Consider the following 50183-nt stretch of genomic DNA (forward strand, 5'->3'; position numbering starts at 1 on the left):
TCAGAATCAGGATATCCAGGATGAAAGGATGTACAGGATAATGATTTAATATGATGCGTTACTATATTATATAGGTAGAATGTAGCGAACTGCTTGCAGCAGCGCTTCGCTATCGCTATGCTACACCCAAAGTTTTTACCAATGGTGCGTTACGAAGACAGCTAACACACCCTACTCAAAAAGCTGTTCCCTGTCACCTGTCCCCGTGGCGTAGCACCTGTCACCTAATTTATGTCAGAATCAGGATATCCAGGATGAAAGGATGTACAGGATGAAGATGGGGATTTTCTGATTATGATTAAAGATGGTGCGTTACTATATTATATGGCTATGATGTAGCGAACTGCTTGCAGCAGCGCTTCGCTATCGCTATGCTACACCCAAAGTTTTTACCAATGGTGCGTTACGAAGACAGCTAACACACCCTACTCAAAAAGCTGTTCCCTGTCACCTGTCACTTGTCCCCGTGGCGTAGCACCTGTCCCCGTGGCGTAGCACCTGTTCCCTGTCACCTATTACCTGATAACTGTGATATTCATTATTATTAAAATTCCAAATTGTCATTGACACAAAAAATATTTAAAATTGCTACACTATAAACGCACCTAAAAACTCATCTCTGATTAACCATAAAAATATATGAATCTTACCCAATCTCATGCCTATATATCCCCAGAAGAATATTTAGAATTAGAAAAAAATAGCCCCATTAAACATGAATATATTCAAGGGCAAATTTACGCAATGGCAGGTGCTAGTGATGCCCATGTGACAATCACTACTAATTTAGTTGCTCTTTTAAGAAATCATATTCGTGGTACAGGATGTCGTCTTTACGTGACTGATATGAAAGCTAGAATTGAAACTCTGGATATTTTTTATTATCCTGATATGATGGTAACTTGCGATCCAAGAGATACAAAGTTTGAATATTTTAAATGCTATCCAAGTTTAATTATTGAAGTTTTATCACCTGCAACTGAAGCTTTTGATAGAGGTGATAAATTCATTGACTATCAAGAATTAGAAACCTTAAAAGAATATGTTTTAGTTAGTCAAAATCGTCAAAGAGTTGATCGTTTTAGTCTCAATAATCAAGGAAGATGGGAACTTTATAGTTATAAAGGAAATCAACAATTAGAGTTAACAAGTGTAAATTTTAAATGTCTTTTAACTGATATTTATGAAGATGTTAATTTTCTACGCTGATAAGTTGGAATTTCTATTGATGTTTATTTTTAAATAGTTTAGACAGGATAGAAAGTTTAATCCAAACTATTTTCTGTTCTGATACGGCTTTGGGGTCAATATTTTGACGCTAATTGTTCCATGGTTTTGATCACTTCTACCAATTTCTGAATATGTGCTAACTCATGGGTGGCCATCATAGATATTCTAATCCGACTTGTACTCACTGTGGGAGGACGAATGGCCGGGGCAAAAATTCCTGATGCTTGCATTAGCTTTCCTGCTGTTAATGCTGCGGCTGCGTTGGGTAATTGAAAACATAATATCGCTGATTCCGTCGGTAATAATTTTAAGTTAGGTAAATTGTCTTCAATTAATTGTTTTAAATAGTTGACATTTTGCCACAATTGCGATCGCCTTTGCGGTTCTTGTTGGACTATTTTTATAGCCGCTAAAGCTGCTGCTGTGTCTGCGGGGGAAAGGGCTGTGGTATAAATCCAACTAGGGGCGCGATTGCGTAAAAAGTCAATTAGGGCGCTGCTACCGGCTACATAGCCGCCCAAACTCCCCAAAGCTTTACTTAATGTGCCAATTTGAATTAATTCTCTACCTGTACACCCGAAATGTTCCACACACCCAGCACCAGTTTTACCCATGACTCCCGTAGCATGAGCTTCGTCTAGCAGTAGCATACAACTAAATTCTGTCGCTAAATCTAGCAGTTGGGGTAATGGACATAAATCACCATCCATGCTAAAAACGCTATCAGTAACTATTAAACAGCGTCGGTAATTCTTGCGATATTGCTGTAAATTTTGACATAGTGCTGTCATGGCACTGTGCGGATATTCCATCACCGTTGCACCGCTGAGAATTGCCCCTTTTTTGAGGCTGGAATGGTTAAATTGATCAGCTAAAATTAAGTCTCTTTTACCGACTATAGCCGCAATTGTACCTAGATTTGCTAAATAACCGGAGCTAAATACTAATGCGTCTTGGGTTTGTTTGCTAGATGCTATTTCCCGTTCTAATTCTCTGTGTAATTCCCGATGTCCACTGAGTAATCTAGAACCTGTACTACCAGTGCCAAATTCTTGAATAGCATTAATAGCGGCTGTTTGTAAACGTTGATCACCTGCTAGTCCTAAGTAGTCATTACTAGCAAAATTAATCACCTCTCGCCCAGATAATAACACTGTTGCACCAGGCCGGCTGTGAATAGTTTCTACGGAACGATACCAGTCAGCCTGGTGAATAGTGGACAGAGATTCGTTTATCCAGGCATAAGGATGATTATCCATTGTTTAAACTGCTTAATTTATGAAGATTCTGAGGACTTAAGTAGGTTGGCGTTAAAAATTGTCGTTATGACAAGGGAACAGGGAACAGGGAACAGGGAACAGGGAACAGGGAACAGGGAACAGGGAAGAGGTTTTGGGCAACTTTACTTTTCGTTACTTATGTCGGTTTTTTTCCGTTCACTTACTTACGCACAAGTTAGGGAATAATAAACCACAAAGGAGCAAAGGACACGAAGACAAGAGAGTTTGAGAGGTATTTTGCGTAGGTGGTAATTTTGACATACTCACCGACCTGAAGGTGCGATGATTCTTGACACTTCACCAGAACACGCCACAAGTGGTCTTATCGTCCCTCCATGTCCGTTTAAAGTCTCCCAATGCCATAAGGCGACTATAACCAAATTTTAACATAAAGCCGTCCTAGAAGGACGGGGCTTGTATCCCAGATTTTTGGTCAAGATTTTATAAAACCATTGTCGTTGTTTTATTCACCTGAAAACCAATCTTTTCATAAAATTTATGTTGGTGAGTAGTCATTAAGTATACACGCTCTACTTTTTGCATTCGGGGATGATTTAAAACGGTTTCTATTAACTTGCTTCCTAGTCCATTACCTTGATAATCTGGATGAATGACAACATCCCAAATTGTAGCGCGATAGATGCCATCAGAGGTCGCTCTAGCAAAGCCAATTAATAATTCTTGATCCCACACAGAAATAACAGGTTCACTGTTAGCAATAGCTATAGCCAAATCTTTTATATTTCGTCCTTTTGCCCAAAAAGCAGCAATATCAAACAATTCTTGAAGTTGACCAATATCAATATCACCACGACTTTGACTAAATTGAATTTGAGAATATTTCATCTATAATTATCCAATTATCACAATATGTTCGCTTCTGTTATGACATATTTTCCTGAAAATTACTAAGGCTGTATATGTATATGCAACATTTGAATTAAAAGTTAAAAAACTCCTTTTCATTACTATTACCTATTACCTATTACCCATTACCTATTACCTATTACCTATTACCCATTACCTATTACCCACTCACTTACAAACCCACTTCCATAGAGGATGTGTAGATCCTTGTTGACGAATGTGATAAACTTGCCTTTGTAAATGTTCCCGCTCTTTTAATGGTAATCCCCAAAGGATATTACGAATTTGCCAGACTAACACAGAAGTTGTCATGGCAATACACAAGGTTAAACCAAGAGTAGACAGAGGGTGAAAAATCAGCGCGTATCGTAATCCTACCCAGGTAAAATATTGTTGCAACAAATAAATTTCCGCCCGTAAATCCCACAGACAAAAAGGCGCGATAGTTAGCCACAAAAAGCCAGCAAATAACCATCTACCATATACTGTTAGCAGATATAGTTTCTGTATTTGTTGAGTAAAATTAGGGTCTAAAGCTAATTGTTCGTCCTCAAGTGGTACTTCAGGTTTATCCATAGGAATGGTATAAGCGTCTACAAAATCTCCTTAATCTCGTTCCCAGTCTCCGACTAGGAACAAGTGATCAATAAATTTAACTTTCTGGGGAACTGATAGGGGTTTCAACTGGGTAATTTTCACTACGTTCTCGCCACCAGATCAGCAGTGTACTAGCAATGAAAATACTAGAATAAGCTCCCATTGTAAAGCCCACAATTAAGGCTAAAGAAAAATTATGCAGTGTTTCCCCACCAAAGAAGAAGATGGCAGTTAATGTTAGTAGAGTTGTTAAAGTCGTGTTAATTGACCTACTTAAAGTTTGGTTAACAGCATCATCAACAATATCAGCAATTGGTTGTTCAGGGTGAAGTTTAATCGTTTCCCGAATCCGATCATAAATGACAACAGTATCATTGACAGAAAAACCGGTGATAGTCAGCAAGGCCACGATAAACAGACTATCTACTTCAACGCCGAAAACCAAGCCTAAAATCGAGAAAACCCCAGTGGTAATCAAAATGTCGTGAAACAAGGCCACAATGGCAAATACAGCGTAATCCCATTGAAACCTGACAGCCATGTAGATAGTAATTCCTATAAAGGAAACTATTAAAGCCAAGACCCCGGAAGTAAATAACTCCTTTCCTAAAGTTGCACCAACGGAGTCATCTTGATTTTTTTGCGGGTCAAAAGCGCCGATTTTTTCACTGAGAGCATTTTGTAAATTGATACGCTGTTCGGCTGCGAGTGTTTTCGTGCGGATAGTGATACCATTTTCTTGGCCATTTTCCGAGATTAATTGGATACTACTATCACCAAGACCCTGAGATTTAGCCACCTCTCGCACAACGTTGATATCTATTGATTGGTCACAATTACCAATTTTGCCACAATCTCGCACCAATTGCAACCTTGTACCGCCAATAAAGTCCAAACTAGGACGCAAAGGCGCTTTAATATTGGGATTTAAGGAAGATATCACCATGGAAATTATCCCACTGAGGATAATAACGCAGGAAATAGTCCACCATGTACCCCGTGCTTTGTTAATATCTAATCTCATTGTGCCACTCCTGTCTTATTTATTACTGGCACATTAGGAGCATAAAGTTTGGTGTTCCGCAAAGAGGGAATGGAAATAACTAAAAACATCAATGTGCGACTACAAGTAATTGCGGTAAACATACTTACCGCTACACCTAAAGCTAATGTGAGCGCGAAGCCTTTTACTAGTCCTGAACCCAACCAAAATAAAGCAGCACAAGCAATCCAGGTAGTAACATTACTATCTAAGATACTAGAAAAAGCGCGGTAAAAACCGGATTCTACGGAACGATACAAAGATTTACCAGCTTGTAATTCTTCCCTAGTGCGTTCAAAAATCAAAACATTAGCATCAACAGCCATACCGATACTGAGAATAAAACCCGCAATTCCGGGTAAGGTGAGGGTGACACTCAGTAAACAGAAAGCAGCCCAAGTGAGCAGGGAGTAAATTAATAGTGATACATTTGCGATCATTCCTGGTAGTCTGTAGTACAACACCATAAATATTAATACTAAAGTTAGACCGCCAATACCAGCATAGATACTTCTTTGAATACTATCTTTTCCTAAGGTAGCGCCTACCGTTCTTCTTTCCGCAATTTCCACAGGAACGGGTAATGCACCCCCGCGCAACTGTACCCCTAAATCATTCGCTTCTTGGGCTTGAAAACGACCTGTAATTACCGCAGAACCGCCTGTAATCCCAGTAGCAGCAAATTCTACTCCCACCGTCGGTGAACTAATCAGTTCATTATCGAGGAAAATACCGATACCGCGACCAGTTCCCGCCAGGTCTTTTGTTAGTCCGGCAAAGAGTTCACCACCTTTTTGATCAAAACGAATGGCCACGTCCCAATTATTGCCCTGAGTGGGCTGTCCATAGGCATCCTTGAGATATTTACCAGTCAGAGGTGGGTTGGTACTTTCAAACAATTCTGCTACCGCTTGATTATTTTGATCAAACTCTTGTTTATTGGTATTAATTGCAGCTTGATCTTTGGTCTTTTTCAATTCTTCCCGCTTGGTTTTTAGGTCGTTTTTTGTTACCTGTAAAGCTATAAGTTGAGCTTCTGTATTTGGTTTTTGGATACGGAACTCTAATTGCGCTGTACCGCCTAATATTCGTTCTGCTTGTTCTGGGTCATTGACACCAGGTAATTGTACTAAAATTTTATCTGTACCCACGGTTTGAATTACAGGTTCAGAAACACCTAAACCATTAATTCGTCCTTCGACCACTCTTTTCACAGCTTCCAATTCCCTTTCGGTAATTTGGGGAATTTCCGCTGTTGGTTTCACCTGAATGGTAAGCTGGGAACCGCCCCGTAGATCTAGTCCCAGGGGTACAGGAATTGTGATAATTACTGTAATAGCGGCAATTACCAAGACTATAATTAATGCTAATAGCGATCGCTGTTTTTGCATACCATGACTCACAACTGACAAAGGTTATAATAACGCTCTTTTTGTCGGTTGTGAGTAGAAAATTTCCGAGGGAATAGGTAATACTTAGGCTCATCTCAGTAACCAGAGACATCCGTAGGGGCGAACGGCCGTTCGCCCGTACAACTGTCAACTGTCAACTGTCAACTGTCACCTAAACGCGCAAAGCGACCATTTTCTGGACTGCTTCGATGATTTGCTCTGGTTGAACAATTGTGAGGCGTTCCAGATTACCATTATAAGGGGTGGGGATATCCTGGGAAGAAAGACGCAATACAGGAGCGTCTAATTCATCAAATAAGCGGTCATTAATAGAAGCGGTTAATTCCGCACCAATACCCCCGGTTCTCATACACTCCTCCACGATGATAACGCGGTGAGTTTTGCGAATGGACGCGCCAATAGTGTTAAAATCGAGAGGTTTGAGGGAGATTAAATCAATAACTTCTGGATCATAACCTTGTTTTTCCAAAGATTTCACAGCTTGTAAAACATGATATCGCATCCGTGAATAAGTTAAAATTGTCACATCCTTACCTTTACGGACAACTTCAGCTTGATCTAAGGGGAGGACATATTCTGTTTCTGGTAAATCTTCTTTTAAATTATAAAGTAAAACGTGTTCAAAAAATAAGACTGGGTTGTCATCGCGGATAGCTGCTTTCAGTAAGCCTTTAGCATTGTAAGGGGTGGAACAAGCGACAATTTTTAAACCGGGAACAGCTTGGAAATAAGCTTCTAGACGTTGGGAATGTTCCGCACCTAATTGTCTACCCACACCTCCAGGACCACGAATGACCATAGGGATTTTAAAGTTACCACCGGAAGTATAGCGTAACATACCCGCATTATTAGAAATTTGGTTGAAGGCCAGGAGCAGAAAGCCCATATTCATTCCTTCAATAATAGGACGTAACCCGGTCATAGCAGCGCCTACAGCTATTCCAGTAAAGCTATTTTCCGCAATAGGGGTATCTAAAACTCGCAAATCACCATACTTTTGGTGTAGATCTTTAGTAACTTTATAAGAACCGCCGTAGTGTCCTACGTCTTCACCCAGAACGAATACCTTAGAGTCGCGGGACATTTCCTCGTCAATAGCTTCCCGCAGGGCGTTGAAAAATAGTGTTTCTGCCATTTAGACCTTTATTGCAATTTATCGTTATAGAATTTTATCGTGCCATTGTCCCGAATACCGTCAAGCCTAGCACTGTTGTTGATCACTAGGAATATTCTTGATCATCAATTGTCAGCACGTAGGGGTGAAAAACTCATGATATCTGACTTGAAGCATAATTGCACGCAAAAATAGCAAAAGTGCGGAATGTGGGTTTTAAGATTTGTTCTATCTTGCAACCAAAGGCCAAAAATCTCACGCCCAAACACAAAAACACTCTCCGCGTCTGTGCGCCTCTGCGTGAGTTAATATCTTAACTTACAACCACCTAGCCGCATCCTTAGCGTGGTAAGTCAAAATCAAATCAGCACCAGCCCGTTTAAACCCGGTTAAAGTTTCCATAACAACGCGCTGCTCATCAATCCAACCGTTTAAAGCCGCTGCTTTCACCATCGCATACTCACCAGACACATTGTAAGCCGCTACAGGTAAATTACTAGCTTCCTTAACGCGCCAGATAATATCCATATATGCCAATGCTGGTTTAACCATCAGCATATCCGCACCTTCAGCGATATCCAATTCAATCTCTTTCAGGGCTTCCCTAGCGTTACCGGGGTCCATTTGGTACGTGCGTCTATCTCCAAATTGTGGTGTTGAGTCCGCTGCATCTCTAAATGGTCCATAATAAGCTGAAGCATATTTAGCAGCATAGGACATAATGGGGATATGTTCAAAGCCCGCTGCATCCAAACCGGCGCGAATTGCTTGCACAAAACCATCCATCATTCCCGAAGGTGCGATAATATCTGCACCGGCTTGAGCTTGGGAAACTGCGGTTTTCTTTAATAATTCCAAAGTTGGATCATTTAATACTCTACCTGTTAAATCCCCAACTTGTAAATAACCACAATGGCCATGACTTGTATACTCACACAAACAAGTATCAGCCATGACAATTAAATCAGGAACGGCATTTTTAACTGCGGTTGCTGCTTTTTGGACAATACCACAATCGTGCCACGCGCCGGTAGCATCTATATCTTTATCTTCAGGAATTCCAAATAGGATAATTGCGGGAATGCCTAAATCATAAACTTCTTTAGCTTCCTCAACAATTTTATCTACGGAAAGTTGATAAACACCGGGCATAGATTTGACTTCTTTGGCTATACTTTCCCCTGGTACAGCAAACAATGGATAAATCAAATCGCTAGTAGTTAAAACGGTTTCACGTACCATACGGCGTAATTGGGTATGGCTACGCAGACGACGGGGGCGGTGGATAGGAAACATAAATTTTGTGCAGAGAAAACAATACGATGGACACAGAATAAAGCGTCACAGAAGCAGGTTTTTAGCTGGCTCTATTCAGACAAACTACAAGCAGTGCTTTAACTGTCTTTTGCCCTACTGTTGATGAAGCTGTGGGGCAATTTTATATTTTACAACTTGATGGACATTTGCTGATAACCTATTTGCAAAAAACAATCTTCAAAAAAATTCAGTCAATATTCTCCATGGTCTTAATATCGCGGTTAATTCCCTATTCCCAGAAGTGACAGCAGAAGGGAAATACTATTTTTTAAAAAACCCGGAAAATAAAGGGATAACGGTAGGGTTGTTCAGGATTACGGAAAACAGCAATTAGCGCCCAGATGGTTAATCCCCAGTGTAATATATACCCTAAACCTGCTAGTGGCAACAGGATGATTAGGGTTAAAACCAACCAACCGGTTAAAAAAAACAAAGCTGCGAGAATTGCTCCATAGAACCAAACGTTAAAATGGAAGTTGATAGATTCCTTCGCGTTCTCTTTGACGACAGGATCATCTGATACAAATAATATAGCTATGGGTAAACCAACGGAGACAATTGTAGTGCTAAAAAAAATTGCTCCGTGACACAAGGCTGATAATAGTTTACGTTTATCGCTGTCGTACATTCTTTCCTCCTATAACTATATTGCAGAGGGCGTAATTAGGTTAGGTTAAATATGATTGTATAATGATTGCATTATGATTGAGGTACATATAAGCTGGTAGGATGCAGACACAATCAGAGTTTTACTATGAACATTTGTACCTCTTAATCCTGTAATCTACTGTAAAATCATATCATTGCTGCTCAAATAAGCGATCGCTTGTCTAATCCAATCCTCTACATAGGCGTTTTTCGGTAAACCAACATCTTCACTAACAACGTGCAAAGCATTACTAACTTCATGAGCAGTATACCCCAAAGCAAACAGAGTCATTTGCACTTCTTCTAAAATTCCTGGTGCAGGTCCGCCCGTAGCGACGAAGAAGCCGGCTGATTTGCGCCATTCGATTAATTTACTCTTGAGTTCTAAACAGATGCGTTCAGCGGTCTTTTTGCCTATACCAGGAGCTTGAATTAAGATTTGGATATTAGCAGCGATAATAGCTTGAACTAACTCTGGTAATTCCATTGTATCCAAGAGTGCGATGGCCAAGGCCGCACCAATACCACTGACACTGAGTAAATGACGAAATAAATCCCGTTCTGAGGGAGAAGAAAAACCGTAGAGCATAGGTAATTCTTCCCGGATCTGGTAATGGGTAAAAATTTGTACCACATCTCCAGTAGATGTTAACTGGTTGGCCAGACGTTGAGGAATTTGCAAATCGTAACCCATGCCATTTACCTCTAGGGTCAAGATAACACGATTAGGGGTAATGGCTTGGACACCAGCGACGATACCTTTAAGATAGCTAATCATTCTAGGAAACCAAAATATTTTAAACCTTCCATAATCCCAGCAGCACAACGATTTTGTGCGAGGTAACGATAGTCAGCGGGATGCTGATGATACCATTGCAGTAACTCCTCACGAGCATTAGCGACAATGATTCCCCGTTCCCTACCAACAGCGAACAAAGCAATATCATTACCTGAATCACCACAAACAACAGTCTGCTCGGCTGCAAATTTCCACTTCTGACGGAGGAACTGCATTGCTTGACCTTTATCGCTGGTATGGGGTAAAATGTCAAGGTCAATTTCACTACTATAAATTAATTTTATATTTAGTTGGGATTTTTGCAATTCTGTCTCAAGTTGTGGTAAAATGCCCGATAATTCAGCTTTCAGGAAAAAACTGACTTTAAAAGGACGTTGTTCTGTATCTGGCTGTAACACTAATTCCGGGAATTGCTCAGTAATGGATAAAATCTTTTCCCGATGCCAACTTTGAGAGAGAATATCCGCCCATTCTGTGTCAGGATGGTTGCTACCATGCAAATATATTTCTGTACCAACCGAGAGAACTAAAGCATCTGGGGAGAAGAGATTTTTTTCCTGTTGGAGTTCTCGATAAAGCACAGGCGATCGCCCTGTAGAGTAGACTATCTTTGTACCATATTGTTGACGATGCTGTTGCAAGCGATCGCTCAATACCAACAATGCCTGATCATCGCCTACTAGGGTATGATCTAAATCACTTACGAATAAAAACTTATTCATGGCCAACTCCTTTTGTCAGTGAGGTTAATTCACAAAAAGTGTATGTTGTTTTGGCACTTACTGTACAATTCCTAATTCAAAAACAAGCCCTGGTAATGAGAAATTACGGCTATACTAGGAAATTCATGACACGACAAGTCCACGACCAACTGGCCAAAGAATATCTAGAAGAACTATTAAAACCTCTAGGTAAGGTAGAAACGAGTAAAGATGTAAAAAGCGAAGTTCAAGAAATAGATGTTTGGTTTGTTCCAACTACAACATCTACAAATTCCGAATTAGGATTATTAGGAAAAATGGCGGTTACAAGCTGTCTATTTGAACCTTACCGTAATGCACCTAATGAGATAGAAATTAGGAGTTGTTTGTTAAAATTGTATAGTGTTCAGGGTGAATTGTTAAGACAAACCAAAAGAGAAAAACGTTCTATTTCTGAACAAGAATTACCCCTTCTATGGATTTTAACACCAACTTGTTCTGAAAGAATCCTGGAAGGGTTTGGAGCAAAAATAAAGGAGGGATGGGAAAAAGGAGTTTATTTTCTGCCAAAATACCAGAAAGCGGCTATTGTGGCTATCAATCAGTTATCCATGACAGAGGATACACTATGGTTAAGGGTAATGGGAAAAGGTAGAACTCAAATGGAAGCTATCAGCGAAGTAGTTGAACTGTCAAAAGAGAATGATAAATGGGATAGATTAATGGAAATTTTCGCATCTTGGCGGAAAAATTTAGAATTGAATAGTGATGTTAATGATGAAGAAGCAAGGGAGTTAATTATGAGTTTATCACCAGCGTATCTTAAACAACGGGAAGAATGGAAACAAGAGGGAATAGAGGAAGGAAGACAACAAGGAAGACAGGAAGGAAGACAGCAAGGACGACAGGAAGGACAAAAAGACGGACAACGTTTGATGGTAGAGAGTTTGTTAGCGGTGCGTTTTGGTAATTTAGATGAGGAGTTATCTGCTATTGTCAGTCCGTTAATGGAACTTTCTTTAACAGAAAGAACCCAGTTATTACTTAATTTATCTAATCTTTCCCGTCAGGAATTATTAGCTAGGTTTAAAGTTGATTAGACATTTACAAAAAAGAGAGACATTTCCTCAAATGTCTCTTGCAATGACTTAATCAATATTTTGTTGTAACCAGGTTTCTAAATCAGCCATAGCAGAAAAATCAAAAATACTTTCTCCTAATGTTTCTAATTGTGAAATTGATAACTGGCGAATTTGTGATGCAATTGCTGGATCTAAATTACCAAACCGCTTTGATAATTGACGAATAATTAAATTAGCTTCACCTTGTTGTTCACCTTGTTGTAAACCTTGTTGTAAACCTTGTTTGAGGATTTCGTTATACCAGGGTGATTCTCTTAATACTGTCATATCCCACCTCATGATTTGTTGAACTATTGGTATTTCTAGGACAAAGGATGCAAAAAATGATAATAATGGTTCTAAATCCCTTAACTGTTCATTTTCTCGCAGTTTAATTACTGCTTCTCTGACAACTGCTTCTTCACCACCTCCTTTGAGAATTGGTATAAAAGGTAATAAACTTGATAAATTTTCTGCAAATACTAAACTAGCTTCAATTTCCCAGAGATTAATTACCCGATAGTCTTGATAACTTTTCATTCCCATAAATTCTTGTTGATAGAAGTTGGGAATATTGGGTGTTTTGACGTGGGGTAAAATATTGATCAGTACGGGATAAATGGGTAATTTATAACGTTCCCGTGCTAAAGCTATATAAGCCGTCATTCTCAGCGGAACTTTCTCGTTATAACGCAATTGTAGCTCATTGAGAATTAAAAATTCCCCCTCTGGGTTTTCGGCTTTAATCAGTACGTCATTATCGCGGCTGATCCATTGAAATTCTGAGGAAATAAACTCTTTCACCCGAATATCTTTTCTTTGTGTTACCCATTGTACCCAATTATCGGGTGCGAGACTGATTAAGCGTTTACTACCAATATCTACTTTTTTGGTCATAGATTGATGATTATGAATTTAACAATCAAGGGGAAATTATTATAGCAATTCCCATTCAAGTGAGATACAAGCAGTAATAATTAAACGCAGATGGACGCAGATAAACGCAGATTTTTTACAATGTTATCAAAGTTTGGAATTTAAAGAAATTACCTTAACCGTTTGCCATTTTTTGCACATCATTAATAATTTTCCTCACTGTTTCAGCATCGGGTGATTGAATACGCTGGAATATCTCTAAAGACTGATGTAAATATTTTAGTGCAGTCACAAAATCTCCTTTGTTATATGCTAACAACTGTCCCAACATTGCTAATGTCGCGGCTTGACCTTGGACATTACCAATGCTTTCTTTGATTTCTAAAGACTGCTGGTAGTGGGCGATCGCTTCTTCTATTTTCCCTGTGTTGGCGTAGATACTGGCTAAACCGTGCAAAGTCACGGCTTGACCTTGGACATTACCAATGCTTTCTTTGATTTCTAAAGACTGCTAGTGGGCGATCGCTTCTTCTATTTTTCCCGTGTCCGCGTAGATACTGGCTAAGTTATTAATAATTACCGCTTTTGTTGTTTTATCTGTTGCTGGACAGAGTTCTAATGCTTGTTGATAATCTTGCTGTGCTTGTTCAATGTTTCCAAGTTCTTGTTCAGATCGTGCTAGATTAGTAAGAATTTCATAGCTTTCAACAATATTTAAGGTAGATTTGCATAGATGTAAGGTTTCACGAAATCGGCTAGTATTAATCCACTTTTGTGTTAAAACTATTCCTACTCTTGCGGATTTGTTCAGCAATGGCCAGAGTTCCACCCACAAGACCAACTATAGTGGCTACAGTGGTAATAACTGGCTCTCTTTCGATTTCTTCTGAATTTACGGTATAGTTACCAGTTATGCCCTCAATTGCCAAAAGTTCTTTTGTGGCTGTAATTGCGTCTTCACCTTCAATAGCAAATTTAATTTCTGTCATAAATTTACCTAAAAATACCTAATTTTTATTGCTATTGCTCACTACTTTAAAATATTTCCCATACCAACAGCAGAAGCAGTTTAAGTATTTACAACTTTTGCATATTGTGACTAAGAGGATCAAAATCTCTAGGAAATTTGGTACTTTCATCATAATATGCACCATGTAAATTCGCGCCGTAGAACTTGGTGTAATGCAATGTAGCACCTCTAAGATTTGCCTCAGTCAGATTAACACCAGATAAATTCGCTCTAGTTAAATTGGCCTGGGCTAAATTCGCTCTACTCAAATTCGCGCCCCACAGTTTAGCTTTAGCTAAATTTGCTTCGCTTAAATCTGCTCCCCATAAATTAATTCCTGGTAAGTAAGCATTAATTAGTTTAGCTTTGACTAGTTTAGCTGAAACAAAATATCTTTCTCCCGCAGCATAACGCCGTTTTAGTTCCTCAGTGTCCATATCTTGTTAACCTAATTGAGTAACAAAACCTCTATTTCCACAATATACTCCCGTCAACCAATTTTGGATTTTGGATTTTAGATTTTAGATTTTAGATTTTCCTCTTCTTAAAAAGAGGCTTGCAAATGTGCAATTAAAGTCAAACTACTAGTAGTTATAAATAAGAAAAACGCCTGAGTTTTTTCTCACTCAAGCGTTTCCCCGTATAACTTTATACTACTTCACTAATTTTGTGACATTTTAGACCCGCAACTCAAATAACAGGAAGTATAAGCAGCGCGAGGGGACTTGTAACAAGTATCAAGTGAAGTGGTATCACTCCTTGCATTTGCTAATGATACCCCTTTTAACACCAAATAGCTAGTGTAGAGAGTGACACTTTCTTAACTGACACCCAATGTTCTATCAATAACTTTAACTTCGATTTAGGAGTCTTTAGCTACCAATAATTTTTGCGTTGTCAAAATTTCACATACTTCAGCGTCGGTTGTTTGCCGAAAATCCTCGTACCAAATACCAATTGCATACAAATTGTTTGGTGTTATTACTGATATAACCTGATCTACCTCTGCTTTTAATTCTTCACAAGTAGATACCGCCGCCACTGGAACAGCTACTACAAGCTTCTGGGGTTGTTGTTTTTTCAACGTAGCGATCGCTGCTCGGATAGTAGCACCCGTAGCAATACCATCATCCACCAGAATAATGATATGATTTTTTACCTCTGCTAGGGGACTATTACCGCGATAAGCGTGGCGGCGGCGGTCTAATTCCCGCATTTCTATTGCTACTACTTGATCAATAGTTGCTTGGGAAATATGCAATGAATCTACAACATTCTCATTCATAACACGGACTCCTCCGGTCGCAATAGCCCCCATGGCCAATTCCTTATGTCCAGGTACACCTAGTTTCCGCACCAAGCAGATATCTAAAGGTGCATTAAGTTCCTTTGCTACCTCATAAGCCACAGGTACACCGCCACGGGGAAGCCCTAATACTAAAATATCAGGACAATGGGCATATTCTGTTAACTGAGCAGCTAACAGTTTCCCTGCTTCTGTGCGATTACGGAATTTTTGCAGCATATTGTTATACCTCTTTATGAAAATAAGTCCCTAATTGAAGCCAGAAATTTGATCGTAAATCCTGTAATGGCACTACAAAAACAAAATTACCCCTCTAATTTGAGGGTAGCAATAAAATCAGAGAACTTGTTAAATCAAATTACCAACCAAAACTTTATTAGAGGTTTTTTTCTTAAATTTTATCTCAATTTTTTGAGCTAAACTAAAGAGAGTGGGATAATCTCTGGTAGTAAGTTACCTAAATTACACATCTACATAACTCCAGTAAAAATGTCTGAAGATCCCTATAAATCACCTGAAATCCAAGAAGTAATTGGATTAAAACCGCAACACTTTGCTGACTTAGTTAGAGCCTCACAATTAATTTTTGACCCGACTGCGGGAGTTACCGGCAGAAATGTCAAAATTGATTGGCAGGACTTTGGTATTCCTGGGAATATAGAAGATAATCTCAGAATTATCGGTGAAGAATTTCAATATGCTTCTCCCCATGTTCCCGCTGATATTATTTGGGGTAAATTAACTACAGAAACTCGAATTTGGTTTCTGAAAAATAAAGATCAATTGTGGCAATTTGAAGAAATTTTACCTGCACTTGACGAAGATTAACTATTGCCAAAAATATCCTTCTCAAGTAGGATATATATATTTTCTATCCTACTTGTTTATTAGAAGATAATGTTGATTAAAATTGCAAATACTCAGGTTTTACTAGTTCCTTTATCTTTGATGTTTCCATTAATAATATCGGGTTTACATAACTCTGATATTGCTTTAGCAGAAAGTCAGCAAGAAAGTAAACAAAAATATAGTCATGGAATCATTAATCAGCAACTAGCTGTTAATAAAACTGAATTTGGAGTTAAGATAATTAATTCATCAGGAAAGGTCAATTTTTTCCCAACAACTACCGTTCCGTTAAAAGAAGGTGATGCTTATGGTTGGAGAATTAAACTTGATAACTATCCAGATAAAGTCCAATGGAGAGAAGTTTTAACTTTACCAAAATCTCCCGAAACTTGGATTACAGAGAATCATCAAAATCTTTCCATATCAAAAGATGGAAAAACGGCAATTTCCACCCGAATACAAACACCTGTTAATGGTGTGATTGAAAATTTCTGGACTATTTCTCCTGGAGATCCTTTAGGTAAACATCAAATAGAAGTTTATATTGATCAGCGTTTGCTTGCTACTTTTGAATTTGAAATAGTCCCATTTTAAAATGACCATTTTGTGATAGATGTAAATATAGGATCTTTTTTATCAACTAATTATGTCAGTCACATCTTACATTTTTCTAGCTGGTGCTAGTCGCGGTGTTGGTCAAGAAATCGCTAAATATTTGACAGCACAGGAAATTCAAGTTAAAGCACTTGTGAGAACAGAAACCGCTGCTGTAGAACTAAAAGCAATGGGTATTCATCCAGTTTTAGGAGATGCTTTAAATGCGGCAGATGTTGAACAGGGAATGTTAGGAAATGAACCTATTCAAGCGGTTATCAGTACATTAGGAGGTTTACCGACAGATAATATCAAACCTGATTATATCGGTAATAAAAACCTGATTGATGCAGCAGTTAAAGCGGGAGTAAAAAAGTTTATTTTGGTAACTTCCATTGGTAGTGGTGATAGTGTTGTGGCTTTACCTCCCCAAGCATTAGCAGCACTCAAACCCGTTTTAATTGAAAAAGAAAAGGCTGAACAATACCTGATTTCCAGCGGACTGAACTATACAATTATTCGTCCTGGTGGTTTAAAATCAGAATCTGCTACCAACAACGGAATTTTAACTGAAAATCCTCAAATTGTGGGGACTATTCATCGTGCGGATGTTGCTGCATTGGTTTGTCGTTGTTTAAATTCTCCTAATTCTGATCAGAAGATATTATCGGCCATAGATCGAAATATGGTATATCCAGGATTACCGGAATTTGTGGAATTTAATTTAGATTAGGGATTGCCAAAGAATAAATAATCTAATTTATTAGGGTGTGTTAAATTCCAAGATAACGCACCCTACAGTTGAGGATATTTTTTTAATTTTCAGTCCCTTAGTTGTTGTTGATGTTGAGGACTAAAGTTCTCACTACTAACTAAATTTAAACAGAAAATACTACTCGAAAACCACAAATTCGTAAACCACCGTCTGCTTCATTCCAACTTCTACTAGCACTGCGACAAAGTTGCGCGTTAAAATTCCACGCACCACCCCTTAAAACTCGACGATGTTGATCACCACCATTTTCCCAGACACTACCATCTATAGGCGCTCCATGATAGTTATTATGCCAAGGATCGGCACACCATTCCCATACTAAACCGTGCATATCATATAAACCAAAAGCATTTGCAACTTCAAAATAACCAACATTTGTTGTTTGTTTACGAAATCTACTTTTTCGTTCTCCAGCATAAGTATCACTACCACTACAGTTAATTAAATCGGAGGTAATTGTTTCTCCAAAATGAAAAGATGTGGTAGTTCCCGCACGACAAGCATACTCCCATTCTGCTTCACTAGGTAGACGATATTCTCTACCAGTTTTAATTTTTAATCTAGCACAAAATTCCACAGCTTCATACCAAGAAACATTTTCTACTGGCAGATTTGTACCTTTAAATTTCGAGGGGTTGGGATGTAATTCTTGTTGAACTTTTGGTAAAGCTGCTACTATTCTCCACTGTGCTTGAGTAATAGGATATTTAGCCATAAAAAAAGATGGAACTATTACTTGATGTTGGGGACGTTCATCACTATCACCTTCACAAATAGGAGAACCCATGATAAAAGTCCCATTAGGGATTGACACCATTTCTAAGGTTGTATTTCTGCCTAATTCCTCATGAAAATATTTAGAATTACGTCGATCACGATTAACTTCTCTCCCAGTAGTGTCTACAGTAATGACATAAAAATCAAAGTTATACAAAGGGGGTAAGGGAACAATAATTTTTGTGGGAGGTGGTGGAGGTAATGGTGTTAATGGTGGTTTAGAAACAGGGGGGAATTTAATGACAACGGGGGATTTAGCAAAATTCAAATCATGTAAAACATCCATTGCTGACTGATATCTATCACTAGCAAAATGTTGGAGTAATTTATCTAAAATTTGCTTAAATTCATCACTAATAGTAATTCCTTTAAGTTGTAAACGTTCCTTCCATAACCATTTAGCATTCATAGCATCATAAAGATGATCTTTTAGTTGTCCATAATCATCTTGTAATGGTAAATCTTGAGTTAATAACCGCACACAAGTTACACCCAAAGCATATAAATCACTTGCTTGACAAGCAAACCCGGCCATTTGTTCCGTTGGTGCATAACCGAGGGTATAAATAGCTGTTGCTTGTCTAGCTAGACTAGTTTGAGTAACTTGTTTTGCACCACCAAAATCAATTAAGACCGGTTTTTTATCACTATCTCGACGAATAATGTTTTCTGGTTTAATATCGCGGTGAATCACATTGTGTTTGTGAACAAAATCTAACACTGGTAATAAATCAGTCAAAAGTTGACGAACTTCTATTTCACTATAAGCTTGATTTTGCAGTTCTTCTAGAAGAGTTTTACCAATTATAAATTCCTGGACTAAATATAAACTAGAACCTTGTTCAAAATAAGCCAAAAGTCGCGGAATTTGAGAGTGATTTTCTCCCAAATCATACAATCTAAAAGCTTCTTCTTTGAAAAATTTCGCAGCTTTAGCACGTTGTCCAGTTCCTTGCACTTGGGGAAAAAATTGCTTAATAACACAGGGTGCATTAAGTCTATCTACATCTTCAGCAGCGTAGGTTCTGCTAAAACCACCTTCACCTAATAATCTTAAAACCCGGTAACGGTTACGCAGCATTTCTCCAAAGTTACTTTCTTGACAACTTTGGCAAAATTTAGAGGTTTTGGGATTAAAGGGGTTAGAACAATTGGGATTTTGACAAATTTGCATAGAACTTGGGAAAATAGCATCCTGTAAAAGTAGTCCCCAATTTTATTAATTTGTCAAAACGATATTGATTGTTGTTAGAAAAAAATAGTCAAAATATAAATTAGTTTATGGGGGAAAGTGAAAAAATCTGAGTTGTGATTTACTTATAAATAACACTTTCGGCTAGAAAAATCTGTGCTGTTTGTTGCACAGATTCTAATTTTTTTCCCAGTCCATTTCCTGTAAGTTGGGTTAAGCAATAGCGCAATGGAACGCTCATGTTGGGTTTTATACTTCAAACCAACCTACAAATCAAAGCTTTTTCCAATTTGGACTAGGTATTGTAAGAACCAAAACTTTCTACAAATTTGGTATAGAGTGTCTATTTAATTAAGATCCCTGTGGGACTACCAGCAGGAGTATTTAAAGGTAGAAAAAATCAACATTTCAAAGATATTACTTAACCTATCGCTAAAGTCACCCTTGGCTATGGAACAACAATAAACACCAGTATTGGGAATTAAGTCATAGTTGAGTAAAGTGCTGTACTCATATATATTTCTTGTAAATTTCAGAAAATATATTGTATAATCTTCTCAGTCAAAAATATCTTTCTATAGTGTTAGTAAAAAAATATGTATCAACCAATTCTTAAATTTATTTTAACCCAAAATTATAAAAATCTCTCGTTATCTCAATCCGTAGAGTTAAAAAATCTTAATATTTTCATAGGAGCAAATGGTTCTGGAAAAAGTAATTTTATTAGTACATTAAAATTTTTAAAGGATTGTTTAACTAATGTTTCTGATGAAAGTCGTGGTATTACTAGTTTTGAAGAAGCAATTAGTAAAATTGGCAATGATAGAATATTAGATAATAGTGTTGCTAGTCCTGCGGTCATTAAATTTCAGTATGGCTTTTCAGAACAATTACAAGATACGAGTCAACTGAAAAATTCAGTTCTTGATCTTGATTTGTTTGTAGATAGGAAAAAACAGAAATTAACTATTCATCAAGAATCTTTATATAGTGGAGATAATTTAGTAAATCCAGATTTATCACCTTTTTATTATTATAAATTTAATGATCCAAAACTGCAAAGAATAGGTAAAGGTGTGATCTCAGTATATAATCAAGGTGAACAGAAATCAGGAACACATTTTGAAGTATTAGATAATATTCCTGCAAACATTCTAGGTTTAAATGTACTTCCAGAATTATTAGAAAATAGTCAAAATAAACTGATAACTACACCTGGGTATAAAATTAGGAGAGAGTTAATTGCATTTATTTCTCAATGGCAATTTTATAATGCGAATAATATGGATTTGCATCAAATTAGAAATTCAGAACCAAAAATAGGAGGAAATGATATTTATTTATCTACATCAGGAAATAATTTACCCTTAGTATTTGAGAATTTAACCCAGGAAAATATTGACTTTGAAGACAGCATTAATAATGCCATGAAGTCCATTTTACCTAAAACCCGTCGTCTGCGTTCTCTTCGTTCTGGGCGATTATCATTAACATTAGAATGGCATTTTGAAGATATTAAAGAACCATTTTATCTTACAGAAATGTCAGATGGAACGGTAAGAATGTTATGCTGGGCAACTATATTACATTCTCCTATTTTACCCTCTTTATTAGTTATTGATGAACCAGAATTAGGTTTGCACGTATCTTGGATGCCAATTTTAGCAGAATGGATTAAACAAGCTGCTAGAAAAACTCAAATTATTATCACTACTCATAGTCCTGATCTTTTAGATCATTTTACAGATTGCTTAGAAAATGTTTATTGTTTTTATTCTCAAGATAAGACGCATTTTTCCATGAAAACACTCTCTCATGAAATTTTAGATCAAAAACTAGAAGAAGGATGGCAATTAGGTGATTTATACCGTGTAGGAGATCCTACTGTGGGAGGATGGCCGTGGTAGTTTGGGTATTTGCAGGTGGTGGAGAAGCGGAGGTGAGAGGATTAATTCCTTTTTTAGAAAAGAATTTTCCCAGTTGTCAATTTGAACGGAAAACACCAGCAAGACTCAAACCAGGACCAAAACCTGGGAAGGTAACTGGTTATGGTAAAACAGGTAAGAGTTTAATTGAACAAATTACTCAAGAATTACCTATTGCTTTGCAATGTGATCCCAAAAAATGTGATTTAATTTTAGTTTTTGATGATTTAGATTGTCCAGATGTTAATTCTCAAAGAGAGAAGTTTATATCAGCAATATCTAAGATAACTGAATCTCATGATATTCCTCAATATATCGCTTTTGCTGCACCTGAATTAGAATCATGGATGATTGGGGATTGGGATAATACTATTGCTAAACATCCAGATTTTCGCGGTAGACATGAAAAAATGCGTTGGTGGTTAAGCACTCAGAAAAATATCTCGTTTGATGATCCTGAATCTTTTAGTAAATATGATCAAGATCGAGATTGTTGTCAAGATAAATTATCTCAGCTAATTGTTGATAGTAGCATTTTACTAGAACTAAACTTTGATATGCAATCAGTCCGATTTTCTAAAGGATTACATACACCTTTGTTATTACTAAAAATAGTCCCAGAAAATTTACAAAAAAAATGTCCTTTATTTCGTGAACTTTATAACTATTTACATGATTTTTGTAATACTAAGATGCAATAAAGGGTGGGGTTTCCCCGCCCCTACATTTAAACTTCACAAATTAACTCACCGGCTTTTTTAGTAAAACGACTGTTTTCTCGATAATCTACGCGACAGTCTATAACTGCTGGTACATCTTGAGCGAGCGCTTCTTTAAGCATGGGAACTAAATCTGTAGCAGATTCAACTCGATAACCTTTTAATCCCATACTTTCGGCAAATTTGACAAAATCAGGATTACCAAAATGTACGAAAGATGAGTTACCTTTACCAAATTGATTTTCTTGTTTCCACTCAATTAAACCATAGCCACCGTCATTAAAAATCAGAGTCACGAAGGGAGTTCCCACTCGCAAAGCTGTTTCTAATTCTTGACAATTCATCATAAAACCACCGTCACCGGTTGCAGCGACAACTTTACGATTTGGATAGACTAATTTTGCTGCCAATGCACCAGGAATAGCAATACCCATAGCCGCGAAACCATTAGAAATAATGCAAGTATTGGGACTATGACAATGATAATGTCTAGCAATCCACATTTTATGTGCGCCAACATCAGAAATCACAATATCATCGGGTCCCATAACTTGCCGCAAATCATAAATTAATTTTTGCGGTTTAATGGGAAATTGATCATCTTGGGCATATTCTTCATAATCAGCCCGAATATTAGGACGTAAGCTGATAGAATAGGGATTGGGTTTATTTTGTCTATCTGCTAATTTTAAGATCTCATTCAGGGAATCAGAAATATCTCCTACTACTTCCAATTGGGGAATATAACTACTGTCAATTTCTGAAGACGTTGCTGCAATATGGATAATAGGAATTGTCCCTTCAGGATTCCATTTTTTGGGAGAAAATTCAATTAAATCATAACCAATAGCTATGACTAAATCTGAATTATCAAAGCCGCAGGTGATAAAATCTCGTTGTTGTAATCCCACGGACCAAAGTGCTAAGGGATGGGTGTAGGGAATCACACCTTTACCCATAAAAGTATTCACAACAGGAATATTCATTTGGGTAGCAAATTGTGTTACTGCGTCGCTAGATTGGGCGCGAATTGCACCATTTCCTACTAAAATGATGGGATTAACTGCTTGGGAAATTACGGCAGATGCGGCGCGAATACTGGCAAAGGAAGCATAGGTTTTTTCACTATTATCCTTATTTAAAGGTTTGCCTTCTACGGGCATGGCGGCTATATTTTCCGGTAAATCAATGTGAACGGCACCGGGTTTTTCTGTTTGCGATCGCTTGAAGGCTTTTCTGACGACTTCTGGTGTAATACTTGGTCTAACAATCTGTTTATTCCACTTAGTAACGGGGGCAAACATAGCTACTAAATCCAAGTATTGATGAGATTCAATGTGCATTCTATCTGTTCCCACCTGGCCGGTAATTGCCACTAATGGCGCACCATCTAGATTAGCATCTGCCACTCCTGTCATTAAATTAGTTGCCCCAGGACCGAGAGTAGAAAGACAGACTCCGGCTTTTCCTGTTAACCTACCATAAACGTCGGCCATGAATGCTGCACCCTGTTCATGACGGGTAGTAATAAATTGAATTGATGATTTTTTTAAAGCTTCTAAAACGTGCAGATTTTCTTCTCCAGGAAGTCCAAAAACATATTGAACTCCTTCGTTTTCTAAACACTGTACTAACAATTCTGCGGTGTTCATAAGTTTGGTAATTGGTAATTGGTAATTGGTAATTGGTAATTGGTAATTGGTAATTGCTTAATTTTCTTCTTTTTTATCTGTTCCTCCTGAACTCCTGTACGGGCGAACCGCAGGAAAGCCCCTACTTCACCCAAACGGTCTTGATATTCACAAATTCATGAATACCTTGAATACTCAATTCTCTGCCATAACCAGAACGCTTGGTTCCCCCAAAAGGTAACCGAGGATCAGACTTAACCATGCTGTTAATAAATACTGCCCCGGCTTCAATTTCTTGAATTAGACGATTTTGTTCTTCTGTATTTGTTGTCCATGCACTTGCACCTAAACCAAAGGGAGTATCATTAGCTAATTTAATCGCAGTGTTGAGATCAGGAACTCGGAATAATAATGCCACAGGACCAAAAAATTCTGCTTGGGCAATTGGTGTATCTACGGGAACATCTATGATAATTGTTGGTGGGTAAAAGTTCCCCGACATTTCTGTTAAAGGATGTCCACCTGTGAGGATTTTACCGCCACTTTTGACGGCTTTTTTAACTTGTTGGTCTAATTCTTGGAGAATATTAGAAGTTGCTAAGGGTCCTAAATCTGTATCTAGGTCCATGGGATTGCCAATTTTCAGGGATTGGAATTTTTCTAACAGCAATTTTTGAAATTTATCAGCAACAGCCTCAGCAATAATAAAGCGTTTGGCCGCAATACAAGATTGTCCGTTATTCAACATTCTCGCTGTAACTGCGGTAGAAACTGCTGTTTCTAAATCAGCACTTTCTAAAACTATAAATGGGTCACTTCCCCCCAATTCTAAAACAGTTTTTTTGATTTGTTTCCCAGATGCAACAGCGAGGGATATCCCTGCTGGTTCACTACCTGTTAAAGTAGCGGCTTTAACTCGATCATCGGCCATTAAATCAGCAACTTGATCTGCACCGATTAATAATGTTTGAAATACACCACCAGGAAAACCAGCGCGATGAAAAATATCTTCAATTGCTAATGCACACTGTGGTACATTAGAAGCGTGTTTTAGTAGGGCTACATTGCCCGCCATCAGTGCTGGTGCTGCAAACCGGAAAACTTGCCAAAAAGGAAAATTCCAGGGCATGACGGCGAGAATCACCCCTAAAGGCTGATATTTTACAAAACTATGACTAGCATCGGTTTTGATGGTGACATCAGCCAGAAAACTGGCGGCATTTTCGCTGTAATAACGACAAACAAGGGCGCATTTTTCGACTTCAGCAATGGCAGCTTTTAATGGTTTACCCATTTCCAAAGTCATCAATTTCCCCAAATCTGCCTTTTCTTGGTCTAAAATAGTCGCTGCTTGTTCTAACCAGTGAGACCTCTCTAAAAAACTTGTTTGACGGTATTCTTGAAAAGCCTTTCCTGCTAAATCTAATTTAGCAGCAATTTCCATTTTTTGTAACGGCTCAAAAATTTTCAGTGTTTCCCCGGTGTAGGGGTTAATAGTAGCTATAGCCATTATCTGACCTCTGAATAAAAAATAGTGTCAATAATTCGTAATTTAATTATTCTCTATTCTTTGTTGCCTATCATTTATGATCTAACACATTCATAACTCATATTTTAGACATTTTGGCTGAAAAATATTCACAAGCTCAACAGCAAATTGACAGTTACATTGGTGGTAATTCTAAAGGAATACTCCCCAATAATCCTTTCCGAAAATCGGTGATCATTTGTCTAGCTGTACGTTCTATGTCTCCTTTGTAGCGATGTTCTGCTAAAGCTTGTAAATACGCTTCCCCTGTGTGGATAACAGAGTCAAGATCATATCGTGTTAGTAATGGATGGGGTGGTAAAAATTTTGGGTATGTTTCCTGAAGTTCATTAAGTATATCTACGAATGCAGCGGCGATGAGTTGGTTATCATAGGATGCTTCACCGATATCATCACAAATGGCTAATTTCACTCCTGCGGCTTGGCTATCGAGTCTAGCGGGGATGACACCCGGTGCATCTAATAATTCTAGCTGATCGGAAATTCTGACCCATCGTAGTTGACGGGTAACTCCGGGACGGGCGGCACTTTCTACCACTCGTTTACCTATGAGACGGTTAATTAGAGCGGATTTACCGACATTGGGAAAACCAATAACCACGGCGCGAACGGGACGGGGTAACATTCCCCGTTCTTGACGGCGTTTGTTAAGTTCTATACCTGCTGCTTGGGCGGCTTTGGCGATCGCTGTAATTCCCTGTCCATGTTGAGCATCGGTAAAATATGGAACTTCACTTTGATTTTTAAACCACTCTATCCAGCGCGATCGCACCTGTGGTAAAATCATATCTACTCGGTTAAGTACCAGTATGCGCGTTCTTGTTCCCACCCATTCATTCATTTGTGGGTGGTTTGTTGCTAGGGGAATACGAGCATCTCGTACTTCTAAAATCACATCTACCCGTTTTAGCTGTTCCTTGAGATTCTTTTCAGCTTTGGCGATGTGTCCGGGATACCATTGGATTAGATTTAATTTGTAGTTTTGTGTAATAGACATTTATTGTTAGTTGTTAATTGTTAGTTGTTCGTTGTGACTAATAACTTCCCATATTAGTTAGATTGATGTAAAATTAATCTGTTACCATCGGGGTCATAGGCGTAAATTTCTCTACCGTGGGAAGCTGTATAAATTATTCCTGGTGGGGGATAACCTAAAGATGTTAAGTAAGATATGGAGCTTTCTAAATTATTGACTTCTAAACACAAACTTAGGGGACTTTGGGAATTAGTGACAAATTCTGCTGCGTTAACTGGTTTGGGTTGAAAAATACCTAATTTTAAACCAGGGATTTCAAACTCAGCATAAATATGAGGGATGAGTTTTTTTGGTTCTTGTGCTAGTAATTGAGTATAGAAACTAAGGATACAATCAAAATTAACTGTGGCTATGGTGATGATTATACTATTATATTGCATATTTAGGATTTGCTGAAGAAATTCACAACTACAATCTAGAATATTATACCAGTTGTGTAAGTCCTGTTAATATGGTTGTGATCAATTAAAAGCGATTCTTGACTAAGTGAGATACAAGAAACCCATCCCCAACCCACACCTCCCCATGAGATTTTATCAGTCCCTATGATAAATTCTCACAAAAATTATCGTGGCATAATATCATCTAGACGCAGTTGTAAAGAAGGTAAAAGAGAAGATTTGATATATTCTCCTAAACGATATTGTTGCTGACTATAATCTTCGCCAATTAATTGACAAACTGTAAATGTCGGTTGCTTTGGTTTACCAATGAAAACCACTCCTCCCAAACCTCGATAATCAACAATCCAATATTCAGAAATTCCTAATAAAGCATATTCTTCAACTTTACGAGCATAATCTGTTTCCCAGTTAGTGCTGACAACTTCAACCACTAATTTAATTGATTGTCCTAAAGCAATAATTGGTTGATGTTCCCAAAAAGGTTCATGGTGCTGCAAAGTTTCATCTAATACTACAATATCAGGTCGTCGGGCTGTGGCTATTTCTGTAAAAGGACGGATAAGACAGGTACGAGGGATAAACCAGGGAAGTTGTGCATTGGTAATAGCAATACCCAGTTGAGTTGCTATTTTACCACCGACGGTTTCGTGGGGTCTTGTTGGTTCTGTGTCAATCAATTCTCCGTCTGCAAGTTCATAGCGGGGGTTGTTACTGTATTCAAGGATGAAATCTGCGAAAGTTAATAATTTTGTTAATGCTTGAACCATAACTCACCTCCATCTTTATTGATTATGATTCGCTACCCTGTTACCAGGAAGAAAACAATCTTGTCAAAGTTTCAAGCGGTCACTGGTCACTAGTTGAGTTAAATGCTTGAGAATACGCAATACATCGTATAATTCATTGCCAGGATTACGCATTAAGAAACCTTTTGATAAAGAATAACGGGTAGGTTTTCCTTTGATTAATTTCACAAAAATAAACTCGCTACCTGTAGCAATCATCCCAAAACTGGGTTGATCATGATAGGGATTACCTAACATATATGATAAAATTTGCGCCAGTCCTTCTTCAATAGAAAATGAAGCTTTTTTTGACTCAATAATCATCACCCATAATTGATTTTTTAAAACTAAAATATCCATTCTCCCCTTAATAATTACATCTTCATCTGGTACAGCAATATCTATAGATTCTTCCGATTTTACATAAAAGGGAGATAGGTAAAAATCACCGATAAAAAGTATTGGGTCTACAATTGCCATTCTGACAACATCTTCTAGTAATGGTGGATAATTGAGAAGATTCAAATAACCAGCTTTTACTTTGTCTAAAAGTTGTTTATCTAAATCTGTAATTTCTGGTAATCCTGCTTGCCATTCCCAGAAAAATTGTCCATCTAAAACTAACTCAATGCCAAAATTATCAATTAAGTAGCGTAAATTAATATCTTTTGCTGGGAGTGTTTGTGTCATTATTTGGTTGATGATTGGTAATAGGAAGCAATCTTTAATATTTTATTTAGAACCGCTATAATCATCTAATGCTTGTTTTAATTCCTCTACTAGCTGGAAATATCATCATATACTTGGTATTATGGGAATTTATTGATCTCAATATTTACCGCTGGTGAAGGAAAAAGAATTTAAAAAAAGGCAAATATAGAAGAGAATTATGGGATATCCTGAGATCAATAGGACAGATATTCGCCAAATAAAGTAGAATGAAGCTGGCAGAAAGAGTAAGTAGGGTAACACCTTCCATCACCTTAGCCATTACAGCTAAAGCTAAGGCTATGAAGGATAAGGGTATAGATGTTTGTAGTTTTAGTGCTGGAGAACCGGATTTTGACACCCCAGCGCACATTAAAGCCGCAGCCTCAAAGGCTTTGGCTGAGGGTAAAACCAAATACGGTCCAGCCGCAGGAGAACCAAAGTTAAGGGAAGCGATCGCTCGCAAGCTAAAAAATGATAATGGTCTTAATTATAAGCCAGAAAATGTGATTGTCACCAATGGTGGTAAACATTCTCTTTACAATTTAATTGTAGCACTGATTGACCCCGGCGATGAGGTAATTATCCCCGCTCCATACTGGTTAAGTTACCCCGAAATGGTAACTTTAGTCGGTGGGAAGTCTGTGATTGTAGAAACAGACGCTTCTACAGGCTACAAAATCACCCCAGAACAACTGAAACAGGCAATTACCCCAAAAACTAAGTTATTTGTCCTTAACTCCCCTTCCAACCCCACGGGGATGGTATACACGGCGGCGGAAATTAAGGCTTTAGCACAGGTAATAGTTGATGCAGATATCTATGTGGTTTCTGACGAGATTTATGAGAAGATTCTCTATGACGGTGCAGAACATATCAGTATTGGTGCTTTAGGTGAAGAGATTTTTAACCGGACTTTAATTAGTAACGGTTTTGCTAAAGGTTACGCAATGACGGGTTGGCGCTTGGGTTACTTAGCCGGACCTGTAGAAATTATTAAGGCCGCTAGTACCATCCAAGGACATAGTACCTCAAATGTGTGTACTTTTGCTCAATATGGAGCGATCGCTGCTTTAGAGGGTTCTCAAGACTGCGTAGAGGAAATGCGTCAAGCTTTTGCTAAACGTCGTCAAGTCATGTTAGACAGACTCAACGCTATTCCTGGTTTGAGTACGGCTAAACCAGACGGTGCTTTTTACCTATTCCCAGACATCAGCAAAACCGGCTTAAAATCCCTGGAATTTTGTGACGCATTATTAGCAGAACATCAAGTTGCAGTTATTCCGGGTATAGCTTTCTGTGCTGATAATAACATTCGTCTTTCCTATGCTACGGATTTGGCGACCATTGAAAAGGGAATGGATAGATTAGAGAAATTCGTGCTTTCTCGTATCTAATTAAGTGATTATACAGAATTAATCTCAGGTTGCATAGGATAATTTATCTGACAAGACCGACGCTTTCAGAACAAAGAGAGGAGTTTGGGGAATGTATTAATCTTGATCTGCGGCTAATAATTCTGGATATTTGATTCTATGCAGCCTGATATTAACTTGGTAATAAACCCATTTCCTGTAAACCCTGATGAATTCGTTGTGCTTCTTCGGGGTTATGCAGTTCATGGAGAGAAATAGCATATTCAAAGGCTTCTAAACTAGCGGAAACATGACCAATTTTCAACAACACAACCCCCAAATTTTGATAAGCTTCTGCATAATCAGGATTGAGATTAATAGCATGATTATAGCAATCAATAGCCTGGGAAAATAATCCCATAGCTTTACATACCATCCCCAAGTTATAATAACCAATTACGAAATTAGGATCAATTTTGATAGCTGTTTCATAGGCAATTTTTGCTGCTGGTAAATCTCCCAGATTTTTTAATAAATTTCCTAAATTATTATATCCTCCTAATTTTAGAAGTGAATAAATAGGTAATTTTACCGCAGCTTGATAATGATGAATAGCTGAGGATATATCTTGTAGATGTGTATAAGCAATTCCCAAATGATAATGTAATTCATACAAGATATCATAATTTATATCTTGATTAAATTGATTAGTAATTAATTGATTTAACCCTCGATTTAACAAATCCATACCTTGATTAATTTTGTGATTATGCACATACAAAGCCCCCAATTTACTACAAACATAAGCGTCATGGGGATGATTTGCAAAAAATTCCTCCATTGCGGCTGCGGCTTTAGTATATTTATGCAGTGCATTAATCACAGATTTTTGATAACCAGTGTGGAGAATTGCTACCCCGGGTAAATAACCAACTTCCCAACATGGTTCTTGAGTTAAAATTGTCGTCACACTATCATCAATTAAAGCATGATAAGGGCGATCGAAATATATATTTGGATGATTACGAAATAGTCGAGAAACCAGAGAATAAGGTGATTGTGTAGAACCGACTTCTTGACGCACCAAATTAATGACAAGATATTCTTCCTTAAGAAGAACTGATTTAAGTAAAGGAATAATTTCCGACGTTAAAGTTTCATCAGCATCTAAAACCAAAATCCAATCACCCGTCACATATTTTAAAGCCTGATTTCGAGCCGAACTAAAATTATTATTCCAAGTAAAATAATAAACCTTAGCTCCAAATTGTTCAGCAATTTGAGGAGTTTTATCAGTTGAACCCGTATCAAGAACCACAATTTCATCAACAAAACCTTTTACACTTCCTAAACACCTTGGTAGAGTAGTTTCTTCATTTTTGACAATCATACACAGGCTAATTTTCATCTCTTAAAACCATGGTATTTACAAAGTTAACCAATAATACAAAACCAACCATAACCCAAGACAATTCACTTGTAAATTTTCCTTGTCTCTCTGGTTTGTATTTCTTAAAAAAGATATTTAAACAGGATGGAAATAATCATAAATATCTTGCGCTAACCGGGAACCAATTCCGGGAACTTCCGTTAATTGTGTAAATGTCGCTTGACGAATATAATCAATGGAGCGAAAATGAGCTAATAGTAACTTTTGTCTATGTTGTCCTAAACCGGGAATTTCATCTAAACGAGATCGTTTTAATTGATCACTTCTTTGTTGACGATGAAAACTCACAGCAAATCTATGGGCTTCGTCTCGTAATCTTCTTAATAATTGTACTCCTGGTTGTTCTGGGTTAGTTTTTAAAGGTTGAGATGAATTTGGTAAAAAGATTTCTTCTCGCTTTTTAGCCAAACTAATAACCTGCAAATCTCTTAATAAATTCATTTCTGTTAAAATACCCACAACAGCAGATAATTGACCTTTACCACCATCAATCATAATTAAATCAGGCCAGTCAGAATTACCTAATCTTGTTAATTGGGGATTTGCGATATAATTACGAAACCTTCTATGAATAACTTCGGCTAAACTAGCGAAATCATCTGAATGTCCAATTGTAATATTAGGGTTTTTAATTTTGTAATGTCGGTAATGTTGTTTGGCTGGTAAACCATCAATAAATACTACTTGAGAAGCGACGGTATTAGTACCTTGAATATGGGAAATATCATAACCTTCAATACGTTTTGGTAAATCTGGTAAATTGAGAATAGTAGCTAAATCTTGAGTTGCTTGTAGATTGCTATCTCCCAATTTCTGCATTCTTTGTAATTCATATTGGGCATTTTTTTCCACCATTTCAATTAATTCGGCTTTAGTTTGTCGCAAAGGGGCTAAAATTGTCACTTTTTTGCCTTTACGTTCTGTCAAAATATCGGACAGAACTTCACTATCTGGTAAATCATGTTGTACTAGAATTTCGCTAGGAATTTCTATATTTTCTGCTGTTTGGTAATGTTCTTCTAAAACTCGTTGTAAAATTTCTCCAGGTTCAGGGTGGGAGTCAGTAACAAAGGCCAACCGGCCAACTAATTGACCAGCGCGAATTTGAAATAGTTGAATATGGGCGTGTTGATTATCTGTGGCTAAGGCGATCGCATCTCGTGAGATTGTATCATTAGGTAAGGATACTTTTTGGTCTGCATTGAGGGATTTTAAAGCAACTATTTGATCACGGATTTTGGCCGCATTTTCAAAATCCAATTCCTCCGCAGCCCTTTGCATTTGTTCTGTTAAGATATTAATTAATTCCTGAGTTCTTCCTTGAAAAACCATCGCCACTTTCTGGACAATTTTCCTATATTCTTCTGGAGAAACTAATTTTTGACAAACTCCAGGACAACGACCTATATTATAATTTAAACAAGGACGATCTTTAAATAAGGGTTGTGGTCTTTGTCGCAGGGGGAAAATGCGTTTACATAAATGCACAATTTCCCGTAATAAACCGGAATCTGTATAAGGTCCGTAGTATTTATCTTTTTTATGTTTTGCTAATTGACGTTTACGAGTTATAAAAATACGCGGATATTCCTCTGACCAAGTAATACAAAGATAGGGATATTTTTTATCATCTTTGAGTAAAACATTAAAATATGGTTGATGTTGTTTAATTAAATTGGCTTCTAGTGCTAATGCTTCGGCTTCACTATCAGTGACGATAAATTCAATTTCTGTCACTAATTTGACCATCGTGTTGATACGTTCCGTTTTATTGCTGGAGTCGCGGAAATAGGAACGGACACGAGAACGCAATTTACGAGATTTACCTATATATATTAAGCGATCGCTGCTATCTTTCATTAAATAAACCCCCGGTTCTGGAGGAATTTCCCCTAGACGATTTTCTAGTTTTTCGGGATTTTTAACTAGTGGTAGTGTTTGCGAATTTATGGTCATAATTGTCATAAATTTAATTAATTTATGTAATTTTACACGACAAATATTAAGATTTTTTTAAAATGGCTCAGTTCATAGCATACTTCTAGACAAGTAAACACACTCCATAGAGGGATGCAAAAAAAGAGAAGTAGATTTACATTAATCCTGGTGTGTCGAATAACTGCTTTTTATGAGGTTTAGCTTCATGCTAGACCTTTTTCCTTATTTGAGAAAAAATCCCCAAAATATACCATTCTATATTACTTAGTTCTTTCTTTTGCACCCCATAACAGATTTTGTGAATATTGATATACATACTTTAGACTTTAGATAGATTAATATCAGCATCAATTAATGTATATTCAGTAGTTATAGTAAACAATTGGTATATATAGGCTTGGTAAACCACTAAGCCTTTTTTATTATTGTAACTTCTTACGCACCAAAAGCACAAATATCTTCTTTAATTCTACTTTAGGTAGTAGAAATATTTATGAAAATTGAGTAGTGTTAACTTTGATTAATGCCTGAAAAACGTGTATGGACTCTGAAAATAATTTCAGGGTCTTTTTTTATTTCTGATCAAGTAACAGGGAAACGGCTAAAAACACTATAGTTTCGTTAATTATCATATTTTGTCGGTTTTGTAAACATCTTACAGAATGATGAATAGGAATAACATCCGGTTTAAAGTAGTTATATATGGTAAACACCTGGTATATATAGAGGCTTGGCTAACACCCAAGCCTTTTTTATGTCTAATTTATTTAGTAAGATTTTATATACTTTACCCCTGTAGTATCAATATCTGTGGTGACAATGCTCTATCATTTTTAGGACAATTTGGACACACCCCATAGGAAGATGATCTATCAGCAGAGTAGGACTAAATTAATTAAGTACGTTGTTAAGCACAGCAATTATGGAGGTTTGGTTGAAAGCGCCAAACCTTTTTTTTCGTTGCAACTACATGAAGCTATATCAATATCAATTTTTTGAAGGTTTAACCAGAATCCCCAGGAAGAGGAGGTAGGGTAAAAGTTGAAAATTCCGTTTCAAACCCAAAAAATCTTACATGATGACCAGCTGAGGGTAATAAAATAGTTATAGGGCGGGCAAGATGCCCACCCCACAAGAGTTTGATCAAATATCAATATGTAAACATAAGTGTTTGGGCTGATTTCCTGAGAATTATTCCTATAGAGGAGAAAAAGTTAACCTGGGAAGAGTTGAGAAAAACGAAGGGAGTAGGGGACGAAGAGGAGGAGAGGGAGAAGGTGTTTCCCAAGCACCAAGGACTAAGGAATAGCACCACTAAGTATTTATTCATGAAAATAGGGTGTTTTAACTACAAAAAAGAGGTTAAAAACACAAAAAATCCTGAAATCTATATAAATTAATAGTTTCACCTATCCACTTCGGGCGACAACACCTTAGAATGATTCATTGAAAAGTCGAGTCAATGGGATTTACGGCGGTTTTGAGTGTAAATACTCTCCAGGAACGATTTTTGTATTTGTACAAGCAGAGATTTACGTAAAGATGCGAAAGGGTGCATCTTGAAAGAATATCTGGTAAAACTTTAGGAGTCTGATATGAACAAAGGCGAATTAATTGACGCAGTGGCGGAAAAAGCTAACGTTACCAAGAAACAGGCTGATGCTGTTTTAACTGCTGCCATAGAAACCATTGTGGAAGCGGTTTCTTCTGGTGATAAGGTTACATTAGTGGGATTTGGTTCTTTTGAATCACGGGAACGCAAAGCCCGTGAGGGACGTAACCCCAAAACGAACGAAAAAATGGAAATTCCCGCTACCAGAGTTCCCGCTTTCTCCGCTGGAAAACAGTTTAGAGAAAGGGTAGCACCCCCAAAAGAGTAAGTTTTGTTGTAGGGAGAGTATTTTTGATGCCACAACCAGCACACGGGGGAAATTTAGCCTGGGCGGCGGCGTTAGCTGACTGTTCCCCTGATGCTATTGTGGATTTTTCTGCCAGCATCAGCCCGTTGGGACCGCCCAGCAGCGTCCTTGCAGCCATTATGTCCCAACTGGGTAATCTCAGGCATTATCCTGACCCGGAATATAGTGAACTCAGACTGGCTCTGGGTCACTTTCATCAAATAGCTGCTGATTGGATTTTGCCAGGTAATGGTTCAGCAGAATTATTAACTCTGGTTGGTAGAGAATTAGCGCAATTAGCAGCAACTGTTATACTGACTCCGGCTTTTGGGGATTATTACCGCACTCTGGCGGCTTATAATGCTAAAGTGCTGGAGTTTCCTCTGGATTTGGGAACGGGGACAAAGGCTATACCTAAGCAGGAGAATTTTTCTCTGTTTCCAGATTTCAGATTTATAACCTCGGAATATGGGTTACTCCTGAATAATCCTCATAACCCGACGGGAAAGTTATTTTCACGGGACTCTATCCTACCGTATTTAAAACGGTTTGCTTTGGTGGTGGTGGATGAGGCTTTTATGGACTTTTTACCCCCTGATGAGGAACAAAGTCTGATTGAATTGGTGCAAGAATATGATAATTTGGTGATTTTACGATCGCTTACTAAATTCTACAGTCTAGCAGGTTTAAGATTAGGTTATGCTATCGCTCACCCCCAGCGTTTAGCAAAATGGCAATCATGGCGAGATCCCTGGCCTGTAAATATTTTAGCAGCCAAAGCAGCGATCGCGGCTCTTGAAGATAGAGAATTTCAAAATCGCACCTGGAAATGGCTACCAGATGCGAGAAATCAACTATTCCAAGGGTTAGCCTCAATTCCTGGTTTCACCCCCCTAGAAGGGGCTGCTAACTACCTATTGGTAGAATGTCAGCAGTCTACTTCCCAGTTACAAAAAAAATTACTTCAGCAACACCAGATTTTAATTCGTGATTGTTTAAGTTTTCAAGAGTTGGGTGATCGTTTTTTCCGCGTCGCTGTCCGTTCTGAATCTGATCACCAACGCTTATTAACAGCCCTGAAAAGATTGGACAATTAACTAATGACCAATATTGATTATGATATAGTTATTCTTGGTGACACTATTGCTGCATACCAAGCCGCTTTAAATGCTACTGGGTTAAATGCAAAAGTGGCTTTAATTGTCAGCGATAATTTTTCTCATAACTACTATTTTAATCATCAATATGTACTGAATGAAATTAGTAAAATTACTCAACAATATCGTAATTTAGAAAATCTAGGAATTGACGAAACAAATATTAACCTAAACACAATATCTCTTAACTGGAAAAAGGCTTTGTTTTATGCTATTTCTGTTTCAAAAAATCTTACTCAAATCAATTCCCTTGCTAATTTAGCAGCTCAAGGAGTTGATATTATTGTTGGTAATGGTCAATTTCAATCTTCTCCCTTGAGTTTGATAGTTAATGAAAGACGGTTGTATAGTCGGACTTACTTACTCGCTAATGGTTCACGTCCTTTAATTCCTAATATTCCTGGATTAGATACTATTGAATATCTGACTTTAACTAATATTTGGGATTATTTAGAAAAAACAACATTACCTAAAAATTGGGTAATTCTTGGTGGTATTCCCCAAAGTATAGAAATTGCCCAAGTTTTAGCCCAGTTTGGTTGTAATATTACCTTAATAGTTAAAAAATCGAGTATTGTTCCCCTTCTTGACCCAGAAATAAATCAATTACTAATAGCACAATTAGAAGTTAATGGTGTGCGTGTTTTAACACAAACAAAAGTAACCCAAGTTCGACATATAGATAATCAAAAATGGGTACAAGCAGGAAATCAAGCTATGGAAACTGATGAAATTTTCATTGCTACCGGACAACAACCAAACTTAGAATATCTCAACCTGTCCGCAGTGGGAATAAAATATCATCAACACCGCTTAGTTGTCAATGAAAAATTGCAAACGACAAATCATCGTATTTATGCTTGTGGTGATGTAATTGGTGGTTATAATATTCAGAATCTTAGTAGTTATGAGGCTAATATTGCCATAAAAAATGCTTTATTTTTTCCGAGAGTAAAAGTTAATTATCACTGTGTTCCTTGGGGAATCTATACTTATCCCAGGGTAGCACAAATTGGTTTAACGGAAATTCAAGCAAAAAGTCAATATTCTCAAAATCAAGTTTTAGTTTTCAAACAATATTTTAAAACAGCTACAAGCGCACAAGTTCAAGGACAAATTACAGGAATTTGTAAATTAATAGTTTTTAAAAATGGTAAAATATTGGGATGTTCTATTTTAGGAATAGCAGCAGCAGAATTAATTAATATAATTAGTTTAGCAATAACCCAAAATATTAAAATTCAGCATTTAGCAAAATTATCACCCATTTATCCCAGTTTATCAGAAATTCTCATCGAAACAGCACGAGAATGGCATAGACACAGAATTAATAAAAACCATGCTTTTCAAGAATTATTAGCAAGTTTCTTTAATTTTCGTCGTGATTGGAATTTATAAGCTGTTACAAAACTAAATTGTACAATCGTAATATGTATAAATCTTGTGGTGCGGGCATACTATGGCTAACGCCACGCTACGGGAACGACAAGCTCAGTACAAGTCCTGCCCGCTATTATTATTATTAATATAATTATAAGTATAAAAATTAGCTTTAATTATACAAATTCAATGCAGTACAGCTTACAGCAAGTAGCTTTGAGTGAGGTACACCTTGTGCGGGCAAGATGCCCGCACCACAAGAGTTTTATTATTACAGCACTACAAGAGTGTTATGAGGTACACCTTGTGCGGGCATCTTGCCCGCACCACAAGAGTTTTATTATTACAGCACTACAAGAGTGTTATGAGGTACACCTTGTGCGGGCATCTTGCCCGCACCACAAGAGTTTTATTATTAATATTTGTACTTCATAAGATCGGGAACTGCTGTATTTTTCAGCTTATTCTCTATTTTTATTTTTCCGTTGTGCTTTTTCCGTCAAGGAAACGCTACCAATTCCTTGTAAAATACCCCTCCCAACCAAACCTAAACTCCGGCCAATAACTTGGGTCAGCACGAAAACAATTCCAGTTCCTAAAAACCCTAATAATGATTGTAAACGTGGAGCAATAGCATCTCGAAATTCTAGCATTAATGTCACTCCTAGAGGAATACCAGAAAGTTCCGCTAATTCTTGGTTACGAGGAGCATAAATTGATATTTTAGCAATACCACGAGGTGCAAAAACAAATAACTCATAACGACTTTCAAAAATTTTTTGAGCTTCAGTTATATATTGATTTAATCTATATTTCCAAGATAAGTTATTTCTAAATCTTTCAATTTCTCTAGTAGAAATCATTTGTCTGTGATAAAAGTTTTGTTTGATTGTTTCAACGTCTGCTAAATAATTTAATAATGGTTGAATTACATTATTAGCTATATGAATCAATAAATTTTCTAAAATTAATAATGCTTGAGATTGAGCTTCTTTACTACCAAAGGGACAACAAGTATTATCAATATATAAATCTGTGAATAGTAGCAGATAAGATAAAAAATCCAAGAAAAAAGGGACTTTATTAATTATTTCTTTTTGTAAATCTGTGGTTTTATCTAATAAGAATTTAACTAGGTTTATCTCTTGTTTATCCAAACTAATACGGTAGTAATTACCAAAAAATTCTGTGATACTAAATTGCCATAAATCTAGTAAAATCTGCTCTTTTAAATTAAATATTTGATTTTTATTAAAATTAAAAGTCCGAATTTCATCCAACTGCTGAAAAAATTTCTGGAGGATAATATAAAGTAGTTCTCGCTTTTTATCTTCTTGGAGAATATCAATTTCTAAAGGTGTGTCCGTGATATTTTCTAAAGGAAATTTTAGTTTATTTAAACATAATGTTAATAATTCAGATTGCAATTGTTGAGAACTCACTACAGGTGGTATATTTATTAAAGGTTGTGTCTCGGATTTGATAATTACTTGATTAATAGGGTTTTCTGGTGGTAAATTCTGCCTTTTGTGTGGTAATTTTAATAAATTACTAATAAGCCAACGAGCCGCTAAAAGTTCCCGTCTTTGTCCTGCTAAAATTGCTTTATTTAATAGGGTTATTCCCGGTAATTTTAATTGTTCTGTAACTTGATATAAAGTATCATCAATATAGTTAATTCCCGAACTTTGTAAGTGATTTCGCAACTTACCTGGTAGGGAAGATGAGGTAAAATTAGACATTTTTCTATCTTCAAACCAATAATAACCCCCATTGGCTACCTGCTCAAGAATGGGGACTAATTGAGAAATTGAGACCCCTTTAGGACAATAGCCATTTATTCCTATCGCTTTGGCAGATATAATTAGTTCCGGTTGAGATGTGCTAGTTAGAAGTAATATAGGTATATAAGGATATAAAGTTTTTAGTTGTCTACAGAATTGCCACCCTAAATGCTCATTATTTAATGCTAAGATTATCAAGTGAATTTGCTGAGAATTAACGGCCAATATTTCCGCTATAACTTTTAAAGCAGAAGTATCTGAGGGAACATCTGCTATGACTTGTAAATTGGGAATAGTTTCCAATGTCACCTTTAGTCCTAAACGGAAAATTGGATCTGGATCAATTAATAACAATTGTAAAAGGCGATCGCTCATTGGCCATATAATATCAAAGTTGGCAAGATCTTTGGCGTGATTATTGTTCTCCTGAGAATTTGCGGGGAAAATTCCTGTAAATGTCCATCTCAAAGGGGTAAAAAGCTGCTAATCTGGATTTTCACCACTGTTGAGCCAGAAAATAAACAGTTATGACCATCACAATCATCCTCAACAACGACTCCATTTATAATTTGGATCTGTCACCTGCTTTAATGGTGATTGAACCATTACTCCAAGCAGGAAACATTTCCTCCCATGAACAGCAACTGCGTTTAGAAATTAATTATGAACGAGTTGCAAATGATCCAAGAGAACTATCGGAAATTCCAGAGGTCAGACTGTGGTTTGTCCGTCTCGATGCTAAATATCCGTGGTTGCCATTTTTACTAGACTGGAAAGCTGGAGAATTAGCTCGTTATGCGGCCATGTTAGTACCTCATCAGTTTAGCTCCAAAGAAGGTATCCAATATAACCCAGAAGCTTTAGAAATATTCCTGATGCACAAGATCTTTATTTTAAGTGATTGGTTGCACAAACAAGATATTGTTAGTCCATCTCGACTGAAATCTTTAGCACAAGTTCTGGGTTATGAATTAGATGATGCTTTCTTTGAGATGATTGAAAAAGGTAATTCCTAAAGGCAAAATCAAAAAGACAAAATCAAAATCTCAAACTTTGCTCCTTTGCGACTTAGTGGGGAATATAATTCCTACTTCCATTATGCAGCACTGATAACACTTATTAGACATCTCTTTGATAAAATTGGCGATTTTGGATTTTGAATCTAAAACCCAAAATCCAAAATTAATATATTCAACCTCCCCAAATTTTTTCTAATACTATTTGGGGTGAAATATCCGCTATTATACCAGTATGTGAGGTAATAGTCAAGACTTTTTCACTTATCGGTAATAATTTCAATGATTCAGTAGAATCAAGTAAAGCAATTGTATATGTTTCTACTGCTACGCTTAGTTGGAGTAAGCTGTTTTCCACAGATAACATTAAACTAGCGCCGGCAATTATAGCAGTTAACTTGCCAATATCTTCGGGGGAAGTAACTTTAATATTGTGACAACTTTCTAGAAGTGATTTGACTAAAGGCTCATTATTGGCTTCTTTAATAACCACAATGGGTAAATCCGGTTGTTTTTGTTGACAAGCTTCAATAATTTGTCGCCAATTTTCTCCCGGATAAGTTGTATCTAAACTAGTTCCACCACCATTAATGAGGATAAAACCTGTTTCAGTTACTCCTAATCGTTTTTGTTCACCTTGCGCCCATTCAATATCTATTTTAGGTACATTTACAGATAATGTTGGACAATCAGTATCAATCTTTAAAGGTTTCAATAAGTCATGGTACATCCTGGCCACATATTGGGATAGATTTGGCGCAATTCGGTGAGTCAGAAAAACCGCACCTTGGCCTTGGTAGCCAATACGCATGGTAATTCCTGTTAACCACATCAAGAAACTTACAAACCAACTTTGTCCTACAATAATAGCAACATCATACTCTCGATCGCGTATCATACCAACGAAGTTACCCCAATCAGCTAGACTATTACGATCTTTATAATCAAAAGTTAATACATCGTGAACAGACTTGCTTACCCGGTAAGCAGCCTTTGACTTAGGTTCTACAACGACATCTATCTGTGAGTGAGGATAATAACGCTTCAGATCATCAAGAGTGGCAAAGAAAAGAATTTGGTTATCAATTGAACCAGGTACAAGAGCTACTACACGCATAATATTTATTAACGCTTATCATTTTATATTTTAGGAGAATATAGGTTAGGTATTGAGAATTAACTTGACATACTCACCGACCTAAAGTTCTGAATATTGATGGTGATCATAGCTCATAAATTACCTTTTGTTTTCATAAAAAGTCACAATTTTAAGCAAATACGGAGTATATCCTACAAATTGCCAGTGAATTGCCTCCCAAACCAACCCGAACCAATAGTTTGTAACTCAGCATAGGGATTTAAATGTTACACTGCTTCATTAACTCAACTGATTCCGAAACTTACTCACACTAATACTCAACAACACCACAGCAAAACCAAGTAATGCTAAAACATGAATCCATAGCACATCTAAACCAACCCCTTTGAGTAAAATACCCCGCACAATAGTAATATAATGACGAAGAGGATTTAGTAAAGATAGAACCTGGAAAAAAGTAGGCATAGCTTCAATAGGAGCAATTGCCCCAGATGTCTGCACAATTGGTAAATTAATAAAGAAAGATGTGAGTAATACTTGCTGTTGAGAACGGCAAATAGTCGCTAACATAATTCCTAAACTAATTCCCACAAATACATACATACTTGATAAGGAAATAAATAATAAAAAACTGCCCTGAAATGGTAAATTAAATACCACAGTTCCCAAGGTTAAAGCTAACATCACATCTCCCATGAGTAAAAAAACCAAAGGGACAATTTTTGATAACAATATTTGCCAATTGGCCGCTGGAGTCATTAACAATTGTTCCAAAGTTCCCGTATCTTTCTCGCGTACAACAGTGACTGCGGAAACTAATGTACCGATTAATGTTAACACTAAACCCATGACTCCCGGTACAAAAAACCAACTACTTATAAGTCCAGGATTGTAAAGAAATACGACTTGAGATGATACGGGAGGACTGCGTTTACCTGGTTCCAAACTCAGATTGTATTGTTGGACAATTTGATTCATGTAATTAGCAGCAATACCCGCTGTATTGGCATTTACCGCATCAATAAAAACTTGAATTTCTGCCGATTTCTGTGCTAATTTACGCGGAAACTCAGGAGGAATTATCACCCCTACATTTAACTTTCCTTTTTCTACTTGTTGACTTAAATCTTTTTCGCTATTGGGTACAGATTCTAAAGTAAAAATTCGATTGGAAGTCATGGCAGAAATTAGTTCTCGACTATCAGCAACATGAGCATAATCAATCACACCTAATTTCAAATTTTGGACATCAGGATTAAGTGCAAATCCATAAAGTAATAATTGGACTGTTGGCGGGACTATTAACAAAATAATTAATTGTTTATTGCGTAAAATTTGATTAATTTCTTTCCGCACTAATGCCCAAAATGGATGATCAAAGAATGGAAGAATAAATTTCATAAAACAGGTAATAGGTAATAGGTAATAGGTAATAGTCGAACAACTGACAACTGACTAATTACTAATTTGCATCTTACTTAAAATTCGACGGGAGACATTAAAAAATATCAAACCTAAAACTGTTAACATGAGAAAATCAAACCAAACCCCTGGCCAACCTGTACCACGCAGAAAAGCATCACGAGTAATATTAATATAATAACGAGCAGGAACTACATTAGTGACAAGTGACAGGGGAAAAGGAATATTGTTGAGAGGATAGATAAAACCAGACAATAATAAAGAGGTAATAAACCCGACTAAAGAAATAATTTGAACAGCGGAATTTTGGTTATTACTACGTACCCCAACTAGTAAACCAAACATCACACTATCTATCAGAAATATCAGAGTTCCTAATAATAAAGTGATTGGGTTATTAACCACGCTTAATTTAAAAATAATTCCCCCTAATCCTATCACAACTAATGCTTCAGTTATGGCAATTAATAGATAAGCCATACCTTTACCTAATAACAATTCTGTGGCATTAATACTAGAAGCATAAACTTGTAAAATTGTCGCTTTTTCTTTCTCTCTTACCATGGCAATTGCTGTTAGTAAAGATGGAAAAATCCACAGGATTACACCATATACTCCGGGAACAATATATAATGATTCTAATCTACCAGGATTAAACCATAAACGGATTCTAGCGGTAATTATTTTAGTAGCTGGTAAAAGTTTTTCTTCCTGCATAAAGAAATTAGTAACTCTTTGAATACTTCCTCTAATTACACGGGCATTATTAACATCTGTGGCATCAATTAAAACTTGCACTGTGGTAGGTTTATTAGCTTTAATATCTCGACTAAATTGGGAAGGAATAATTACCGCTACTTTAGCAATACCTCTATCAATAGCATCTCGCGCTGGGTCTCCTCCTGACCATTCTTTGGGAATAAATTGATTGGTAGCATATAATTTTTCAATATAGCTATTGCTTAGGTTTGTATGGTCAAAATCCTGGACAACTAAGGGAATATTTTGACTTTCTAATCTGGTAGCAAAACCGAAGATTAACAATGTCATGAATGGTAATAAAAATGCTAATGCTAATGTCAATTTATCACGTTTAAATTGAGATAATTCTTTAATACATTGGGAAATAATTCTTTTCATAATTTTGGAGATTAAAAATTGTAGGTTTGGTAAAACGAAGTAAAATCCAAAATTTTAGAAGTTGTGTTGGGAAATTGTGTTAGTTTACTTGTCAGCTATTTTCTACTTTTTGTACTATTTGTACTATACCAATAAAGGCATCTTCTAGGGAGAAAGGAATAGGACGAAGAGATTCAATTATCAGGTTTGCGGATTTTAAAAGCTGTATTACTTGGGGAATTTCTATTTCTGGGTTGTCGAGAACAATATGTAAACTATTAGCAAAGATTGAAACTCTCCAAGCAGCAAATTTCTGTTTTAATAGTTGGGAAGCAGCCTGATTTTGATTAACAATTATTTCTATCAGTTGTCCTGGTTGGGAAGCTTTGATAAAACTGGGTGAACCTTCCGCAGCGATTTCTCCAGCTACCATAAAACTCATGCGGTTACATTGTTCTGCTTCTTCTAAATAATGGGTTGTAACTAAAATTGCTGTCCCATTTCGCGCAAAATCATTGATTAGTTTCCAAAATTGACGACGCGCTAAAGGGTCTACTCCTGATGTTGGTTCATCTAAAAATAAAATATCAGGTTCGTGCATGACTGAAGCACCAAAAGCAACTCTTTGTTTCCAACCTCCTGGTAATTGTCCCGTTAACATATTTTCCCTTCCTTCTAACCCGCAGGTAGATATTACCCAATCAATTTTTTCTCTTCTATGTTTGCGGGGAACGCTATAAACACCACTATAAAATTCTAGATTTTGCAGAATTGTTAAATCGTCATAAAGGGTGAATTTTTGACTCATATAACCAATACGTTTTCTTAATTCTGGACTTCGCAAATTTCCGGTTTCTCCACCTAAAGAAATTTCTCCACCACTAGGTTCTAATAATCCACATAACATTTTAATTGTGGTGGTTTTTCCTGCGCCATTTGCTCCTAAAAGTCCGAATATTTCCCCATAACGTACTTCAATATTCACACTTTTAACTGCTGGAAATTTACCAAATACACGGTTAAGATTATTTGCATAAATAGCAATTTGTGAAAATGGTAATTGGGAAGAAGTTTTTTCTCTATTGATATTCTCATTTATTTCTTTACTTTTATTTCCACCACGATAACGGGGAAATTCTAAAAATTTTGGTGCAGAACCCTGTTGTCGCAGACGAGTAACAAAGACATTTTCTAAAGTAGGTTCATTAGGTTCAATATGGGGATTATATGCTTTTAGTAGTTCATTGACTTGATTTTCACCTATAGTCACATCTTCAACTAAAACATCTAAGCGATCGCCGAAAGTTTGAATATCAACTATATTTGTATATGATATATTTGTGTCTAAATTCTGGAAAAGAATTTTCTCGCTGACTTCCAAATTTGTAGTTTTTACCTGCAAACGATGTAAACCTAAATTGGTTCTTAAAGCCGCTGGAGTGCCAATTTCATGAATTTGACCATTATACATTAAAGCCACAAGATGACAGCGTTCAGCCTCATCTAGATAGGGCGTAGCCACCACAATTGTCATCCCCTGGGCAGATAATTCTGCTAATACATCCCAAAATTCTCGTCGAGAAACTGGGTCAACTCCCGTAGTCGGTTCATCTAATAATAAAACCTGCGGTTGAGACACTAAAGCACAACATAAGGCCAGCTTTTGTTTCATACCTCCTGATAATTCACCAGCCAAACGATTGCCAAATTTTTCTAAACTCATTAATGTTAAATATTTATGGCTGCGTTCCCATAATAAATCATCATCAACTTGTCGCAACCCCCCCGCATAACGCAAATTTTCATCAATACTTAAATCCAAATATAGAGAAAATTGTTGTGTTAAATATCCCGTCATTAACCGCGAATTTCGTGCGGGTTGACCAAATACTAAAACTTCCCCCGCAGTCCCTTCCATTACACCACCTAAAATGTGGAAGGTCGTAGTTTTACCCGCACCGTCAGGACCAATTAAACCAAACATTTCCCCCTTGTTAACAGTGAAATTAATTCCTTTAATTGCGGCTAATTTACCATAATGTTTATGTAAATTACTAACTTTAATAGCTTCTGTTTGCTTAGTGATTGGTAATTGATAATTAGTCATTCTTAACTCCCCCCATGACTTATGCAGAAAATATTTTAAACTTTCATTTCTTTTCCTGTAACTTAATTTCCGCATCTGCTGGCATACCAATTTTAGCACAGGGTAAATCTGATTCTTTGTAAGGATTGTCAGGATTAAAACAGCCTTGAGGATTTTCGACTTGAATGCGAACTCCTATTACTTGTCGCACGCGATCTTTTTGAAAGTAAATATTTTCTGGAGTAAAAGAGGCTTGAGGGTCAATAGCAATAACTTTACCATTGAGGGGTTTTTCTGGTGCAGAATCAAGGAAGATTTTAGTAGTTTGTCCTAATCGTACTTTACCAATATCACCTTCAGGAATAAAACCCCGTAGATATATATTTTGGGGATCAACTATTGTTAAAATTTTAGTCTGATTACTAACTATTGCACCCGGTTCAACACTGCGAGCAGTTATAACTCCATCTAAAGGACTAATCACATTCAAATCTCTTTGAGAATCTTCTATTTGAGTGAGGATTTGCTGTTTTGATGCTAAGGCATCTTTGACTTTACCATGAGCGGATCTAACTTTAGCCTGAGCAGATTGTATTTGAGCAAAAATCTGGTCTTTTTTTCTGTTTAATGCTGTTAACTGGGCGTTGCGAATATCAGGATTTAAGCCTGTAGTTTTTGTTTGGATTAATGCCCCTTGAACTGCACTTAATTGTTCTTTTGCTGCATTTACGGCCGCTTGTCTGGCTTCTAGAGTAGCCATGGCTGTATCTAATGTAGTTTGTGATTGATCAAATTGTTGGCGATTAATAGCACCTTCTTTGATAAGCTGTTTATAGCGATCGCTGTTCATTCTCGCTAATTTTACTTCTGCTGCTGCTTGTTTTGCCTGAGCTTGTACTTGTATTAATTGAGCTTTAGCCGCTGATACATTAGCTTTTGCCTGTTCAATTCGTCCAATCGTATCCCCTTGAGATTGCTGTAAATTTAGCTTTGCTTCGCTAATTTGACTATCAATTTGCTCAAACTCACTGCGGACTCTATTCAAATCTGCCATTACCTGTTGTTCATCAGATTGTGCAGATATTATCCGTGCTTCCGTCCCTCGTAATTGTTCTCGTAACAATTGGTCGTTACTATCATCTAACTTAATTAATACTTGTCCTTTTTTGACATAAGCCCCTTCTCGCACTTTAATTGACTCAATTCTACCAGAACGCTTAATCCCAATTTCAGTTTCATAACCTTCAATTCTGCCAGTTAGTTTAAGTATATTTGCTGACAATTTTGGATTATTTCGCCACAGTACATAACCAATACCACTCCCGACCACCAGTAACCCTAAAAACAAAGGAATTAGTTTTTTACCCTTTTGCTGTTGAGATGGTGGTATAGAAATATTAGTAAAATCCTCTGGAGGTGTTGGCGCAATTTGAGACATAGTAGCAGCCTAAATGATTAATCTGTTTTCATATCTAAAATCTAGACTAGACCGTCTAGTATGATATAGCAAGAAGTATGCAAAAAATTACTTTTATCCGACTGGACAAAGTTTTTACCCCACTTTAGTTAACTTTGGATTATTAGCCTGAAAATTGACTTCCAGTGGGCTGGGGAGGCTAATTTAAAATGGTAGACTTGTTGTATAATTTGAGCAAATGCCTATTTTCCATTTCCATATTATTTGCAACTATTTGTGGTTCTTAATCATTTTTTCATTTCCTCTGTTTTATTTCTTGGCGAAAAGGGGTATAATGTTCCTGTCAAGATCACGGATAAATGTGTAATACTAAGGAAAAACCATGACTACTAACAACCTTCCTGATCCTATTGTTACTAATCCTATCTTAAACGTAGTTGTCAATATTAATGCACCAGATACCACCCTGAATTTAAGTAATTACTTTGATGATCCTTTGACAACAGGGAAAGTTGCTCGTTTTAACTTAGCCAATACATCAACGGGAACCATTGGCAACGGCATCATTAATGTTGTACTATTTGACCAAACTGGAACTGGCGCACCCTTGACTGTGCAAAATTTCCAAAGTTATGTTAATACTGGCAGTTATACTAATTCTTTTATTCACCGTTCTATTCCCAGTTTTATCGTCCAAGGTGGGGGGTATACTTATAATAATTCCACATTAACAACGATTCCATCTAATGCGCCTGTACAGAATGAGTTTAGTACACAACGCTCAAATTTGCGGGGAACGATCGCTATGGCAAAATTAGGTAATAATCCTAATAGTGCCACAAATCAATGGTTTTTTAACCTAGCGGATAATTCCAGCAATCTCAATAATCAAAATGGTGGTTTTACAGTTTTTGGTCAAGCTCTTGGTGCTAGTGATTTAACCACAATAGATGCGATCGCTGCCGTTAGGACTTATAATGCTGGTGGGGCGTTTACTAATCTTCCCCTGACGCAAGCTGCAATTAGTGATACAAATTTTATTCGTTTCAGTAGTATTACAGTTACTCAAGAAGATGAACTGAGATTTTCTATAGTTAACAACTCCAAACCTACCTTAGTCACTCCCAGTATTAGTAATAAACAACTGTTTCTGGATTATCTTCCTAACCAAACCGGTAGTTCACAGATTACAGTTCGGGCTACAAATCTATTTGGTGAGTTTATAGATTATCAGTTTACTGCCACAGTTTTACCAACAATTACCCTAGCTTTATCTCCTACTAGCGTCTCTGAAGACGGGACAAATAACCTTATTTACACCTTTAGTCGCAATGGTGACTTAAGTGCCGCCCTCACAGCAAACTATAAAGTTGCTGGTACAGCTACCTTCAATACAGATTATACCAGAATAGGTACAGGGAATTTTACTGCTACATCGGGAACTATTACCTTTGCGGCTGGTGCAAGTACAGCTACTTTAACTATTGACCCTACAGCGGATACAATCGTTGAAAATGATGAAACTGTAGCCCTAACCTTAGCTGCGGGAACAGGTTACACCATTGGCACAACTACAGCCGTCACGGGAACTATCGTTAATGATGATGTACCTGTGATTAACCTCAGTGCTAATCAAACCATTGTTGAAGGTAACACCAACCCTCAAAACGTCACTTACACTGTTACTCTCTCCAGATCCGATACCAGAGTTATTACAGTCAACTATACCACTGTTAACGGTACAGCTACAGCGGGTTTAGACTATACCACCACCACAGGGACTTTGACTTTTAATAGCGGTGTTACCAGTCAATCAATTAACATACCCATTCTGAATGATTCTATAAATGAAGTAAATGAAACTTTTACCCTCACCCTTACATCTCCCACAAATGCCAACTTGGGGACTCGAACCAGCGTCACTACAACTATCAGCGATACTCTCACAGCCTCTGTCACCACTACCTTACCGACCAACGTTGAAAACCTCACCTTAACAGGAACAACGGCTATAAATGGTACGGGTAATGCAGGTAATAACATCCTCCAAGGTAATAGTGGCAATAACATCCTGTCAGGACTCAATGGTAATGATACACTTTGGGGAGGAGTTGGTAATGATACACTTTGGGGAGGAGTTGGTAATGATACCCTGACTGGAGGAGATGGTAATGATAAATATCTATTTCAAAGCAGTGGTGTCTTTAGTAGTGCTTTAGGTACTGACTATATTACCCAGTTTGAAGCTGGACAAGATCAGATTGTATTAAGTAAAACCACATTTTCCGCCATTACTAATGCTGTGGGGCAAGCTTTCACTGGCTTTGCCGTTGTCCCCAATAATGCCTCAGTAGATGCTAGTAATGCTCCTATTGTCTTTAGTCAAGGGACTCGAAGTATATTCTATAACCGAAATGGCAACCTGATCAGTTCAACGGAAGTGTTTAAGTTTGCTGATTTAGGTAATTCAGGGATCACCCTCAGTAGTAGCGATTTCATTTTGGTTAGCTAGTTTATAAATATGGGATACACAACTAACGTAGTTAAACCTTGGTCAAACAGTGTCAATTGCTGATAGTTCGCTCTCTGATTGACCTGACTCGTAAAATTACCTTATTTGTTCTAGAGTCTGGGGCTTATCCTTGCCCGTTATCGCTTCGGTCTCCATCAAGGAATCCCGAAACTTCTGACTTCTTTCTAACAAGATTTTCTTCACATCGGAATGTTTCATGTATCGAGTGATTTCAACATCACTCATTCTTGCTAGAATATTGTCAGCAGCGTTAGTATCTGAGTGCA

The 50183-nt window shown here is 37.1% G+C and carries 43 protein-coding genes and 2 pseudogenes; 14 read left to right on the top strand and 31 right to left on the bottom strand.

Going from position 1 to position 50183, the window contains the following annotated elements; all coding sequences use genetic code 11:
* The first annotated feature begins 639 nt into the window (after window positions 1-639).
* Entirely contained in the window at window positions 640-1209 is a 570-nt protein-coding gene (locus FFO06_RS14935; RefSeq protein WP_137908746.1) for a Uma2 family endonuclease, read from the top strand.
* Between the two features lie 95 nt (window positions 1210-1304).
* Here FFO06_RS14935 and bioF read toward each other — a convergent pair whose 3' ends face one another.
* The 10 genes from bioF to FFO06_RS14985 all read right to left on the bottom strand — a co-directional run bounded on the left by bioF (window position 1305) and on the right by FFO06_RS14985 (window position 11028).
* Window positions 1305-2489: an 8-amino-7-oxononanoate synthase gene (gene bioF, locus FFO06_RS14940; protein ID WP_137908747.1), complete on the bottom strand. Its 1185-nt coding sequence runs from the start codon at window positions 2487-2489 to the stop codon at window positions 1305-1307.
* A 462-nt stretch (window positions 2490-2951) separates the two neighbouring features.
* The gene (locus FFO06_RS14945) at window positions 2952-3356 is read right to left on the bottom strand and encodes a GNAT family N-acetyltransferase (RefSeq protein ID WP_137908748.1); all 405 of its coding nucleotides are present in this window, start codon (window positions 3354-3356) and stop codon (window positions 2952-2954) included.
* Between the two features lie 189 nt (window positions 3357-3545).
* On the bottom strand, window positions 3546-3953 hold the full coding sequence (locus FFO06_RS14950) for a hypothetical protein (RefSeq protein WP_137908749.1): 408 nt from the start codon (window positions 3951-3953) through the stop codon (window positions 3546-3548).
* Between the two features lie 76 nt (window positions 3954-4029).
* Entirely contained in the window at window positions 4030-4998 is a 969-nt protein-coding gene (gene secF / locus FFO06_RS14955; RefSeq protein WP_137908750.1) for a protein translocase subunit SecF, read from the bottom strand.
* Window positions 4995-6407, bottom strand: coding sequence for a protein translocase subunit SecD (gene secD, locus FFO06_RS14960; protein WP_137908783.1), 1413 nt, complete (start codon window positions 6405-6407; stop codon window positions 4995-4997). Before secD ends, secF begins: the two co-directional genes overlap by 4 nt.
* A gap of 172 nt (window positions 6408-6579) precedes the next feature.
* Window positions 6580-7563 carry an alpha-ketoacid dehydrogenase subunit beta gene (locus tag FFO06_RS14965; protein ID WP_137908751.1) on the bottom strand — a complete coding sequence of 328 codons (984 nt, stop codon included), beginning with the start codon at window positions 7561-7563 and terminating at the stop codon, window positions 6580-6582.
* Between the two features lie 297 nt (window positions 7564-7860).
* The gene (hemB, locus tag FFO06_RS14970; RefSeq protein WP_028084839.1) at window positions 7861-8838 is read right to left on the bottom strand and encodes a porphobilinogen synthase; all 978 of its coding nucleotides are present in this window, start codon (window positions 8836-8838) and stop codon (window positions 7861-7863) included.
* Window positions 8839-9127: 289 nt separating this feature from the next.
* A complete protein-coding gene (locus FFO06_RS14975) occupies window positions 9128-9487 on the bottom strand; it encodes a DUF4870 domain-containing protein (RefSeq protein ID WP_028090616.1) in 360 nt (119 codons plus the stop codon).
* A gap of 156 nt (window positions 9488-9643) precedes the next feature.
* Window positions 9644-10285 (bottom strand): Holliday junction branch migration protein RuvA, encoded by a 642-nt coding sequence (ruvA, locus tag FFO06_RS14980; protein WP_137908752.1) that lies wholly within the window; start codon window positions 10283-10285, stop codon window positions 9644-9646.
* Entirely contained in the window at window positions 10282-11028 is a 747-nt protein-coding gene (locus tag FFO06_RS14985) for a sucrose-phosphate phosphatase (RefSeq protein ID WP_137908753.1), read from the bottom strand. Before FFO06_RS14985 ends, ruvA begins: the two co-directional genes overlap by 4 nt.
* 125 nt (window positions 11029-11153) lie before the next feature.
* Between FFO06_RS14985 and FFO06_RS14990 the strand changes: the two genes are divergently transcribed.
* Window positions 11154-12107 carry a hypothetical protein gene (locus FFO06_RS14990; protein ID WP_137908754.1) on the top strand — a complete coding sequence of 318 codons (954 nt, stop codon included), beginning with the start codon at window positions 11154-11156 and terminating at the stop codon, window positions 12105-12107.
* A 48-nt stretch (window positions 12108-12155) separates the two neighbouring features.
* On the opposite strand, the gene FFO06_RS14995 is transcribed toward FFO06_RS14990, so the two are convergent.
* The 5 genes and pseudogenes from FFO06_RS14995 to FFO06_RS15020 form a co-directional block, all read right to left on the bottom strand.
* The gene (locus FFO06_RS14995; protein ID WP_137908755.1) at window positions 12156-13025 is read right to left on the bottom strand and encodes a DUF4351 domain-containing protein; all 870 of its coding nucleotides are present in this window, start codon (window positions 13023-13025) and stop codon (window positions 12156-12158) included.
* A 154-nt stretch (window positions 13026-13179) separates the two neighbouring features.
* Window positions 13180-13833, bottom strand: a pseudogene (locus FFO06_RS22710) (tetratricopeptide repeat protein).
* Window positions 13766-13993, bottom strand: a complete 228-nt coding sequence (locus FFO06_RS15010; RefSeq protein ID WP_236097156.1) for a hypothetical protein — start codon at window positions 13991-13993, stop codon at window positions 13766-13768. Before FFO06_RS15010 ends, FFO06_RS22710 begins: the two are co-directional and overlap by 68 nt.
* Window positions 13994-14081: 88 nt before the next feature.
* Window positions 14082-14450 (bottom strand): pentapeptide repeat-containing protein, encoded by a 369-nt coding sequence (locus FFO06_RS15015; protein ID WP_137908758.1) that lies wholly within the window; start codon window positions 14448-14450, stop codon window positions 14082-14084.
* Between the two features lie 425 nt (window positions 14451-14875).
* Window positions 14876-15538, bottom strand: a complete 663-nt coding sequence (locus tag FFO06_RS15020) for a phosphoribosyltransferase (protein ID WP_137908759.1) — start codon at window positions 15536-15538, stop codon at window positions 14876-14878.
* 270 nt (window positions 15539-15808) lie between these two features.
* On the opposite strand from FFO06_RS15020, the gene FFO06_RS15025 reads away from it, so the two are divergent.
* From FFO06_RS15025 to FFO06_RS15035, 3 genes are all read left to right on the top strand, one after another.
* Window positions 15809-16147: a hypothetical protein gene (locus FFO06_RS15025; RefSeq protein WP_137908760.1), complete on the top strand. Its 339-nt coding sequence runs from the start codon at window positions 15809-15811 to the stop codon at window positions 16145-16147.
* 69 nt (window positions 16148-16216) lie between these two features.
* A complete protein-coding gene (locus tag FFO06_RS15030; RefSeq protein WP_190371677.1) occupies window positions 16217-16762 on the top strand; it encodes a PM0630 family protein in 546 nt (181 codons plus the stop codon).
* Between the two features lie 52 nt (window positions 16763-16814).
* Entirely contained in the window at window positions 16815-17495 is a 681-nt protein-coding gene (locus tag FFO06_RS15035; protein ID WP_137908761.1) for an SDR family oxidoreductase, read from the top strand.
* Between the two features lie 145 nt (window positions 17496-17640).
* On the opposite strand, the gene FFO06_RS15040 is transcribed toward FFO06_RS15035, so the two are convergent.
* The gene (locus FFO06_RS15040) at window positions 17641-19488 is read right to left on the bottom strand and encodes a bifunctional serine/threonine-protein kinase/formylglycine-generating enzyme family protein (protein WP_137908762.1); all 1848 of its coding nucleotides are present in this window, start codon (window positions 19486-19488) and stop codon (window positions 17641-17643) included.
* 614 nt (window positions 19489-20102) lie between these two features.
* On the opposite strand from FFO06_RS15040, the gene FFO06_RS15045 reads away from it, so the two are divergent.
* A complete protein-coding gene (locus FFO06_RS15045) occupies window positions 20103-21413 on the top strand; it encodes an AAA family ATPase (protein ID WP_137908763.1) in 1311 nt (436 codons plus the stop codon).
* A complete protein-coding gene (locus FFO06_RS15050; protein WP_236097157.1) occupies window positions 21407-22132 on the top strand; it encodes a DUF4276 family protein in 726 nt (241 codons plus the stop codon). Before FFO06_RS15045 ends, FFO06_RS15050 begins: the two co-directional genes overlap by 7 nt.
* Window positions 22133-22158: 26 nt before the next feature.
* Here the strand turns inward: FFO06_RS15050 and FFO06_RS15055 are convergent, their stop codons facing one another.
* The 6 genes from FFO06_RS15055 to FFO06_RS15080 all read right to left on the bottom strand — a co-directional run bounded on the left by FFO06_RS15055 (window position 22159) and on the right by FFO06_RS15080 (window position 28245).
* Window positions 22159-23802, bottom strand: a complete 1644-nt coding sequence (locus FFO06_RS15055) for an acetolactate synthase large subunit (protein ID WP_137908765.1) — start codon at window positions 23800-23802, stop codon at window positions 22159-22161.
* A 121-nt stretch (window positions 23803-23923) separates the two neighbouring features.
* On the bottom strand, window positions 23924-25291 hold the full coding sequence (locus tag FFO06_RS15060; protein WP_137908766.1) for an NAD-dependent succinate-semialdehyde dehydrogenase: 1368 nt from the start codon (window positions 25289-25291) through the stop codon (window positions 23924-23926).
* A gap of 154 nt (window positions 25292-25445) precedes the next feature.
* Window positions 25446-26327: a ribosome biogenesis GTPase YlqF gene (ylqF, locus tag FFO06_RS15065; protein WP_137908767.1), complete on the bottom strand. Its 882-nt coding sequence runs from the start codon at window positions 26325-26327 to the stop codon at window positions 25446-25448.
* A gap of 53 nt (window positions 26328-26380) precedes the next feature.
* Window positions 26381-26746: a VOC family protein gene (locus FFO06_RS15070; RefSeq protein ID WP_137908768.1), complete on the bottom strand. Its 366-nt coding sequence runs from the start codon at window positions 26744-26746 to the stop codon at window positions 26381-26383.
* A gap of 185 nt (window positions 26747-26931) precedes the next feature.
* Entirely contained in the window at window positions 26932-27537 is a 606-nt protein-coding gene (locus FFO06_RS15075; protein ID WP_137908769.1) for a Uma2 family endonuclease, read from the bottom strand.
* Window positions 27538-27600: 63 nt separating this feature from the next.
* A complete protein-coding gene (locus FFO06_RS15080) occupies window positions 27601-28245 on the bottom strand; it encodes a type I restriction endonuclease (protein WP_137908770.1) in 645 nt (214 codons plus the stop codon).
* Between the two features lie 248 nt (window positions 28246-28493).
* Here FFO06_RS15080 and FFO06_RS15085 point away from each other — a divergent pair, with 248 nt between their 5' ends.
* The gene (locus FFO06_RS15085) at window positions 28494-29660 is read left to right on the top strand and encodes a pyridoxal phosphate-dependent aminotransferase (RefSeq protein WP_137908771.1); all 1167 of its coding nucleotides are present in this window, start codon (window positions 28494-28496) and stop codon (window positions 29658-29660) included.
* Between the two features lie 151 nt (window positions 29661-29811).
* On the opposite strand, the gene FFO06_RS15090 is transcribed toward FFO06_RS15085, so the two are convergent.
* Both FFO06_RS15090 and uvrC read right to left on the bottom strand, forming a co-directional pair.
* Window positions 29812-31026 (bottom strand): glycosyltransferase, encoded by a 1215-nt coding sequence (locus FFO06_RS15090; RefSeq protein WP_201275470.1) that lies wholly within the window; start codon window positions 31024-31026, stop codon window positions 29812-29814.
* A gap of 117 nt (window positions 31027-31143) precedes the next feature.
* Window positions 31144-33024 (bottom strand): excinuclease ABC subunit UvrC, encoded by a 1881-nt coding sequence (gene uvrC, locus FFO06_RS15095; protein ID WP_137908772.1) that lies wholly within the window; start codon window positions 33022-33024, stop codon window positions 31144-31146.
* Between the two features lie 1121 nt (window positions 33025-34145).
* On the opposite strand from uvrC, the gene FFO06_RS21205 reads away from it, so the two are divergent.
* The 4 genes from FFO06_RS21205 to FFO06_RS15110 all read left to right on the top strand — a co-directional run bounded on the left by FFO06_RS21205 (window position 34146) and on the right by FFO06_RS15110 (window position 37459).
* Window positions 34146-34406: a hypothetical protein gene (locus FFO06_RS21205; RefSeq protein WP_162501202.1), complete on the top strand. Its 261-nt coding sequence runs from the start codon at window positions 34146-34148 to the stop codon at window positions 34404-34406.
* A 195-nt stretch (window positions 34407-34601) separates the two neighbouring features.
* Window positions 34602-34886 (top strand): non-specific DNA-binding protein Hbs, encoded by a 285-nt coding sequence (gene hbs / locus FFO06_RS15100; protein WP_137908773.1) that lies wholly within the window; start codon window positions 34602-34604, stop codon window positions 34884-34886.
* 26 nt (window positions 34887-34912) lie between these two features.
* A complete protein-coding gene (gene cobD, locus FFO06_RS15105; protein ID WP_137908774.1) occupies window positions 34913-36001 on the top strand; it encodes a threonine-phosphate decarboxylase CobD in 1089 nt (362 codons plus the stop codon).
* Between the two features lie 3 nt (window positions 36002-36004).
* Window positions 36005-37459, top strand: coding sequence for a dihydrolipoyl dehydrogenase family protein (locus FFO06_RS15110; RefSeq protein WP_137908775.1), 1455 nt, complete (start codon window positions 36005-36007; stop codon window positions 37457-37459).
* Between the two features lie 443 nt (window positions 37460-37902).
* Here the strand turns inward: FFO06_RS15110 and FFO06_RS15115 are convergent, their stop codons facing one another.
* A complete protein-coding gene (locus FFO06_RS15115; protein ID WP_137908786.1) occupies window positions 37903-39600 on the bottom strand; it encodes a DUF3685 domain-containing protein in 1698 nt (565 codons plus the stop codon).
* A gap of 152 nt (window positions 39601-39752) precedes the next feature.
* On the opposite strand from FFO06_RS15115, the gene FFO06_RS15120 reads away from it, so the two are divergent.
* Window positions 39753-40241, top strand: coding sequence for a CRR6 family NdhI maturation factor (locus tag FFO06_RS15120; RefSeq protein ID WP_137908776.1), 489 nt, complete (start codon window positions 39753-39755; stop codon window positions 40239-40241).
* A 175-nt stretch (window positions 40242-40416) separates the two neighbouring features.
* Here FFO06_RS15120 and FFO06_RS15125 read toward each other — a convergent pair whose 3' ends face one another.
* The 5 genes from FFO06_RS15125 to FFO06_RS15145 all read right to left on the bottom strand — a co-directional run bounded on the left by FFO06_RS15125 (window position 40417) and on the right by FFO06_RS15145 (window position 47405).
* Complete coding sequence (locus FFO06_RS15125; RefSeq protein ID WP_137908777.1) at window positions 40417-41358, bottom strand: glycosyltransferase family 9 protein; 942 nt, start codon at window positions 41356-41358, stop codon at window positions 40417-40419.
* A 261-nt stretch (window positions 41359-41619) separates the two neighbouring features.
* The gene (locus tag FFO06_RS15130) at window positions 41620-42741 is read right to left on the bottom strand and encodes a DUF2705 family protein (RefSeq protein ID WP_137908778.1); all 1122 of its coding nucleotides are present in this window, start codon (window positions 42739-42741) and stop codon (window positions 41620-41622) included.
* 54 nt (window positions 42742-42795) lie between these two features.
* Window positions 42796-43902 carry an ABC transporter permease gene (locus FFO06_RS15135; RefSeq protein WP_137908779.1) on the bottom strand — a complete coding sequence of 369 codons (1107 nt, stop codon included), beginning with the start codon at window positions 43900-43902 and terminating at the stop codon, window positions 42796-42798.
* Window positions 43903-43993: 91 nt separating this feature from the next.
* Window positions 43994-45988 carry an ATP-binding cassette domain-containing protein gene (locus tag FFO06_RS15140; protein WP_137908780.1) on the bottom strand — a complete coding sequence of 665 codons (1995 nt, stop codon included), beginning with the start codon at window positions 45986-45988 and terminating at the stop codon, window positions 43994-43996.
* A 43-nt stretch (window positions 45989-46031) separates the two neighbouring features.
* A complete protein-coding gene (locus tag FFO06_RS15145) occupies window positions 46032-47405 on the bottom strand; it encodes an HlyD family secretion protein (RefSeq protein ID WP_137908781.1) in 1374 nt (457 codons plus the stop codon).
* 361 nt (window positions 47406-47766) lie between these two features.
* Between FFO06_RS15145 and FFO06_RS15150 the strand changes: the two genes are divergently transcribed.
* Window positions 47767-49896, top strand: a complete 2130-nt coding sequence (locus FFO06_RS15150; RefSeq protein ID WP_137908782.1) for a peptidylprolyl isomerase — start codon at window positions 47767-47769, stop codon at window positions 49894-49896.
* A gap of 96 nt (window positions 49897-49992) precedes the next feature.
* Here FFO06_RS15150 and FFO06_RS22030 read toward each other — a convergent pair.
* Window positions 49993-50183 (bottom strand): annotated as a pseudogene (locus FFO06_RS22030) (addiction module component); the annotation flags it as partial.

Source organism: Dolichospermum planctonicum (genome assembly GCF_005402965.1).
Taxonomy (GTDB): Bacteria; Cyanobacteriota; Cyanobacteriia; order Cyanobacteriales; family Nostocaceae; genus Dolichospermum; species Dolichospermum planctonicum.

Bases quoted from the DNA above. Each gene is read 5' to 3' on its own strand.
- FFO06_RS15150 (WP_137908782.1), top strand. From the start codon at position 47,767: ATGACTACTAACAACCTTCCTGATCCTATTGTTACTAATCCTATCTTA.
- FFO06_RS15085 (WP_137908771.1), top strand. From the start codon at position 28,494: ATGAAGCTGGCAGAAAGAGTAAGTAGGGTAACACCTTCCATCACCTTA.
- FFO06_RS14965 (WP_137908751.1), bottom strand. From the start codon at position 7,563: ATGGCAGAAACACTATTTTTCAACGCCCTGCGGGAAGCTATTGACGAG.
- ylqF (WP_137908767.1), bottom strand. From the start codon at position 26,327: ATGTCTATTACACAAAACTACAAATTAAATCTAATCCAATGGTATCCC.
- uvrC (WP_137908772.1), bottom strand. From the start codon at position 33,024: ATGACCATAAATTCGCAAACACTACCACTAGTTAAAAATCCCGAAAAA.
- FFO06_RS15045 (WP_137908763.1), top strand. From the start codon at position 20,103: ATGTATCAACCAATTCTTAAATTTATTTTAACCCAAAATTATAAAAAT.
- FFO06_RS15115 (WP_137908786.1), bottom strand. From the start codon at position 39,600: ATGAGCGATCGCCTTTTACAATTGTTATTAATTGATCCAGATCCAATT.
- FFO06_RS15125 (WP_137908777.1), bottom strand. From the start codon at position 41,358: ATGCGTGTAGTAGCTCTTGTACCTGGTTCAATTGATAACCAAATTCTT.
- FFO06_RS14935 (WP_137908746.1), top strand. From the start codon at position 640: ATGAATCTTACCCAATCTCATGCCTATATATCCCCAGAAGAATATTTA.
- hemB (WP_028084839.1), bottom strand. From the start codon at position 8,838: ATGTTTCCTATCCACCGCCCCCGTCGTCTGCGTAGCCATACCCAATTA.
- FFO06_RS15130 (WP_137908778.1), bottom strand. From the start codon at position 42,741: ATGAAATTTATTCTTCCATTCTTTGATCATCCATTTTGGGCATTAGTG.
- secD (WP_137908783.1), bottom strand. From the start codon at position 6,407: ATGCAAAAACAGCGATCGCTATTAGCATTAATTATAGTCTTGGTAATT.
- FFO06_RS15015 (WP_137908758.1), bottom strand. From the start codon at position 14,450: ATGGACACTGAGGAACTAAAACGGCGTTATGCTGCGGGAGAAAGATAT.
- cobD (WP_137908774.1), top strand. From the start codon at position 34,913: ATGCCACAACCAGCACACGGGGGAAATTTAGCCTGGGCGGCGGCGTTA.
- ruvA (WP_137908752.1), bottom strand. From the start codon at position 10,285: ATGATTAGCTATCTTAAAGGTATCGTCGCTGGTGTCCAAGCCATTACC.
- FFO06_RS15055 (WP_137908765.1), bottom strand. From the start codon at position 23,802: ATGAACACCGCAGAATTGTTAGTACAGTGTTTAGAAAACGAAGGAGTT.
- FFO06_RS14950 (WP_137908749.1), bottom strand. From the start codon at position 3,953: ATGGATAAACCTGAAGTACCACTTGAGGACGAACAATTAGCTTTAGAC.
- FFO06_RS15120 (WP_137908776.1), top strand. From the start codon at position 39,753: ATGACCATCACAATCATCCTCAACAACGACTCCATTTATAATTTGGAT.
- FFO06_RS15110 (WP_137908775.1), top strand. From the start codon at position 36,005: ATGACCAATATTGATTATGATATAGTTATTCTTGGTGACACTATTGCT.
- FFO06_RS14975 (WP_028090616.1), bottom strand. From the start codon at position 9,487: ATGTACGACAGCGATAAACGTAAACTATTATCAGCCTTGTGTCACGGA.
- FFO06_RS15030 (WP_190371677.1), top strand. From the start codon at position 16,217: ATGTTGATTAAAATTGCAAATACTCAGGTTTTACTAGTTCCTTTATCT.
- FFO06_RS14945 (WP_137908748.1), bottom strand. From the start codon at position 3,356: ATGAAATATTCTCAAATTCAATTTAGTCAAAGTCGTGGTGATATTGAT.
- FFO06_RS15075 (WP_137908769.1), bottom strand. From the start codon at position 27,537: ATGGTTCAAGCATTAACAAAATTATTAACTTTCGCAGATTTCATCCTT.
- FFO06_RS15135 (WP_137908779.1), bottom strand. From the start codon at position 43,902: ATGAAAAGAATTATTTCCCAATGTATTAAAGAATTATCTCAATTTAAA.
- bioF (WP_137908747.1), bottom strand. From the start codon at position 2,489: ATGGATAATCATCCTTATGCCTGGATAAACGAATCTCTGTCCACTATT.
- FFO06_RS15090 (WP_201275470.1), bottom strand. From the start codon at position 31,026: ATGAAAATTAGCCTGTGTATGATTGTCAAAAATGAAGAAACTACTCTA.
- FFO06_RS15070 (WP_137908768.1), bottom strand. From the start codon at position 26,746: ATGCAATATAATAGTATAATCATCACCATAGCCACAGTTAATTTTGAT.
- FFO06_RS14995 (WP_137908755.1), bottom strand. From the start codon at position 13,025: ATGACCAAAAAAGTAGATATTGGTAGTAAACGCTTAATCAGTCTCGCA.
- FFO06_RS14985 (WP_137908753.1), bottom strand. From the start codon at position 11,028: ATGAATAAGTTTTTATTCGTAAGTGATTTAGATCATACCCTAGTAGGC.
- FFO06_RS15140 (WP_137908780.1), bottom strand. From the start codon at position 45,988: ATGACTAATTATCAATTACCAATCACTAAGCAAACAGAAGCTATTAAA.
- FFO06_RS15080 (WP_137908770.1), bottom strand. From the start codon at position 28,245: ATGACACAAACACTCCCAGCAAAAGATATTAATTTACGCTACTTAATT.
- FFO06_RS15145 (WP_137908781.1), bottom strand. From the start codon at position 47,405: ATGTCTCAAATTGCGCCAACACCTCCAGAGGATTTTACTAATATTTCT.
- FFO06_RS15035 (WP_137908761.1), top strand. From the start codon at position 16,815: ATGTCAGTCACATCTTACATTTTTCTAGCTGGTGCTAGTCGCGGTGTT.
- FFO06_RS14990 (WP_137908754.1), top strand. From the start codon at position 11,154: ATGACACGACAAGTCCACGACCAACTGGCCAAAGAATATCTAGAAGAA.
- FFO06_RS15020 (WP_137908759.1), bottom strand. From the start codon at position 15,538: ATGCTGCAAAAATTCCGTAATCGCACAGAAGCAGGGAAACTGTTAGCT.
- secF (WP_137908750.1), bottom strand. From the start codon at position 4,998: ATGAGATTAGATATTAACAAAGCACGGGGTACATGGTGGACTATTTCC.
- FFO06_RS15010 (WP_236097156.1), bottom strand. From the start codon at position 13,993: ATGACAGAAATTAAATTTGCTATTGAAGGTGAAGACGCAATTACAGCC.
- FFO06_RS15060 (WP_137908766.1), bottom strand. From the start codon at position 25,291: ATGGCTATAGCTACTATTAACCCCTACACCGGGGAAACACTGAAAATT.
- hbs (WP_137908773.1), top strand. From the start codon at position 34,602: ATGAACAAAGGCGAATTAATTGACGCAGTGGCGGAAAAAGCTAACGTT.
- FFO06_RS15040 (WP_137908762.1), bottom strand. From the start codon at position 19,488: ATGCAAATTTGTCAAAATCCCAATTGTTCTAACCCCTTTAATCCCAAA.
- FFO06_RS15025 (WP_137908760.1), top strand. From the start codon at position 15,809: ATGTCTGAAGATCCCTATAAATCACCTGAAATCCAAGAAGTAATTGGA.